We start from the raw sequence: 57,671 nt of genomic DNA on the forward strand, positions 1-57,671 counted from the left end.
GGGACTTCCGGGGCGGGTTCCAGTTTGAAGCTGGCCGGAACCAGAACGGTGTCGATGACATGGATGACGCCGTTGGTGGCAGCCACATCCGGGGTGACCACATTGGAAGTGTTGATCTTTACGCCATCGGTGAGGTCCACTTTAATGGTTTCGCCCTGGAGGGTAGCCGGGGTCATGCCGTTGGTCAGATCAGTGCTCATGACTTTTCCGGATACCACGTGATACAGGAGCACTTCTTTTAGCTGGGGATGATTAAGAAGTTCCTCGGCGGTGATGTCCAGCTGGGTGAGGAGCTTGGTGAAGGCTGCATCGGTGGGGGCAAAGACGGTGAAGGGACCTTCGCCTTGAAGGGCGCCCACCAGTTCCGCTTTTTGCAGCGCAGCCACGAGGGTGGTAAAGCTGCCGTTCTTGCTGGCCACATCGACGATGTCGCCGTCAGCGGCATAGACGAGGATTCCGGAGAAAAGGGTCAGGGATAGAAGAGCACTGGATATCAGTTTGAATAGTTTTTTCATTATGGGTTCCTCCTAGTTTTTTCATGGTCGAGACCAAAGGGTAACGGAAGTCGGGATCATGACTCTTTTGCAAAGGGGATTTCTCCTGGGGGAGAGGACAATTCCCATGGTTTCATTTCGTTTCGTGTTGTTTTTGTTTTCGTGACTTGATCATATGACATTTTGAAGTATTGAGCATCATTTTCAATTAGAATATTACAAAATGTGTTAAATCGATAATTTTCGTTTTCGCAACTCGAAACGTGATATATCCTTAAGACAGAAGAAAAGGACAGGACCCCTTGCGGTTCAAGAAAACCGAGAGTTCGGGCCTTGTCCTGAGGAACACTGATGAAGGAGTTGATCCCGTGAAGATCCCAAAATCCCTCCCCATGTGGGGGCTAAATATCCTCATGGCTCTGGGCGGACTGATCCTCCTGGCCACGGCGGCGGAAGCCTGGCAGCGGCAGCAGGCGGTGAAAGAGTATGAAGAACTGGCCAGGATCCGGCAGGAGGATTTGTGGTTTCTGCCGGAACCATCTCCTCCGGCAGAAACTCCGGAGGAGACGCCGGCTGGGGAAGCTGCTCCAGGTAAGGATGAGGAAGAGTTTTCCCTGCAGCCCAATCCCCAGGCCTCCTTCCTTGTGCGAAATCCGGATTTTGCCGGCTGGCTCACCGTCCCGGGAACCAACATCGACTATCCCTATGTGCGAAGCCGGGATAATGCGGAGTACCTGAACCTAAGCTTTGACCGGAAACCCTCTGCCCTGGGAACCATCTTCATGGATTACCGGAATCTGGGGGGCTTTACGGACCGCCATCTCATTCTCTATGGGCATAATTCGAAGAATGGCACCATGTTCCATGAACTGGTGAAGTTCCATGAGGAGGAGTTTCTGAAAGCCCACGGGGAGATCCAGATCTCGGATCTCTACACTCAGAAGACCTATCGCGTGATTTCCGTTTATGAGATCTCCGCCAATGACTATACCCTGCCCGTGGACTTTTCCGCTCCCCCGGTCTTTGCTGCATACCTGGCGGACCTCCTTCAGCGGTCCCTTCACCCGTTGGAGGGAAAGCTTCCGCCGGATGCGAAGCTTCTGACCCTGGTCACCTGCAGCTATGGGGTGAATAACGGCCGTACCATCGTCCATGCCGTGGAAGTGGGCTCCACCGTTACCCCCCATCCCCCCGGTCTTCCGGGGACAAAGGGGCAGGATCGTCCTTAACAGTTTATGAAGACAACAAAAAGCCGGACTTCAGGCTACGCCTAGAGTCCGGCTTTGACATGGGTTTATTTTACGTTTAGTACTTGTCCTTGGCATATTCCTGGGACTGCTCGATGAGGAGATTCTGCCGGGTATCCCAGAGTTTCTGGGACAGATCCACATAGAAATTGTGGGGATACTCCAGACGAAGAACTTCCGGCCAGAGCTGACTGATTTCCTTCTTGGCATAGTCTCGGATCTCCAGCACCGTGGGGCTGTTATACACGAGCTTTCCATTCTTGAAGATCTGCCTTTGGAGCTCCTTGACGTAGTACTCCGTGAAGGTTCTTCGCTTCCAGGTGTAGGTGGGATCAAAGATGGTCAGGGGCTGGGTGGTATCGAGAACCTCATCATGCTCGCAGATGAGGTCGGCCACGGCCAGATCGCTTTTTTTGGAGTAGATACGGTAGATTTTCTTGAAGTGGGGGGTGGTGATCTTCTCCTGATTTTCGGAGATCTTGATCTTGGGAATGACCACGCCTTCCTTTTCCACAGCCACCAGTTTGTAGACGCCGCCGAAGACGGGTTCGCTCTTGGCGGTGATGAGGCGTTCCCCCACACCGAAGATATCGATCTGAGCCCCCTGGGCCAGGACGTCCTTGATGATGTACTCATCCAGGGAGTTGGACACAATGATCTTCACATCCTCATATCCGGCTTCGTCCAGCATACGGCGGCTTTCCTTGGTCAAGTAGGCGATGTCGCCGGAATCGATGCGGATGGAGCGGGGACGGTGTCCATTGGGAACCACATATTCGTCAAAGACCCGGATGGCATTGGGAATTCCCGATTTCAGAACATTGAAGGTATCCACCAGGAGGGAGCAGTTGTCGGGATAGACTTCCGCCCATCGGCGAAATGCCTCATATTCCGAATCGAAGAGCTGCACCCAGCTGTGGGCCATGGTGCCCGTGGCGGGAACATTGAACATGATTTCCGCCAAGGTATTGGCAGAAGAGGTACAGCCGCCCACAATGGCAGCCCGGGAACCGTAGATGGCTCCATCATAGCCCTGAGCCCGGCGGGAACCGAATTCCAGCACGGCCCGGCCGTCAGCTGCCCGCACGATGCGGTTGGACTTCGTGGCGATGAGGGTCTGATGGTTCACGGTGAGCAGGATCATGGTCTCCACAAACTGGGCTTGGATGATGGGACCCCGGACCGTGACCAGAGGCTCATTGGGGAATACCGGGGTGCCTTCGGGCACCGCCCAGACGTCGCACTTGAACTCAAAATTCTCCAGGTAGTTCAGGAAGCCTTCGCTGAAGGTTTTCTTTCCCCGGAGGTAGGCAATATCCTCCTTGGTGAAGGTGAGGTTTTCCAGATACTCGATGAGCTGATCCACACCGGCCATGACGCAGAAGCCACCGCCGTCGGGAACCCGACGGAAGTACATGTCAAAGTAGGCGATGGTCTCCTCCACACCATTTTCCAGGTATCCGTTGCCCATGGTCAGCTCGTAGAAATCGGCCAGCATGGTGAGATTTCTTCCGTTGCGGACATCAATTACTCGTTCCATATAATCACCATTTCCTCTGTATTTTTCAAAAAGTTTCGGTTTAGTCCCATTATAGCAAAATTGAAAATGATTTTCAGGAAAATGTCAAAGGAATAGCTTCTTCCCCCGTGAGGAATAATGTAAATGGAGTTTTCTTTTCAATTGTCGCCCTTTGGGGTACAATAGACATTTACGGCCGGGGTTCCCGGAGACAGAAATGGAGGTCAGGGTTTTGGAATTGGATCAGTATCAGGAAAGCGCATATCGGACAACGGAGAAAAGGGTACTGGTGGTGGCGCCGCCAGGATCCGGAAAAACCACCGTCATGCTGAGGCGCCTTCGGCATCTTCTCGAGGGCGGCGTCAAGGCCGCGGAGATTCTCGTCCTCACCTTTTCCAAGGCTTCCGCCGTGGAGATGGAGGAGCGGTTCCGCGGGGAGCGGGGAGAAAAACCCTTCTTTGGCACCATCCACGGCCTCTGCTACAAGCTGCTCCGGGAAAAGCGGGGAAACCTCGCCATGATCTACGGCAAAGAAGAGTATCTGCTGAAAGGGAAGATCCAGAAGGAACTGAAACTGGATGTGGAGGATACGGAGTCCATTCTTCGGGACATTTCCCGGTTCAAAGTCTGGAGTCATCTGCAGGAAGGGGAGAATAACCCCACCTTCAAGGATGAGCTCTTCCGCCAGGCCTTTGCCCTCTACGAGAAGGAGCGAATGGCCAAGGGGCTTCTAGATTTTGACGATCTCCAGATCGAAGTGCTGAAGGCCCTGGAAAATCCCGGGGAACTTCAGCGCCTCCAGAAGCGCTACACCCATCTCCTCATCGATGAATTCCAGGATCTGGACCCCGTACAGCTGAAGATCATCCAGGTCCTCTCCCGGGGCCAGTCCCTCTTTGGGGTCGGGGATGAGGACCAGTGCATCTATGCTTTCCGGGGCTCGGACCCCCGGGGGATGATCGATTTTGAGGAGATGTTTTCCGGAAAAAAGCTCTACCTCAAGTACAACTACCGGAGCACGGAGAATATCGTGAACTATGCGGGCGAAGTCATCCGCTTCAATGCCCTGCGCAATGCCAAGGAGCTTCGGGCCAGCCGCAAAGGCACCCGAAAGATCACCAAGATTTTCCCGGAAACCCAGGAGCTCATGCTCATGGACATCGCCCAGGAAATCCGAAAGGGCCAGTTTGGCAGTTACGCCGTGGTCTACCGGACCAATCGGGAAGGTATGCGGATCAAGGAATATCTTCGCCGGGAAGGCATCCGTTTCTCCTCCCGGGACCGGTACAACTTCTTCTCCAGTTTCATGGCCCAGGATCTTCTGGACTATCTCCGGGCAGCCTATCAAAATGACCGGAATGCCTTTTTGCGCATCGCCAATAAGCCCTTCCGCTACATGACGAAGGAGGATATGCGCCGCATCCGCCAGGGGGAGGACCTGGCCCAGGTGCTCCTGGATCCGGAAAAGAACAGCTACAGCATTCTGAAAAACCGGGAGTTTCTAAAAGACCTGGCCGGGATCAAAGGGAAGCCCACGGCCAAAGTGGTGGACTATGTGGCCCGGGTCCTGGGGTATGAAGAATACCTGGAAGCCTACGCCAAACGGACCGGTCGGGATCAGGAGGATCTCCTGGAGGATCTGGAGGAGCTCAAGGAAGTGGCCGCCCTCTATGACAATCCCATGGATCTTTTGGCGGCCTCCAGCGAGACCACCTCGGAAACCTCGGAGAACGTGCTGCTTTCCACCGTCCATGGGGTGAAGGGACTGGAGTTTGACATGGTCTTTGTGGTCAATGCCGTGGAAGGCTACATGCCCCACAGCGCCTCCCTCTCCAATCTGGAGGAGGAGCGGCGGATTTTCTACGTGGCCATTACCCGGGCCAAGGAAGAGCTACATATCTATAGCCCCAGATTTATTCATGGAAAAGAGAGAAAAAGAAGCCGTTTCGTACTATAATATAGGATGACGTAAAATCGTCACAGGTTGAACTAATTTGAGTGAAATAGGAGTAAATATGAGAATAGAAATCGGATCCAATGAGGCAGGCCAGAGACTGGACAAGTTTCTGCGCAAATACCTGAAGGACGTACCCCTGTCCGCCATCTTCAAGACCCTCAGAAAGGGCGATGTCCGGGTCAACGGCGCCAAGGGAAAGGAAAAGCAGTTCCTGGAAGTGGGCGATGTCATCGAAATCAAGTACCTGACGTCCAATGCGCCCAAGGAGAAAAAGACCGTTCCCGAAGTGGAACCGGAGTTCAAGGTCACCTATGAGGATGACAATATCCTCATCGTGGAAAAATGGCCCGGCATCCTGGTCCATAAGGATATGGCCGGCACCGACGTGACCCTCACAGACCAGGTTCTATCGTATCTGGCCCAGAAAGGGGAGTATGTGCCCCGGGAAGAAAAGACCTTTTCCCCGTCGCCCGTAAACCGACTGGACCGGAACACCTCGGGCCTCGTCATGTACGGGAAAAACTTTGAAGCCCTGAAGGCCCTCAATGAGATGATCCGGGACGGACGCATCGTGAAAAACTACCTGGCCATCGTCCAGGGAAGAATCAAGGATGGAGAATACCGTGCCTACATTGAGAAGCGCGAAGATAACAACATCAGCAGCATTTCCCAGGAACCGGGACCCATGCGCAAAGAAATCGCCATGACGGTGAAGACCCTGGAGTCCTCCGGCCTCTTTTCCCTGGTGGAGCTGGATCTCCTCACGGGCAGAAGCCATCAGCTCCGGGCCCATCTAGCCTCTTTGGGCAATCCCATCATCGGGGACCGCAAATACGGAGACAAGAAGATCAACAGCTTCTTTGCCAACAAGTATGCGCTGAATTTCCAGTACCTCTATGCCTATAAGGTTACCTTCAAGAATCCCGACGGGAAGCTGGAGTATCTGGGCAACAAGGTCATGACGGAAAAACTCCCTCCCCTGTTCAAGAAAGTAAAAACGGATCTCTTCAAGTTCGATTTATAGCACGGAGGCACTTATGAAGCAGATGTCAACCGGAAGGGGCTTTGCATATCTTTCCATTGCGGAGCTTCTCGTCAAGATCATGTCCCTCATCTATGTCCCGGTCCTCGTGCGGATCCTGGGCGATGTGGGTCACGGCATATATGCGATTTCCTATGAGGCTTTTACCCTGATCTATGTCCTCACCAATGAGGGTATCCAGCGGGGAATCTCCAAACTGATTTCCGAACTCCATGCCCAGGGGAATCCCCGGGATGCCGTCCGGGCGTTTCGGCTTTCCCGCACCATGCTGATTTTTGCGGGACTTGTGGCCTCGCTCCTGCTCTACATCATGGCACCCTACATCGCCAATGCGTCGGACACAGCCCAGGCGACCCTGTCCATTCGTGTGCTGTCGCCCACGATTCTCATCACCTCGGTGCTGGCCGCCTACCGCGGATATTTCCTCGGCCGAAGCTTTGTCACCGCCAACGCCCTGTCGAAGATTGTGGAACAGCTGGTCAATGTGGCGGTATCGCTTCTGGCGGCATATCTTCTCATGCGCGTAAGCCTGGTGTACGGTGTGGCCGGCGGTGCCCTCGGCACCAGCATTGGCGCCCTGGCCGGAGTGGCCCTCCTCATCCGGGAGTACTACAAGGCCCGCCTTCACAAGGTGAAGCGTCAGGATCAGAATCCCGATGCCGTACATCACACGAATCAGGAGCTGGTGCGGCGGATCTTGTCCTATGCCATGCCCATCACCTTGACCGCAGGCATGATGCACATCGGCGGATTCATCGACATGTTCATCGTGAACAGCCGGCTTAGCGTAGCCGGGCTGTCCTTCAAGGCGGCCAAAACGGCCTACAGCCAGCTGGCCCGCTATAAAAATCTGCTCTATGCGCCAAACACCATTCTGGTGGCCTTGGCTGCCGTGCTTCTTCCGGGAATCTCCGCCGCCCGGGCAGTGAACAACCAGGAAGAAGTGGGCAAGAAGATCACCTATGCGGTGAAGATGGTGTTCCTGGTGACCATACCCTCCTTTGTGGGCATGGCTGTCCTGGCGGGACCCATCTATGACATTCTCTATCCGGGCCGAGGCGGTGTGGAGCTCCTCCAGATGGGCGCGGTCACCGTGGTCTTCCTGGGCTTCATCCAGGTGCAGAATGTCATCTTCCAGGGACTGGGCAAGTTCTACTGGGGATCCTTCACCATGCTGGCGGGCATTCTCACAAAGCTCGTCATGAACTATTTCCTGGTGGCCATCCCTTCGGTGAACATCCAGGGGGCGGTGATCTCCCATTTCATGAACTTCCTCATTCCCACCCTGGCAAACCACTACCTCATCACGAAGGTGTTGGGCTACAAGATCCGCCTGGGTCGAAGCGCCAAGGGCCCCATGATTTCCGCTGCAGCCATGGGCGTAGTCATCTACCTGCTTTCCCAGGTCTTTGCTTTCGTGAAGCTGGGGTATGCTGCCTCCAGTCTCCTGACCTTCATCAATATCATGGTGGGGGTGGGCGTCTATATGGTGTTCATGCTCCTCACCGGCGGCATCACCCGGCAGGATCTCACCGAAATGAGTCCCCGGCTTTTGCGCCTGATTCCCGCAAAACTGCGTGCAAGAATGAAGTAGCCTTTCTCCGGCTTTCGCCGGGGGGAGGCTTTCCTCGTTCTCAGGACTTGAATTCTTTTGTGTTTCTCCGATAATAGACTTATAATAAAAGAAACACCATTGAAAGTTATTCTCAATTGGAGATTCAAAAGATAAATCCCTCGACGAACCAAGAAAAGAGGAGTGGTTTCCCATGGAAGGAACACTGAACGAGAAAAAAAAGAACGTCATGGAGAACACCTACGGTAAGGTCCTCACGGGGATCATGCTGGCGGCAAATCCCTTTAAAAAGATGGCCTTTAAAACCCCTTGTATGGTCCACCGTTTCATCAATATCCAGGCGGTGGTGATCCTGGAGAACGAGGGGCACCACAAAGCAGCCCATTTCTACAAGGCCTTCATCAAGGCACTGAATGAGGGCGCCACTTGGGCGGACCAGGATTTCAAATCCATCAACCACTTCTATCACAATGAAAAGCAGAAGGGACTTTACGGCTTTTCCGATAGCCTGTCGGAGGCCCAAAAGTACATGGCTAAATCCCTCTATTTCCTGGAAAAGGGGAATCTGCAGCGCTCCGTGTTCTATCTGGGCGTTTTCTGTCACCTGTCCCAGGATATGACCGTGCCCCAGCATGTGAATAACCGGCTTCTCGACAGCCATAAATCCTATGAGACCTGGATCAAGAAGAAAATTTTCGCGGAGATTGATTATGCCGTGGACCATGGCATTCTCCGGTTTGAAACCTTTGATGACTACATCCGAGAAAATGCGGTGGTGGCCAACTATTACTATGAGCTCTACAAAGCCATCCCAGACAAGGATGAGATGTATGAGAAAATGTCCCGGAAGCTGGTCACCGTGGCCCAGAACACCACGGCAGGGCTGCTTCTGGATTACTATGAACAACATTATGAAAGTCATGAGGGAACCCGATGAAGATCTTGCTCACAGCGCTGAACTCCAAGTATATCCATACGAACATCGCTCTCCGGTATCTGGAGAACATGCCTCTCCCCGAAGGGATAGAGTGCCTGCGGGAAGAATTCACCGTCAATGAGGATCTGTCCTGGGTCCTGGAAAAAATCATAGAAAGGCGGCCGAAGGTGGTGGCCTTTTCTGTCTATATCTGGAACTTTTCCCGGGTGAAGACCCTCATTACGTTGCTGAAAGCCTTGGACGGGGAGATGAAAATTCTCCTGGGGGGGCCTGAGGCTACCTATGGGGGGGAGGATCTTCTGCTGGAACTCCAGGCGGATTATTTGATCCGGGGGGAAGGGGAGAAAACCTTCCAGGAATTTTGTCAGGCGATGCTGGGCTTGATCGACATGTCCAGTGTCCGGGGCCTGTCCTATCGGGAGGGGGATAAGGTTTACCACAATCCTTCCCGGGAGAAGATGGATCTTTTGGAGGTGCCTTATCCCTATGGGGTAGAGGAGAACCTGGTGGGAAAGATTGCCTATATGGAGGCCTCCCGGGGCTGTCCTTACCGCTGCAGCTACTGTCTGTCTTCGGCGGAGCGGGATCTGCGGTTCCTGCCGCTTCCCGAGATTCTTCAGCGGGTGGAGAAACTTCTCCGTACCGGAACCCGGGTGGTGAAGTTCATTGACCGGACCTTCAACATCCATCCCGAGGCCGTCGCCCTCTGGCGTCATCTCATTGCCCTGGACACGGAGGTGACCTTCCACTTTGAGCTATCCCCGACGCTCCTGACGGCAGAGCAGCTGGAGGTGCTGGCGATGGCACCGCCGGGCCGGATTCAGCTGGAGGTGGGGATTCAAAGCACCACCCCAAAGGTGCTGGAGAACATTCGGCGGCCCATGGCCTTTTCCCTGATTCGAGAGAGGCTCCAGAGTCTGAACCGCCTGAAGGCCATCCATACCCACATGGATCTCATTGCGGGACTTCCGGGGGACACCTTGGAAGACTTCCGCCAGAGCTTCAACGATGTGTATGCCTTAAAACCGGACATGCTGCAGCTGGGCTTTCTGAAAGTGATTCCGGGAACGCCCTTGGCGAAGGACGCCCAGCGCCTGGGGATCTTCCACAGTCCCGAACCCCCCTACGAGGTGCTGAAGACCCCTGGGATGAACTATGAGGATCTTCGGCTGCTCCATCATGGGGAGGCGGTGCTGGACAAATACAGCAACTCCGGCAATTTTGCCGCGGCCATGAGCTACATTCTCCAGGAGGACGAGGATCCCTTCGCCTTCTTCATGGCCCTGGGGCAAGCCTTCAAGGAGAACGGCCATCTGGACCGGGCACCCGGGACGCAGGAGTACTACCGGATTCTTCTTGAGTTTGCCCTGGACTATCGAGGGGGGAAGGGGCATCCCTTGGATCCCCTCGTGCTCCAGGAGTGTCTGAAGTATGACTGGCTGAAAACCAGCCGGAAGTCCTTTGTACCGGACTTTCTTCCCCGGCACCCGCTGCCCAAGGGTGGAGGGAAAAAAGGTGCGGTGGAGCGGTTTATCGTGGATGTACCGGTCTTTCTGGAAACGGGAAAAGTGCACTTCAGGGACACTTTTCTCATCTATGACCCGAACCTGGGGCAGTTCATCCCTGGACTCTTGTCAGGGACGCAGGGGTGAGCTACTATAACCTCAAGTGGTATTTATTATCACTTAAAGTCATAAGGAATACGCATTTTTTGAATAGCAGTTTTCCCCAGATCATGCTAGAATGATAAGGTATGGTAACGTTTTAGACAGTCAGAATGCGGTGAGGAATGGAGGTGAGCAATATGGCAAAGGATGCACTGGATGCGGTGAGGGAAGCGGAGGATGAAGCCCGGACTCTCATGGCGGAAGCCGCACAACACGCCAGAGAAGAGAAGCGGGAAGCGGAAACGCTTGCCGAGGCGAAAGCCAAGGAAATCATGAGCCAGGCCCAGAAGGAAGCGGATCTTCTCAAAGAGAAGGCCAAAACCCTGGGGGACGAACTGGCTAAGCCCATCCTGGAAAAGGGGGCAACCCAGGCTCAGAAGCTGGAAGCTTTGGGCCGGGAGGACCTGAAGGATGCGGTGAATATTATTGTAGAGAGGATTGTGAAGTCAAATGGCAATCGTTAAGATGAGCAGATTCAGTCTGTTCACTTTTGATGCGGATCGCGACAAGCTTCTCCATGAACTGCAGAAATTCGGCTATGTTCACTTTACCAACCTGAAAGCGGAAAGCGCTTATCAGGAGGAAGGACTGACGGGACTGGAAGTGCCGGAAGCCCTGGGTGAGGTGGACGAGGAAATTCAGGATGTTAAATTTGTCCTGGATCTGCTCAAGCGCCACGATGACCGGGAAACGGGCATCAAGGGGATGATCCGGGGAAAAAGCCAGTTCACCTTTGAGGAACTGGAAAAGAAGGTCAGCGCCTTCGATTATCCGGGGCTCATCGGGCAGTTCAAAAAGCTCACGGGAGAAATTGACAGTCTCAGCCAGGAAGAAATGAAGTGCAGTGCCCTGGTGGAGGAACTCCGCCCCTGGAAATCCCTGGACTTTGAGTTAAAGTCCCTGCGAAATCTCCAGTTCAGCGAGGTCTTCACCGGTACGGTGCCCAAGAAGCTTCTGGATAAGCTGAAGAGCGATCTGGGCAGTCTGACGGAAACCCATGTGGAATTCATCAGCGAAAGCAAGGATGAAGGCTATCTCTTGGCCATTACCACCAAAGGGGAGAAGGAAGCGCTCAGTGAAATTCTTCGGAACAGCAGCTACAGTCAGCTCCAAATTCCCACGGAGCTTTCCCCGGCAGCGGAAATCGCGCATCAGAAAGAAAAACTCCAACGCATTAAAGCGGAGAAAAAGGCCCTGGAAGGCCAGATCAAGGCCCAGGCCGGGGAACTTCCCCAGTTTGAGGAAACCTATGAGTATCTCCTGAACAAGAAGCTGCGCTTCGCCGCAGAAACCAACTTCATGAAGACGGACCACGTCAATGTGCTCTCGGGCTATGTGCCCACAGAGCATGTGGATACCTTCACCAAGGCGGTGGAAACCACCCAGGCCCAGGCCTATTACCTGGAAGTGAAGGAAGCGGAGTCCGATGATGATTCGGTGCCGATTCTCCTGAAAAACGGAAAATTTGTCGAGTCCTTCGAGTCCCTCACCACCATGTATGCCCTGCCCAAGTACAGCAGCGTGGATCCCACACCGCTCTTTGCCCCCTTCTATCTGGCCTTCTTTGGCATGATGGTGGGCGATCTGGGCTTTGGTCTGGTCATGCTTGTGGGGACGGTACTGGCCCTTCGCTTCTTCAATCTGGACAAGGGGACCAAGACCTTCGTCCGATTCTTCTTCTACCTGAGCTTTTCCACCATCGTCTGGGGACTGGTTTTCGGCTCCTTCTTTGGCGGGGTCATTCCCATGAAGGGTCTGATCAATCCGTCCACCCAGTATCAGGAGCTCCTCATCGTCTCCATTATCTTCGGTGGAATCCATCTCTTCTATGCCCTGGCCATCAAAGCCTATCTGGCCATCCGGGACGGAAAGCCCTGGAATGCGCTCTTCGATGTGGGCTTCTGGTATATGGCCCTCATGGGCGCCATCGTCTTCCTGTTGACCATGTTCCTTCCCCTGGCTCCGGTGGTGAAAACCATCGCCCTGGTGGTGATGGTCACCGGTATGGCGGGCATCGTCCTCACGGGCGGAAGAGACAATGAAAGCGTCGTAGGAAAGGCCGCCGGCGGACTCTACAGTCTCTACGGCATTTCCAGCTACATCGGCGACTTCGTCTCCTATTCAAGGCTTATGGCCCTGGGCCTTTCCGGTGGATTCATTTCCACCGCCATCAACATGATGGTGGGAATGCTCTTCGATATGGGCTTCCTGGGCTACATTCTGGGCGTCGTGGTGTTCCTCGGCGGCCAGGCCTTCAACCTGTTCCTGTCGGCTCTTTCCGCCTATGTGCATACGTCGAGACTCACCTATGTGGAGTTCTTCGGCAAGTTCTACGAGGGTGGGGGAAAAGGCTTCAAACTGTTTCGGAATAAGACAAAATACATTAATTTGGAATAATGTTTAGGAGGAAATATCAATGAATTTTGGAGAAATCATCACACAGAACGGTGGAATTGTATTTGCAGCACTGGGAATCGCCTTGGCGGTTATTCTATCCGGTATCGGCTCAGCCAGGGGCGTCGGCATGGTGGGTGAAGCCGCCACAGGTCTCATCATCGAGGAACCGGAAAAGTTCGGTAAATCCCTCGTTCTTCAGCTGCTTCCCGGTACCCAGGGTCTTTACGGCTTCGTTATCGGTCTGATGTCCCTGGGCTCCCTGAGCACCAGCATGAGCCTGATCAATGGCCTCTACATCTTCCTGGCTTGTCTTCCCATCGCCTTCGTTGGTTACTTCTCCGCCATCTACCAGGCAAAAACTGCTGCGGCAGGTCTGGCGATTCTGGCGAAGAATGAAGAACACTCCACCAAGGGTATCATCTACTCCGTCATGGTGGAAACCTATGCTCTGCTGTCCTTCGTTATGTCCCTGATTCTTCTGTCCTCCGGCGGATTCTAAACCCCATGTCCAGAAGAACGACGACAAAAAAAGGAAGTGAGTAAATGTCTAATCTGGAGAATCTCACCGGGAAAATTCTGGAAGAAGCCCGGGCCAAGGCCCAGGGGATTCTGAACGAAGCCCAGGCCTACAAGGCCGAAGTGGTGGGGAAAAAGGTTCAGGAAGCCGAGGAGCGCAAAGCGAAAATTCTGGAGAAGGCGGCCTTTGACGCCAACCTCATGAAGGAGCGAATTGTCTCCAATGCGGAAGTCGTAGCCCGAAATGCGGAGCTCAGCGGAAAGCAGAAGGTCATTGACCAGGTCTTTGCCGCAGCCAAGGAGCAGCTGGCGGATTTGCCCCAGGAGAAATACCTGGCATTTTTGCAGGAAACTTTGAATCAGCTCCCGCTAAAAGGGAGCGAAGTTCTGGTGGTTCCCGCGAGCCGACGAGCGGCAGTGGAAGCTTTAGGGCTAAAGCTTTCGGTCTCGGCGGAGGAAACGGTGGAATCCGGGTTCCTCATCAAGGACGACAAGGTGTCCCTCAACTACAATTTCAGTGATCTCGTGGATTTCCACCGGGATGAGCTGGTTAAAGACGTCGCAAGTTCGCTGTTTCAGAAGTAGGGAGGGATGACATGAACAGAATGGATTTTTCCCAAGCTGTCATCCGCGTGAAGGTGCTGGAAAAGCGCCTCCTTTCCAAGGCTCGTCTGGAACGCATGGTGGACGCCAAGGACATGGGCGAAGTGCTGAAGATCCTGGCAGAAACCGAATATCAGCCCCTTCTGGGCAGCCTGGAGCGGCCCGAGGACTATGAGCGGATTTTGTCCGGGGAAATGACCCGGGTCTATGCCCTCATGGCGGAGCTCACGCCGGAACACGTCATTGCCCAGCTTCTGGCGCTGAAGTACGACTACCATAACCTGAAGGTTCTCCTCAAGGAGAAGATTCTGGGCAAGAATCTGCAAAACCTCCTGGTGAGCTACGGCATGGTGGAGATTTCCAAGCTCCGCAGCGCCGTGACCCTGGGGGATGCCGAAGGGATCGCCCAGCCCATGGCGGAGGCCATTGCCCAGGTGGAAGCCCATTATGAGAAAAACGCGGATCCGCAGTTCATCGATATTCTGCTGGATCGGTACTACTACCTCCATCTCCAGGAACTGGCCCAAGGGACACAGATTCTGCTCTTCACGGATTATGTCCGAAATCTCATCGACTTCACCAATCTCAAAACCCTGATTCGGGTGAAGAAGATGGAAAAGGACATTAAGTTTTTGGAAGAGGTCCTCTTGGACGGGGGAAACATCGGGAAGGAGAAGATCCTCTATTCCCTCAATGATTCCCTGGATGTGATCCTCACCCGGTTCAAGAATGAAAAACTGGCGAAACCCCTGACGGAAGGCCTGGAGGCTTTCCGAAAGACGGGAAGACTCACGGATTTCGAGAAAATCATGGACAATGCTCTCATGGCTCTCCAAGAGCCATCCAAGAACATCATCTTCGGACCGGAGCCGCTCTTCTCCTATCTCTACGCCAAAGAGGCGGAGATCAAGGCGCTGAGAATCATCATGGTCTCGAAGATCAACAAGCTTTCTCCCTCCGTGATCCGGGAAAGGTTGCGTGATTTGTATGTATAGAATAGGTGTCATCGGAGACAAGGATTCCATCTTGCCCTTCAAGGCTTTGGGAATCGATGTTTTCCCCGTCGTGGGCCCCGAAGAGACCAGGAAAACCCTGGACACTTTGGCCCGGGACAAGTACGGGATTGTGTTCATCACGGAGCAGGCGGCGCAGCTCATTCCCGAATCCATCGACCGCTATGTCAAGGAACTGGTTCCTGCGGTGATTCTCATCCCCAGCAACCAGGGCAGCCTGAACATCGGCCTCAACAAAATCACCGAAAATGTGGAAAAGGCCGTCGGCTCAAATATTTTATAGAAGGAGCGCTCTAATGAAAGTCGGAAAGATCATCAAAGTATCCGGCCCCCTTGTTGTGGCAGAGGGCATGGATGAAGCCAACGTTTATGACGTGGTGAAAGTTTCAGATAGAAAGCTCATCGGTGAAATCATCGAAATGAGAGGAGACAGGGCCTCCATCCAGGTTTACGAGGAAACGACGGGCATTGGCCCCGGCGAGCCCGTATATACCACTGGAGAGCCTCTTTCCGTGGAACTGGGACCCGGACTCATCGAGTCCATGTTCGACGGAATCCAGCGTCCCCTCAATGCGATTATGGAACAGGTGGGAGATTTCCTGGTGAAGGGTGTGGAAGTTCCTGCCCTGAACCGGGAGAAAAAGTGGGCCTTTGTCCCCACCGTGGCGGTGGGGGATGAGGTTTCCGCTGGCGATGTCATCGGCACCGTCCAGGAAACCAGTATTGTTCTCCATAAAATCATGGTGCCCTTCGGTGTCCAGGGAAAGGTCAAGGCCATTACGGCTGGAGACTTCACCGTCATTGACACCGTCTGTGTTCTGGAGTCCGGCGAAGAGCTGAAGATGCTCCAGAAGTGGCCTGTACGTAGAGGAAGAACATACCTTAGCAAAATCAACCCCGATGAGCCCCTCATCACCGGTCAGCGCGTCATCGACACCTTCTTCCCCATCACCAAGGGCGGAACCGCAGCGGTTCCGGGACCCTTCGGCTCCGGGAAGACCGTGGTTCAGCATCAGCTGGCGAAGTGGGCGGATTCGGAAATCGTTGTTTACGTTGGCTGCGGTGAACGCGGCAACGAGATGACGGACGTGCTCATGGAGTTCCCGGAGATCATTGACCCTAAAACCGGCGAATCCCTCATGAAGCGAACCGTGCTCATCGCCAACACCTCCAACATGCCCGTGGCAGCCCGTGAGGCTTCCATTTACACCGGCATCACCATTGCCGAGTATTTCCGGGACATGGGCTACAGCGTAGCCATCATGGCTGACTCCACCTCCCGCTGGGCAGAAGCCCTTCGTGAGATGTCCGGCCGTCTCGAAGAAATGCCCGGTGACGAAGGTTACCCGGCCTACCTGGGCTCCCGTGCGGCAGAGTTCTATGAGCGAGCCGGCAAGGTCCAGTGTCTGGGCAATGACGGACGCATCGGCGCCCTGACCATCATCGGCGCTGTTTCACCTCCAGGCGGAGACATTTCGGAACCGGTTTCCCAGGCTACTTTGCGCATCGTTAAGGTCTTCTGGGGCCTGGATGCCTCCCTGGCTTACCGCAGACACTTCCCCGCCATCAACTGGATGAATTCCTACTCCCTCTACCAGTCCAAGGTGGACAAGTGGATGGACAAGAATGTGGATGAGGATTTTGCCCAAAACCGTGTCAAGGCCATGGCTCTTCTTCAGGAGGAATCCTCCCTGCAGGAAATCGTGCGCCTGGTGGGCCGCGACTCCCTGTCCGAAGGCGATCAGCTGAAGCTGGAAGCCGCCAAATCCATCCGTGAAGACTTCTTGCAGCAAAATGCCTTCCATGAGCAGGACACTTATGCTTCATTAGCCAAGCAGAACCTCATGCTGAAGATGGTGCTACACTTCTACGAGGAAGGAAAGCGTGCCCTGAAAAACGGCATTTACCTCAACGATCTGCTTAACCTGGAAGTCCGGGACCGTATCGCCCGTGCCAAGTACCTGGATGAAAAGGACATTGAAAAAATCAACAGCATCAACACCGAGATGACCCGCGTCATCGACGAGCTGATCCAGGAAGGAGGAATCCTCAATGCTTAAAGAATACCGAACCGTCCGGGAAGTCGTGGGTCCTCTCATGGTCGTGGACGGCGTCGAAGGGGTCAAATATGAGGAGCTGGTGGAGATCGAGCTTCAAACCGGACAGAAGCGCCGGGGAAGAGTGCTGGAAATCAACGGTGACAAAGCCATGGTGCAGCTCTTCGAAGGCTCCACAGGCATCAATCTGAAGGGAACGAAGGTCCGCTTCTTGGGCAAGCCCCTGGAACTGGGCGTTTCCGAAAGCATGATCGGCCGGATCTTCGACGGTCTGGGAAGACCCAAGGACGGCGGTCCGGAAATCATCCCGGAAAGCCGCATGGACATCAACGGCATTCCCATTAACCCCGTTTCCCGAGACTATCCGTCGGAGTTCATCCAGACGGGAATCTCCGCCATCGACGGGTTGAACACCCTGGTCCGCGGACAAAAGCTTCCCATCTTCTCCGGATCCGGACTTCCCCATGCGGAACTGGCGGCCCAGATTGCCCGTCAGGCCCGAGTCTTGGGCAAGGGCGACAAGTTCGCCGTGGTCTTCGGCGCCATCGGCATCACCTTTGAAGAGGCGCAGTTCTTCATCGATGACTTCAAGAAAACCGGAGCCATCGACCGGGCCGTGCTCTTCATGAACCTGGCCAACGATCCCGCCATCGAGCGTATCGCCACCCCGCGTATGGCCCTGACCTGCGCGGAGTATCTGGCCTTTGAAAAGGGCATGCAGGTTCTCGTCATCCTCACGGACCTGACGAACTATGCGGAAGCCCTTCGGGAAACCTCCGCCGCCCGTAAGGAAGTTCCGGGCCGACGAGGCTATCCGGGATATCTCTATACGGACCTTTCCACCATCTATGAGCGGGCAGGCCGAATCAAGGGAAGACCGGGTTCCATCACCCAGATCCCCATCCTCACCATGCCCGAGGATGACAAGACCCATCCCATTCCGGACCTTACCGGCTACATCACCGAAGGACAGATCATCCTGTCCCGTGACCTCTACAAGCGCGGCATCGAACCCCCCATCGACGTTCTGCCCTCCCTGTCCCGTCTGAAGGACAAGGGCATCGGCCGAGGCAAGACCCGGGAGGACCATGCCGATACCATGAACCAGCTGTTCGCCGCCTATGCCACGGGTAAGGAAGCCAAGGAGCTTTCCGTCATTCTGGGCGAATCCGCCCTGTCGGAATCGGACAAAGCCTTCGCCGACTTCGCCGACGCTTTTGAAAAGCGCTATGTGAGCCAGGGCTATGAGAACAACCGGGAAATCACCGATACCCTGGAGCTGGGCTGGGAACTGCTCACCATTCTTCCCCGCAATGAGCTCAAGCGTATTCGTGACGAATATCTGGAGAAGTACATGCCAAAGGACACCAAAGGAGTTGAGTAACCATGCCCACACTGAACGTTAATCCAACTCGTATGGAATTAACCAAGCTCAAGGCAAGACTGGTTACGGCCTCCCGCGGACATAAGCTCCTGAAGGACAAGCAGGACGAGCTCATGCGCCGGTTCATCGATATGATTAGGCGGAACAAGCTGCTCCGCGAACAGGTGGAAAAGGAGCTGACGGAAGTCTTTAAAGAGTTCCTCGTGTCTTCGGCCATCATGAGCCCGGAGTTTCTACAGGAAGCCGTGGCCTTCCCCAAGGAGGAAATCCAGGTGGACATTCGGAAAAAGAACGTCATGAGCGTCAATGTGCCCGTGATGAACTTTGTCCGGAAGCTGGCGGATGATCCCGGCAGCATCTACCCCTACGGCTATGCCCAGACCTCTTCGGAGCTGGACGATGCCATTTCCCGGCTCTACACCGTCATGCCCAAGCTTTTGGATCTGGCGGAAGTGGAGAAATCCTGCCAGCTCATGGCGGATGAGATCGAAAAGACCCGCAGACGGGTCAATGCCTTGGAATACCGCACCATTCCGGAGCTTCGGGAGACCATCAAGTTCATCCGCATGAAGCTGGATGAGAATGAGCGCGGCACCATCACGAGACTGATGAAAGTCAAGGATATTATCCAGAAGGCCTAAAGCCGTGCGGCTTTTGCCCAAGAAGACGAGCCCTGGGGACGGAAAATCCCCAGGGCTCGTTTTTCGATTTTTTCGGAGGGAGTTTGTCCGGTCCCCCGGCAAATAATCCTTGAATAACCGCGGGGTTCAATGCTATGATGAATGCAGACAGGAGTTGATCAAAGTGGAAGAACGCATGATTTTAAAGTTCAAGGATGAAGAAGGCCAAGTGGTGGAACTGGAAGCCGTGGCTGAGATTTATCTGGAAAAGCAGAAGTACCTGATTTTGGCCCCTCTGGATGAGGAGAGCACTGATGAGTATGTTTACCGCGTGGATGTGAACAAGGACGGCCAGGAAGAGCTCAATGTGGTGGACTCCGATGAAGAGTTCATGCAAGTGAAGAAAGAATACAAAAATCTGCTGTACCGCAGTGAAGGTGGAGAAGATGAATAAGGATAATATTTTACAGTATCTCGAGAACAACGGTCTCAGCGACATCGACATTCTGAAGGAAGAGGAAGGGCTCATTGTAGCCACCGCTTATTATGATTTTGATGGCGATGAGCTGGATGCCGCCAAGGCCTATGCCGACGATCAGGTGGAGGAAGATGACAGCGAAGAAGTCTACAACGAGTTCTTCAACAATTATCTGGTGGACCTGGCCGTGGATAACCTGGGCGAAGTCATGGAAGAGCTCATCGAGGAAGAGGGCATCGATGCCCAGTACCTCACCTACGAGCTGGATCCCGAAGAGGTGGAAAGCCTCCAGGTGGCCATGCTCTTCTCCTCAGGCGATACAGACAATGATCTGGAGGACATTCTGGACGAGCTGGAAATGTAACAAATGTGATCCAGTCGTTAACGGAATATTGGGACAATTCACAGGTGTCCATCTTGAAAAATCGAAGGTTTATGGTATAATAAGGTAAGTAGAATCCTGAAGTGTTCGCGTAGCCTATATATTCAACCTACATTATAGATCCGGGATCCTCCACAAAAGGAATGATATCAGACTTAAATGGTAGCTACCTTTTCCTAGGAACATAAGGAGATAGACAATTCCTTTGCGAGGAACCCACCTGCTGAGGGCAGGTATGGATTAATAGGTGGACGGCATGTCGGGAAACTAACATGAGTATGATTGCTCTGCTTACAGGCAGAGCAATTTTCATTATTTGGAGGAATTAAACATGGAACATATCCCCCACGACGATCTCGTGGCAAAAATCAATACATTCACGCAGCTGGCCCGGGAAAGGGACTTGACCCCCGAAGAAGCCTCGGAGCGGGAAGCCTGCCGTCAGGAATACCTGAGCCGGATTCGGCGCAGCATGCGAGGTCAGCTGGAAGGGCTGGAATATACCGGAGATAAATAGGAGGAAAGAAACATGTCTGTGAAAGTCAAAGACCTGATCAAGGATTTTGATTTGGAGGTTCTTCAGGAAGGGGCCATCAACAGCGAAATCAGCATCAATGATATCAACCGGCCAGGACTGCAGCTGGCAGGTTTCTACAACTATTTCTCCAAGGATCGGGTGCAGGTCATCGGCATGGGCGAATGGAGTTTTCTCGACGAGCTGATCCCCGCATTGCGGGAAAAACGCGTGGAGAAGTTCCTCAGCTATGACATTCCCTGCATCATCATCACCCGCAATCTGGAGCCCCATCAGGAGCTGCGGGATGCGGCCAAGCGCCATCGGAAGTGGGTGCTTCGAACGAAGCTTTCGTCCACCACCTTCATATCCCGCCTCACCATGCATCTGTCCAATGCCCTGGCTCCGGAAACCCGGCTCCATGGCACCTTGGTGGATATCTACGGCATGGGCGTCTTCATCACCGGCGACAGCGGCATCGGCAAGAGCGAAGCCACCCTGGAGCTTTTAAAGCGGGGACACCGGCTGGTGGCCGATGATGCCGTGGACATCCGGGCGGTGGACGGCATCCTGCGGGGACGCTGTCCGGAGATCACCTTTGGCATGATGGAAGTCCGGGGGCTGGGCATCATCGATGTTTCGGCGCTCTATGGCCTCTCCACCATGATTCCCACCAAGCGCATCGACTTCATCATTCACCTGGAGCACTGGCGTGACGACGGGGATTACGACCGTCTGGGCATGGACGAGTTTGCCGAGATTCTGGGGGTCAAGGTGAAAAAACTGGTGGTGCCTGTGCGCAGCGGACGAAATATTTCCATCATCATCGAAGCGGCGGCAGCCAACTACCGCTATTCCCGAATTTCCAAGGTCTCGCCGGCAGATGTCATCGACGAGCGGATGCGGGAAATCAGCCAACGGGAAACCGAATTTTAGGGTAAAATTCACCGCTGAAAATCGGTCTTGTATTTTACAGGATTATAAACTATAATTAGTATAAAATTTGAATGGTTATAATCGAGGTGAAAAAAGATGATGATCAACAATATCGACGTTTACCTCCGAGAAAAAGGGGTTAAGCCCTCCTATCAGCGGAAGCGGATTTTTGAGTACATGATGAACAATCATACCCATCCTTCCGTCAACGACATCTATGAGGCGCTCATTGGCGAGATTCCTACCCTGAGCAAGGCTACGGTTTACAATACGATGAATCTGTTCCTGGAACATCAGCTCATCGAAGTCCTCCCCATCGACACCAACGAGGTGAGGTTCGATATCTACAATCCCAAGGAGCATGGACACTTTAAGTGCGACGTCTGCGGCGAGATATTCGATGTGAACATCAAGATCAATGTGGAGGATTTATCCGATGATCTTCTGGGCTTCCAGGTGGATGCGGAGATCTACAATTTCCGGGGGACCTGCCGTCTGTGCCGGGAAAAGGCAAAAGAGGCAGAACTTCTTTCCACATCCAATGCCGTTTAAGGCGGAGGAAAGTATATTCCCCTCTACGGAGAAGTGAGACATCCAAAGAACAGAGCGCGCTCTGTTCTTTTATTGTGAAAATCTTTTTTGGGGAAAAGGTTTCCGCCAAAATAAATATGTTAAGATAGAATTCAGCATGAAACGAAAAGGATGGGACAGGGATTTGAACAAGGTAAAGGGAGAAATTGGGCTGCTGCTGGTGTCGGTAATCTGGGGATCCGGATTCATCGCCAGCGCCATAGGACTGGACTATCTGTCCGCCGAGGAGACGTTGGCCGGGCGTTTCTTTGTGGCGTCCGTCATCCTGGCTCTCCTCAATGGAAAACGGCTCCTGGCCATCCGGAAGGAAACCTGGAAGAAGGGGATCATTCTGGGGGGACTGCTCTATTTGTCCTTTATCCTCCAGACCATCGGCCTGGTGCATACCACCCCCTCCAAAAATGCCTTCCTCACGGCAGTGAACGTGGCGCTGGTTCCCTTTGTGGGCTTCCTCGTGGCCCGGCATGCCCTCAATAAGAAGGATATCCAGCGGGCCTTCCTGTCCATGGTGGGGGTGGCGGCCATCTCCCTGGAATGGAGCGGAGCGGTGAATGTGGGGGATCTCCTCAGTCTTCTGTGCGCTGTGACCTTTGCCTTCCATATCCACTACACCGGCCTTTTCTCCCAGGAGGAACACCCCTTGGAGATCACCTTCATCCAGATGTTCACCGCCTTTATCCTGGGGACTGTGGTCATGCTGGGAAAAGGCGACACCCTCCTCGGGCGGGATCCCCGGGGCTATATGGCTGTGGTTTACCTGGGGGTCTTTAGCACCACCATCGCCTTCCTGGTGCAGACGGCCAGCCAGCGTTTCACCAAGAGCTCCCGGGCTGCGGTGATCATGTCCACGGAGTCCCTCTTCGCCATGATCTTTTCCATTCTCTTTCTGAAAGAGTCCGTGACCCTGCGGATGGTCATCGGGGCCCTCATCATCTTCACCGCCATCATCCTTCCCCAGGAGAGCGAGGAGAAGATCCCGATTCCCGAAGCCTATCCGCTGGATTCGGCGGAAGAGGAAGCGGTCTAGGAAGATCCTTATTTGCATCATCAATTCCCGTTTGTCATGTCCTCCATGACAAACGGGAATTTTCTTTTAATTGTTTTGCGAATGAAAACGTAATACTATGGGAATATAGAGAAATCCACCGGGGATTTTCACCAAATCGTTACTGATGAGCATGCGGACAAAAACGCGCGGTCTTGGTCGTGTTACGGCATCAGTTGCTTCACTTCATCCACTTCGTTTGTTGAACTTATTTTTTTATTGGAGGTATGAAATGGAAAAGCAAAATTCTGGAGCAAAGTCAATGGTCCAAAAGTTCGGCGCATACCTGAGCGGAATGGTCATGCCCAACATGGGCGCGTTCATCGCCTGGGGTATCATTACAGCACTCTTCATTGAAACCGGATGGCGTCCCAATGAGAAACTGGCCACCATGGTTGGTCCCATGATCAACTACCTGCTGCCGCTTCTCATCGCGTACACCGGTGGTAAAATGGTCCACGGTCACCGCGGAGGCGTGGTGGGAGCCACTGCCACCATGGGTGTCATTGCCGGAACCAGCATTCCGATGTTCATGGGCGCCATGATCATGGGACCTCTGGGCGGTTTCCTCATCAAGAAGATTGATGGAGTCTTTGAAGGCAAAATTAAAGCCGGATTTGAAATGCTCATCAACAACTTCTCTGCAGGTATCCTCGCTGTGATTTTGGCCATCCTGGGCTATTACGGCATGGGACCGGTGGTTCAGCAGCTGAACGATTTCATGGCCGCTGGCGTTAACGCCATCGTCAACATGGGCGTGCTCCCGCTGGTGCACATTTTCGTGGAACCGGCCAAGGTGCTCTTTCTGAACAATGCCATCAACCACGGTATCTTAGGGCCCCTGGGCATTGAGCAGGTGGCACAGAATGGCAAGTCCATCCTCTTCATGCTGGAGTCCAATCCCGGACCTGGTCTGGGTATCCTCTTAGCCTACATGTTCTTCGGAAAGGGCATTTCCAAGGCTTCCGCATCCAGCGCAGCGGTGATCCACTTCCTGGGCGGAATCCATGAGATCTACTTCCCCTACATCCTGATGAAGCCGATCCTCATTCTGGCTGCCATGGCCGGTGGAGCTGCGGGTACCCTCGTCTTCACGATCTTCAAAGTAGGCCTCATCGCCACCCCATCCCCAGGATCCATCTTTGCCTACACCCTCATGACCCCCAAGGGCGATCATCTGGGCGTTTACCTGGGTATTCTGGTTGCTGCAGCCGTCTCCTTCGTCATCGCTTCCCTGCTCCTGAAGGGCTCCAAGGCCCAGGAGGAAGATCTGGAAGGCGCACTGGGCAAAATGGAAGCCATGAAGGGCAAAGAAAGTTCTGTCCGCAGCTCATTTGTTCCCCAGGGCGGAAAGAGCTATAATGAAGTGAAGAAGATCATGTTTGCCTGCGATGCCGGTATGGGATCCAGCGCCATGGGTGCCTCCATTCTGAAGAAGAAGATCAAGGAAGCCGGAATGGACATCGATGTGACCAATGTGGCCATCAACAACCTGCCCAAGGATGTGGACCTGGTGGTCACCCATAAGGACCTCACGGACCGCGCCGCACGTATGGTACCCGGAGCCATCCACGTTTCTGTGGAGAACTTCCTGGGATCACCCAAGTACGACGAAATCATCGAGAACCTGAAGAAATCCAAATAACCTGAAGCCATAAATTAATAGGAGGTGCCGTGATTGTATATAACAGCTCGAGAAAGGCTCATGTTGAGTATTCTCCTGGAGTCACGGCACCTCTTTGTATCCTTGGGGGACATGGCTCAGCGCCTGGAGGTATCCCTTCGGACGGTGCAGCGGGAAATCAAGTTTCTGGAAGAAACCCTGAAGGCCAGCGGACTCTATCTGGACAAGAAGCCCAATGAGGGCATCCGCATTGGCGGCCCCGAAGTGCAGGTGGATCTTCTCAAGGAAGCCCTGAAAAGCTACAATGATTTTGAACTGGAACGCAATGAACGGATGCTTCTTCTCTACACTGAACTTCTGAAGAATGATGAACCGGTGAAGTCCTCCACCCTGACGGCCCTCCTGGGGATTTCCGGGAAGACCCTGCAGCAGGACCTGGAGGTATTTTCCGAAGAGATCCGCTACTGTAACCTGACGCTGACCCGAAAACCCGGTTACGGGACCTTCCTTGTGGGCAGCGAGAAGGATAAGCGCATGGGGTTTGTGAATCTCGTCCTCCAGCGAATGGAACAGTTTCCGGTTTTCTCTTTGCAGGAAGGCCGGTTCCTTTCCTTTGACCAGGAGGACCGGATTTTTTCCCTTCTTGATCAGGGACGGCTCGAAGTCATCGAAAAAGCCCTCTTTGCCGAACTGGAACAGCTGGACTATCGGCTCACGGACCTGGCGCTGCTGGAACTTTTGCTTCATCTCAATCTGTCGGTGATCCGAACCCGCCAGGGCTTCCTGGTGGAGGATTCCCCCAAGACAGAGCTCAGCGAGGAAGACCGGGTGGCTGAAGCCGTGGGGGAAAGCCTTCAATCCCAATTGGAGATCACCCTGCCGACAGCGGAGATTCGTTTCATCGCGTCCATCCTCAGCAGCGCGAAGCGCACCCGAAGTCTGGAGATCGATGAGAACTACGGGCTGACAGCCTTGGCCACCTCCCTCATCGATGCCGTCACCGAGGCCACGGGGTACTACTTTGACCGGGACCGGCGCTTCATGGAAGCGCTCATGGCTCATCTGGAGCCCCTTCTCAACCGGATCCGCGATGGAATCACCGTGCTGAACCCCATCAAGAAGGAGATCCAGGAGGATTATGCGGTGCTCTTTGGCACCCTGGAGAAGATTCTCAAGGACAAGTTCCCCGGACAGGAGATCAGCGATGATGAGATCGGGTTTCTCACCCTCCATTTTGCCTCAGCGGTGAAGGAACTGAAGGAAGCTCCCAAGGTGTCCACCCTGGTGGTCTGCACCAGCGGCATTGCCACTTCCCGGATGCTGACGAAGAAACTCCTGGGCAAGTTTCCCCAGCTCACCATTATCGAACAGGGTTCCATCATCGATCTCAAGAAGATGGACACGACGGATTTTGATCTGATCATTTCCACGGTGGGGATCCGGGATGCCCAGTTCGAGTACATTCTGGTGAGTCCCATGCTGTCCGAGGAGGATGCCCGGAAACTGGAGCGGGTCATCAACGACAAACTGCTGACCTTTTCCCGAAGAAAGGCCAAGCCTTCCCGGGAGGAGCACAAAACCAGTGAGGGGTTTGATCCCGAGCCTGCCCTGGCAGCCACGGAAGCCGCCACGGGGATGATCCGGTCCCTCCTGGAGCATTTTGCCCTTCGGGAACTGCAGGCATCCAGCTTACCCGAAGCCCTGGACCAGATGTTTGCCGATCTTTCGCTACCCCATGGGGGGGAAGCGGCCAAGGCCATGCTGCTGCAGAAAGCCCGAACCACTGGGTCGGCCCTTCCCGGAACGAGGCTGGCCCTGATCCATGGCCGTCATGAAACCGTGGACCAGCCGCTGTTTCGGGTATACCGAAACCCCCAGCCCTTAGTGATGCTGGGGATGGATGGGAAAACTCAGGCTGTGCAGACGCTGCTGCTTCTGCTCACCCCGCAGCAGCTGGGGGAGGCGGAGCTGGAGCTGGTCAGCACCATCAGCATCGCTTTACTGGAACGGGCCAACACCCAAATTTATGAAACCGCAGGAGAAGGGCAAATCCGAACCCTGCTCCTGGACCATCTAAAGACAAAGTATCTCGAAATTATGATGAAGAAGTGGAGGTAACAAAGATGAGCGACATCTTGCGTTTGGAGAATATTCTCCTCAATCAGACCCTGAAGGATAAAACCCAGGCCATCACCATGGCTGGAGAACTGCTGGTGAAAGGCGGTTATGTGGACGAGCACTATATTGCGGAAATGCTGAAGCGGGAGGAACTGTCCACCACGTACATCGGCAATGACATTGCCATTCCCCATGGCACCAATGAAGCCAAGGAAGATGTGAAGGCGTCGGGAATTTCGGTGATTCAGGTGCCGGAGGGCGTGGATTTCAACGGGGAAAAGGCCCGCGTGATCTTCGGCATTGCCGGAAAGGACAACACGCACCTGGAGATTCTCTCCAACATCGCCATTCTGTGCTCCGACATGGAGAATGTGGAGAAGATCGTCCGTGCCTCCACCAAAGAAGAGATCATGGACCTCTTGGGAGGGCTGTAAGATGAAAGCAATCCATTTTGGTGCCGGGAATATCGGCCGGGGATTCATCGGCCTCATCCTGAAAGAAAACGGCTTTGACGTGACCTTTGCGGATGTCAGTGCCGTACTCATCGACGAGCTGAAGAAAAAAGGGGAGTATGATGTGATCCTGGCGGACCCCTCTGGAGAAAAGATCCATGTCTCCGGGGTTCATGCCCTGAACAGTCAGACTGAAGGGGACCTTTTGGCCGATGCCGTGGCAGAGGCGGATCTCATCACCACGGCGGTGGGTCCCAATATTGTTCCCCTCATCGCCAAGAACCTGGTTCCGGGAATTCGTCGACGAATGGAAAAAGGAGAGGAAACCCCATTTTCCGTCATCGCCTGCGAAAATGCCGTGGGTGCCTCGACGATTCTGAAAAAGGCTCTTTTTGAAAGCCTGACGCCTGATGAGCAGACCTGGGCGGAAGAACACATGGGCTTTCCCGATTCGGCCGTGGACCGCATCGTGCCGCTGCAAAACAATGCGAATCCCCTGGATGTGAAAGTGGAACCCTTCTTTGAATGGGTGGTGGAGTCCGGCAAGGTCAAGGGAAATTTCCCGCCGCTGAAGGGCGTCCACTATGTGGAGGAGCTGAAGCCCTACATCGAGCGAAAGCTGTTCACCGTGAACACCGGCCATGCCGCCACAGCTTATTTTGGCATGCTCCGGGGATACCAGACGGTCCTGGAAGCCATCTCCGATCCCGCCATCGAGGCCGAGGTTCGGGAAGTGCTGAAAGAAACGGCCTTCTACATCACCACAGCCTACGGGTTTGATCCGAAAGAGCATCAGACCTATGTGGATACGATTATCCGGCGATTCAAGAATCCGGAGATTTCCGATGACCTGAGCCGTGTGGGCCGATCCCCCTTGCGAAAAATCTCCCGCAGCGACCGATTTGTGACTCCGGCTTTGGGGGTACTGGAGCGGGGAAAAGATCCTGTAGCCCTGGCCAAGGCCATGGCCGCCGCCATGAAAACCCGCCATGGGGAGGATCCGGAGAGTGTCACCCTGACAGATTTCATTGCAGCAGAAGGGGTAGAAGCTGCCCTGGAAAAATTCTCCGGCTTGGAAAAAACTCATCCTTTAACGGCCCTGGTGGTGAAAGCATACGCCATACTCTAAAAACCTCGTCCCTCTCTTGTTAACATGTTGTCAGATTCGTGTTAGAATGGAGAGGAATACAGATGAAAAGAGGTAGAGTGATGAAATTCAAGATCTTTGAAACCTATGAGGAAGCCAGCGCATACAGTGCGGAACTTCTGGCGGAGGTCATCCGGACGAAGCGGGATGCCGTGCTTGGCTTAGCCACAGGCTCCAGTCCGGAAGGGATGTACAAGGAGATCATTCGTCGGTACGAAGCCGGGGAAATCGACTTTTCCCAGGTGAAAAGCATCAATCTCGATGAGTATGTGGGACTAACCGGAGACCATGATCAGAGTTACCGGTACTTTATGGACACCCATCTCTTCAACCACGTGAATATCAACAAGGCCAACACCCATGTGCCCCAAGGTGTGGGACAGGATCTCGCTGCTCTGGCAAAAGCCTACGATGAGCTCATCGAGAATCTCGGGGGGATTGATGTCCAGGTTCTGGGCATCGGCGCCAACGGCCATATCGGATTCAACGAGCCTGAGCATGAGCTTCACCTGAAGACCCATGTGGCGGAGCTGAAGCCGGAAACCATCGAAGCCAACGCCCGATTCTTTGAATCCCGGGATGATGTGCCCACCAAGGCCGTCACCATGGGCATCGGGGCAATTCTTTCCGCGAAAAAGATTATCCTCATTGCTTCCGGCGAGAGCAAAGCGGAAGCGGTGAAGGCCCTGGAAGATGATTTTATCTCCACCCATGTACCGGCTACGCTGCTGAAGCTTCATGCTGATGTCACCGTGGTGCTGGACAAAGAAGCGGCATCGCTTCTGACCAAGTAAGCTAAGCAAAAAATACACCTGACCAATTCCCTAGGGTTTTGATCAGGTGTATTTTCATGGGGTAAATCGCTGGAGGAAGGGCTGGAGGTCTTCCGGAGAAAAGGTCGTAGAGGCCAGCTCCCCGTGCTTAACATCCTGGGGAATGCCGTGATAGTCGGATCCGGCGGTGATGAGAAGATTTCGTTCCCGGGCCGCCTTCAGGGAGGTCAAGGTCATGGCCTCGTCATTTAACGGGTAATAACACTCCACCCCGTCAAAGGGATGGGTGAGGAGACTCTCCAGGGAGTTCTTCTTGTAGATCACCGGATGGGCCAGAATAGCCACAGCGCCGTACTGATGGAGAAGATCGAGACCTTCCTTCACCGAGAGGCGGACGTTGGGCACATAGGCCGGACTAGACTTGTCCAGATACTTCATAAACGCTTCATTGTAGGTCAGGTGGGGGACCTTTGCATGGACCGCCTGGGCCAGGTTCGCCCGGGTAAGGACCCCTGCGCTTTTTGCCCGGAGGGCCGCATAATCAATCTCCAGATCGAAATGCTCTTTGAGCAGATGGATCATCTTTTCCATGCGGGTGTTCCGGGACGTGAATAGATGCTCCAGGGTGGCCAGAAATTCCGGATCCTGGTAGCGGTCATCGGGAAAATAGCCGAGAATATGGATGCTCTCGCCGTTTTCTGCCGTGGTGAGCTCAATGCCGGGGATGAAGGTGATGCCGGAAGATTCCAGAAGGGGTTTCAGGGCTTCATGGCCCGCCACGGTATCATGGTCTGTCAGGGCCAGCAGAGATAATTTTTTCTTCACCGCCAGGGCATGGAGTGCCTCTGGAGTGAGCCGTCCGTCTGAATGGGTGGTATGGCAGTGCAGATCGAGGGTCATTTTATCACTTTCCTTGTAAATGTTTACATTTTGTGAACATGCTAGGTTCACTTTCTATTTTACCACAGATTTCAAAGACATTGAAATCCAATTGTTTTGGAAGAAAGAAGAGATATAAATATTAATATGTAAACGATAATCAGCCCCAATTGTTACGGAAACGTAAAACCTTGATGAAGTCGAAAACATGGCGGTTCAGTGAACTTTATTTCGGATATAATGAAGATAGCCATGAAAATTGGCGGAATATTTAATAATTCGGAGGTGTTGTTTTGAAGAACAGAAGTCGGCTAAAGCTGCTCTCCCTAATTCTTGCTTTGGCATTCTCCTTTTCGCTCCTGCCTGCCCAACTGGTCAAGGCTGCGGTTAACAACAAAAGCGCAACCATCGACTACTACGCCATCAATGACTTCCACGGTACCGTGGATCAGACCGCCAGTTCCAGCAATCCGGGCATCGCGCGGATTGAGACCTATCTGAAGGCGAGAATCGCCGAAAACCCCAACTCCTATTTCCTCTCCGTGGGTGACCAGTATCAGGGCTCCGCGGTGTCGAACCTCACCTACGGCGACGTGGTCAACGACATTCTGGAGCACATGAATCTCTTGACTTCCGCCATCGGTAATCATGAGTTCGACTGGGGTGCTGAACGGATTCCCCAATGGGCGAAAGAAGGCGGATTCGAGTTCATCGCCTCCAACATCGAGGTGGATCCCGCCTACAAGCCTGCCGAATGGGATACCTATGTGAAGCCCTACTACATCCATACGGTGACGGTGGATGGCGTAGACTACAAGATCGGCTTCATCGGCATTGCTACTCCCGAAACTGCCTACAAAACCGCAGCGGCTAATGTTGTGGGCTTCACCTTCACCGATCCTGTGGCAGCCACGCTGAAGTATACCGCAGAGCTCCGCGATGTGGAGAAGGTTGATGCCGTCATCGCTCTGACCCATCTGGGCGCATTCCAGGATGCCACCACAAAGGTCATCACCGGCGAAATCGTCAATTATGCCAATGGCGTGGATGTGGATGCCATTTTCTCCGGCCACACCCACCAGATCGTGGACGGTGTCGTCAATGGAATCCCTGTGGTCCAGGGCCAGTATAACGGCAGAAGCCTGTCCAAGATCCGTTTGAACTTCACCACCGTGGAAACGGACGGTGTTCCGGTGAAAACTCTGGCTTCGGTGGACGGCGAGTCCATCAATATCCGTAGCCTGATTCCTACACTGCCGGAAGATCCAGCCGTGAAGCAGATCATTGCCGACTACTACACGATTTTGCAGCCCATTCTGGAAAAGCAGCTGGGCGTGCTGAACAATGACCTCCCCCATGACACGGATACCATGCAGCTGACCCCCATGGGCCAGTTTGTGGCCAAGGTCATGGCAGAGATGGGCAAAACCCAGATCGGCATCATCAATGGCGGCGGAATCCGCGGCGGACTCACCGCCGGCAACGTCACCATGGGCCATATGTATACTCTGCTTCCCTTCGACAACACTCTGGTTACCTTGAAGCTCACCGGAGCAGAACTGAAGAAGATTGTGGAGCATGGAATTATGCCTGCCACCTTCCGTCCCGGACAGTTCTATGGGCTGGAAGTTTGGTACAATCCTGAAGCTGCGGCAGGAAGCCGCATCACGAAGATCACCCTGGCGGACGGAACCCCCATCAGCGACACAGAGGTTTACTCCGTGGCGACCCTGGACTTCCTCCTCACCGGCGGCGACAAGTATGACTACAGCAAGGCCACTGATGTGGTGGACACGGTGATCCCTGTCCGCGATATGATCGCCAGCTATATTGAATCCAAGGGTGTGCTGGATGTTCCCTATGAGGACGTAATGCACAAGGATTATGATGAAGTGGTGTCCGTGGTGGACTACTACTCCATCAACGACTTCCATGGCAACGTGGATAGCTCGGGCAGCAGCAAGAACCCCGGACTGGCGCGCATTCAGGCTTATCTGGAAGCTCAGCGTCTCTTGAATCCCAATACGTTCTTCCTGTCCTCCGGCGACCATTTCCAGGGTACCGCCATTTCCAACCTCACCTATGGTGAAGTGGTCAATGACATCCTGAAGGAAATGGGCATTCTGGCCTCCGCTCTGGGCAACCATGAGTTTGACTGGGGCAGCAAGCTGATCCCCCTGTGGGCATCAAACGGCGGATACAAGTATCTGGCCTCCAACATCGAAGTCAAGGCCGAGAACAAACCTGCCGGCTGGGATGAGAATGTCGTACCATACCTGATTCAGGACCTCGTGGTGGGCGGAAAGCCTGTGAAGGTCGGTTTCATCGGTATCGCTACCCCTGAAACAGCATACAAGGTTGCCGCACAGAACGTGGTGGGCTTCACCTTCACGGATCCTGTGGCTGCAGCTAACCATTGGGCAGAAGTTCTGCGCAAGGACATGGGCGTGGACGCTGTTGTCGCCCTGACCCATCTGGGTGCTTTCCAGAACACCACCACCAAGGAAGTCACCGGCGAAGCCGCTGATTTCGCCAAGAAGGTGACGGGCATTGATGCCATCTTCACCGGACATACCCATCAGACCGTGGATGGCGTGGTCAACGGTATTCCTGTGGTTCAGGGATCCTATAACGGCCGTGGCCTGTCCAAGATTTCTCTGGAGTTCACCATTGCCGGACCCGATGTGACCCTCACGGGCGTTTCCGGAGACTCCATCAACATGACCAGCCTCATTCCCACCCTTACCATGGATCCCGAAGTCAAGGCCATTGTGGACAGCTACTACAAGGAACTGGCTCCGATTCTGGAAGAAGTGCTGGGCGAACTGAAAACCGATCTTCCCCATGACACCGATACTCAGCAGCTGACCCCCATGGGCCAGTTTGTGGCCAAGGCCCTGGCCGAAATCGGCGGAACCCAGATCGCCATCATCAACGGCGGCGGAATCCGACGAGGCTTTGAAGCCGGCCCCATCACCATGGGACTCATGTATGAGCTGCTGCCCTTTGACAACACCCTGGTTACCCTGAAGGTCACCGGAGCCGAGCTCAAGAAGCTTCTGGAGCACGGCCTCATGCCGGAAAACTTCCGTCCCGGACAGTTCTACGGCATTGAAGTCTGGTATGACGACAAGGCACCTGCAGGCGAGCGCATCAGCACCATCCGTCTTCTGGATGGAACCCTGGTGAAGGACGATGGCATCTACACCGTCTCCACCCTGGACTTCCTCCTCACCGGCGGAGACAGCTATGACTTTACCAAGGCCACCAATGTGGTGGACACCTACATGCCGGTTCGCGATCTCATTGCAGAGTACATCGCCGAAGAAGGCACCATCGAGTTCACCTTCGCCGAGCATCTGCACATCGGCACCGCACCGGTTACCCCCACCCTGCCTTCCACCGGTTCTGCCGGCGACTTCTACTACATGGGTATGGGCCTGGCCACCATGGCAGGCGCTGTGCTTCTCCTGAAGAAGAAGAAGAAGAAGACCGCATAACCGAGATTTATCCCAAAACAAATCAGAGGCCAGGTTTCTCGTGCATGGAGAAACCTGGCCTTAATCTTTTTTAAGATGGAGCTTAGTCAGGGGAGGATAGCCATTGGAGAAGCGCTTCGGTCTCCTCCAATGGCTTCCGAAGTGCAGGGAGAGCGACTTTTTCCGGGCGGGTGAAGCCATCACGCCAGGTGCTTCTTGCCCCCATGAAGACCCGGCCGTTGTACCAGGTGGACAGGTGTTCCTGACCGGATAAAGCCTTCAGGATGGAGATGGCACCGGAGGAGAGGGCTGGGGCGATGTAGGGCTTGAAGCCCGTTTCCCGGACCCGGAAATTTTCCCGTTCCGTCCGGTGGGTAAGGAGGCTGGAGGTTTCCTCGTCATAGGCCGTCAGGGAGTTCACCACGATGAGCCCTTTCCCATGGGGGCCGTAGGTACGAAGATCCGCCTGGAAGAGGTTTAGCTCCTTGGCGATGAACCGGGCCCGGGCTTCCATGACCCCGAGGCCAAAGCCTCGGATACGGTGGGAAGGAATCCCGCCGTCCTTCATGAGGCTCATGCAGAGGAGATCCACGGGGTCCGACACGATGTAGTAGTGACCGGTGAATCCGGCTTCCTCCGCCATGCGGGCATAGGAGAGAAGAATTTCCCGGTTCTTCTCCAGCTGCACCAGGCGAACATCGGTGAGGGCGGTGTCCAGAGGCGGGATATAGGCCGATACGGTGAAGATGAGAACATCCGTGGAGAAAAGGCCGGAAAGATCGCTGTCTTCGATGGGGGGCAGCTCCGTGCCGTCGCTGATCTCGTTGATCTCCAGGTAGTAGCGCCGTCTTTTTTTCTCATCCAGATCAAAGATACGGATGGCCTTCACCGTGTCCCTGCCCAGGAGACGAAGTCCCTGGAGAAGGGTTCCTCCCACATCCCCCAGGCCCAGAAGCCCCAGGGTAAAGGGCGGGTTTACGGGAAAAGGAGCGGTTTCTCCCGGAGGGAGAAGCCCCACGGTGAAGCCCAAGGGGGCTGACTCGGTGAGGAGAAGATCCGGACCGGAAATCTCCAGAAGATCGCTTAATGTCGTCCCTTCCAGATAACCGGGGAAATCGGGATTTTGGAGAGGACAAAGAAGACGAGTTCCGGTTTGGAGGAGATGCTCCATTTCCGCCCAACGGGGGGTGGAATTTCGAAGATGATGGCGAACTTCCTCCGCCAGGGGCTGGGGAAGGGTGGGGAGAAAGTCCGGGAAATCCTGGCCTTCCTGTCGCCGTTTCTCAAGATAAGCCAGGATCTCGCTTTGGGTAAAGAGACTGTTCACTACGTCACGTCCTTTTTCAGATTAGTCGATGAGCTTTTCCATGCGCAAGAGTTCCACCAGATCCGATTCCAAGTAGGAGGACGGCGCCTTGAAGAGGTTGTAGCTCACATCCTGCCCTTTGTCCGGGATCCGGGGGACCGTGAAGACCTGCCCCAGGGAGAGGAGAGTGAGTTTCCGTTCATAGACCTTGTGGAATTCCTCTTCAATGACCTGGAAGATCCGGATGGCATTTTCGATGGATACCCGGGACAGGGTGAAGATTCGCTCATTGGTGGATTCATGGATGAAGGTGGGCATGGTGTAGGGCAAAATGAGGTTGATGGAGGAGATGAGGTTGCGCTTGGGATACTCGCCCCGCCAGAGGGCGTCCCCGCCCATGAAGGGGTAGAGATCCTTCTCGTTGAACCAGACCTTCAGCCGCGGGATGGAGTAGACGCTCTCCACGGCATAATCCTTGCCGGTCATGAGGTCTTTGCCCTTGGCGGAGACGATGCCACCGATGATTTTGCGTACTTCGATGCCGTGGGATTTAAACAGGGGGCTTAAGGCATTCATGCGGTAGCCCTTGTGGAGGATGGTATCCACGAGGATCACCGGACGGTTGAAGGAGGAGAGAGTTTTCACCTGATTCTCCAGGGACAGGTAGAAGGGAACCTCCCGAATGGAAAAGTCCGTCATGGAGGGTTCAAAATATTTTTCCGTATGGAGCACCTTCGTCACGGTGTTAGGCACGACAGATCGGTCCAAAACGTCGCCGTAGGGGACGCACATGTAGGGACCCAGCTGCCGGGGTTTCGTCTCGGTCATGGGAACGCCGTTCTCCGCGCAGATGAGGCTGATGAGCCCCTGTTGGAGCATGAGGGGTTCGAAGGGGAGAAGGAGCTTGCCGGGGTAGAGATTTCCTAAAGCGCCCATGAGCGTTTCCCGGGTTTCGGCGATGATGGCTTTTACCCGGGGATTGCTGCGGAAAGGATCCTTCAGGATATTTTCCATGTCGAGGTTCAGGGCCATGGGGGTGCTCATGTCCACATAGTGGAGGGCTTCCGGGTAATCCAGGGTTTTGAAGTTGTAACGGGATAGGAGCGGCAGGAACCGGTCATCCCGGATGACTTTATTCTTCGGCGCATAGAGGGCGCATTCGTAGTCCCGGGACACTCCGAAGGAGAGGGTCTCCGTGAGGAGAATCTCGTGGTAGTTTCGCAGCCGGTCCGGGGGCTGGACAAAGAGTCCGTCCAGGACCATGATGCGGCCCAGGTTCAGGGAGCGGATTTTATCCGCGAAGGCGGCGTTCTTGACCTCGGTCATGAGGTTTTCGCTGCGGGCCCAATGGAAGGTGCTCATGCCGATCCAGCGGCCGGTGTTGAGATCCCGGAGAGTCAGGACCCGTCCCGAGGGTTTCTGGAAAAGATCCCGCAGAGTCCGGGCTACTTGGGCTTTCTGGGTGGGGAAGAGTTCCTCCACCACCTGGTGGAGCTCCTCTTCCAGTTCCCGGTAAATCTTCTTTTCCAGGAAGGTGAGGCTCACGGGGGACTTCTCCACGGGGGCTTTCTGGTAAAAGCCATTGAGGTAAATATAGTTTTGGGCCATGGGATCAATGAGGGTGGAAATATCCCGGTTTTCATCGATGTTGGTCCGGATTTTCGTGGAGCTGACCTCCTTGAGGTTCTTGGGCAGATCCAGGAAGGTCACCTGGGGTAACTTTGCCGCGATTTCCTCCCGGGTTCCCTTTTTTCGGGTGCGGTCGATGATCAGGTGCTTCATGGTGTGGATGGAGTTCTTCGTGGCCTTGGCCTGGTAGCTGGAAGCATTCTGCACCACATCGCTGCCGCAGACCATATGGACGGCCCCTTCAAAAATCCGGCTGAGTTTGCGCAGATCTCCTTCGTGGGCGATGTTCACGGGCAGATCCTCGGGGAAGAGATAGAGGTCCAGTTCCCCAGAGGTGCTCATTTCCAGAATCCGCCTGCGGACGCTGTTGGGCAGGGTCTTCTTGGACCAGGAAAACTCGTCGATGGATAAGTATACCTCATAGCCCTCATCCCGAATGAGCTTGGCGATGGCCAGGTGGGAGAGGGTAAAGGGATCGAAGGTCCCGGGGAAAAAGGCGTACTGCCGATTCTCCGGATAGGGGAAGGGCCCTTCCTCATGGAGGTAGTCATTCATGAACCGGTAGATGTTGTTGAGTCCAACGCTCTGGCAGAGGAAGAGCAGGTTCTTCTGCTCATCGGTGAGGAGGGTGATCAGTTTTTTGCAGATCTTTGTGAAGACCCGATTTTTGCTTTCCAGGGAGAGGATCTCCGAGGCAAAGATCACCTTGCCGATGGTGGTGAAGGCGGCGCGCACCGTGAGGGATTCAAAGTCCGCCATGCCAAAGAGGAGCACGCTGATCATGCTCACCAGACGCTTTTCCTTTTCTTCCTCCGAAAGGGTGACGCTGCGCATACCGAACTGGATGAAGGACTCCAGAGTGGTTCCCAGGGTCTTGATGACCAGGGTTTTCACCGAAGGATTCGCGGTTTTCACCTTAATGAGGAGATCGTCGATGATTTCATCGAACTCCTTGAGATTCAGATAGAGCATGACTTTGCCCAAAGGCTTGGGAATATATTCCGTGAATCGGTGTCCCTCGATTTCCAGGGCGCGGAGAAGCTCCACGGCCACTTCATTGCGTTCATAAGCGGAGAGTTTTCGCATGAGGGTCAGGAGGGAGTTGCCGGCGGTGCGCCGGACGGACTCGATGGCGGATACCTTCAGGAGATTGCAAAGATGCAGGGCGGTGTTGATGGGGGAGACCTGGTGTCCTTCCAGGGTATAGTAGGCCAGGAGCCGGATGTTGTTGCGCTTCACAATCCAATGGGTGGCAGACTTGAGGTTATTGAGGAAGACCGCTTCCAGTTCGCTTTGTCGTCCTTCCAGATTCCTCTCCAGGCGTTTTCGCTCCTCCTCCAGCTCCAGCTGTCCGGAGAGTTTCATGAGGAGAAACACCTCCGTCAGGTCCGTGGGGGAGCCTGCTTTTTCGATGCGCCGGGTGAGTTCCTCGGCCATTTCTGCGCTGAGGGTAGTCTTGGGCATGCTCTGGGTGATCTGCTCCAGTGCGCTGAGCCGAAGGATCAGACCGCCGGTGAGGAGGGTACGAAAGAATGCCTCCTTGGTTTCCTGGGCTAAAGGGATGTATTTCACGGCTTCCATGAGGAAGACGCAGGTTTCCGTTTTTTTGAGGTTGACCTCCTCATAGTGGGGGAGAAGAATCTGGGCATAGGTGCTTTGCCTTCCCGGAGGAAGGGTCTGGAAGAGAGTGCGCATCATGGTGCCCAGGGCGTAGCCCAAAAGGAACCTATGGCTGTCGATGACCTTATGGCCGGGATAGAGCACATGGTGAAGAATCTCATCCAGCAGTTCCAGCCCGGACCGGTGAGACGAGGGGGCTGTTTCTTCCAAGGGCAGTTCCTTGCGGTAGTCTTCGTCGAAGGTTCCCAGGAGCCTTCCCAGGATCTCCGCGCTGTGATAGCGGATATCGTCCTCGGGATGGATGAGACATTCCTCCAGGAACCGGATCACTTGGAGCTTTTGCCCCTGGGTGAGGTAGGTGGAGTATTCCTCAAAGATCCGGATGTATTCCCGAAGATCCCGCCAGTCCCGGAGGGAGCGGGCTTCCTCCAGCAGGGTATCCATGGAGTATTCGTTGCGCAGAAGGTTCATTACCCGGATGTTGTGATCAATAGCATGGTATTTTAGCCGCGCCGTCACTTCCTCCCGGAAGCAGATGGCGGGCTTTTTCAGCGGTTTTCGGGTTTTTCTCGATTCCTGAACCTTGCGGTTCCACTCCTTGTTGCCCACCTGGATTTCCACCCCCAGGGTGACCAGGTAGTCTTCAAAATCCTTGAGCTTGGCATAAACCCGCTCATAGCGGCGGCGCTTCGCCTCGTCCACATTATCGAGCTTATCCAGGATCACCTGGAAGGAGTCTTCCAGGGGGTAGATGAACATGACGTCCTCCCCATCCTGGGACTTGCTTTTGACGCGAAAATCCGAGTAGATCAGGATCAGGGCTTCCAGGGAAAGATTTTCCAGTTCCAGATCCCAGGTGCTGTGGTTTACGGCGATGTTTCGGATATAGTCAATGCCATGCTTTTTGAACCAGATGTCGGAATAGTAGTAGTGGAGATAGGGCACCCGGCGCATCTCGTGGAGCTTTACCCCATATTTTCCGATGTCGTGGCCTGCCAGGGCGCCGGACACCCGGCCCAGATCCAAGGGAATGCCGAGACTCGCCAACTGTCGGGCGATGAACATGCCCACATGGTGGACGCCCGCCACATGATCCAGGGTGCTGTAGCCGAAGAGATCCCGAGACAGGCGCATGAGGGCGTAGATGTGGTCCTCTTTAAACGCTTTTTGGAAGCGGCGGTATTCGTCATCCTCCAGGGCTTCCATTTCTTTTTTCGTGAGGAACTGGAAGCTGTGGGTCACATGGAAGGCCGAGCTTGAGGACTGCTCCTCCTGGTGAAGGAGGGTCTCGTAGGCGGCCAGGAAAAGCTCGATGAAGATCCGCTCTCCTTCGGTGAAGCTTCGGTCTCGGGCATCCTCATCCACCTGGCACACCAGGAAGTCGTAAATGGCGGGAAGCTCCGTCACCGCGACGCCGGACAGCTCCAGAGAGGCTTCTTTAACCACGTTCCAAAGGCTTTGGGCGTGGTAGTTCCCCTCCACGGCGAGCTTCAGGAGGGCGGTCTGGAACTTTTTCTCCGTGGCCCAGGCGACCAGCTCCTTTTTGGGCAGGCCCACGCGTTTTAAAAAGGGGGAAAGGGTCACGGCTTTCCGAAGATTTGACAAGATGGTCTGTCCCGATGGCTGTGTCACAGGTATCGCTCCCTTCTATGCTCTATAGGTTTATTATAGAATGATTCCCCCAAATACTCTACAACGATTTCAGGGGGCGGAAACGCGGGTTTTCCTCGATATTCTCCGCATGGCGCATTTTGAATGCGGGAAGTGTTTATCTTAGAGCGCCATGGGGAGTTAGGGATCAGGCAGGAAATCGGGCGGGGAAAATCGTGAAGTTCTTTAATAAGGTTTTAATATAGCTCAGGTATTCTTAAGAAAACGGGAGGAGGGAGACCATGGGATACAATCAGCACAATCAGAACGGAAGTCCCCTGTCCAGAGTCATCCTGCTGGTGGTTCTCCTCATTTTCCTGGGACCTGCCGCCATCAGCATCATTGGAGCCGGACTGGGCATCCTGGTTTCGCTCACCCTGGTGCTCCTCGTCGTGGCGCTGGTGCTTCTGGCTTCACCCATCCTCATGCTCTATTTTCCCGCTTCGGCGGCTTTCCATGTGCCCCAGATGGCACTCTTCTTCTTTGGCATCGCCGTACTGGCCCTTTTCGTCCTGACCGTGGCGGTGGTGCTGAAGTTCATCAAATGGCTGTTCTTGACGATTATTCGGGGGATCCGGCGGATCCTGGGCTATTCATAACTCCCCTAGGGGGGAACGGAGGGTAATGTATCCATGAGCGGTTTTAAAAAAGTACTCATCACTACCCTGATCATTGCATCAGTTTCCATCGGCATCGGGGCTTACATTATTTATGATTCGGGGCTCTCCCCCTGGCAAGTGGGCGAGAATCTTCGCCGGTTCTTCGGGGACAGCGGCATTTCTGTGGACTTGGGGAAATCCGTCGAGGTGAAGGAAAATCAGTCCTTTACCCTGGGGGATAAGTCTAAGCTCAAGCTGAGCACCGTCCATGGCCGGATCCGGGTGGAGATGGTGGAGGGGACGGACATTCACCTGAGCATCACCGGAAAGATCCCGGAACGTTACAAAGACAGCTACCTGAAGATCCAGGAGTCTGCGGACGGCTTGGAAGTCTCGCTGTTTAAAGGGATTCAGAATATCAACATCGGCCTTGGTTCCGATTTTGACCTGGATATCCTGCTTCGGGTTCCGGCCAGCTACGCCGGCGATGTGGAGCTTTCCAACGTTTCCGATGAAATCAATGTCAACGGACTGAATGGAGGGAAGATCACCCTGGCCAATGTGTCCGGGGATATGATTCTTGAAGAAGGCACTTTTGAGCACATTGCCTTTAACTCCGTGTCGGGCACCGTCATCAGCTACAGCAGCGCCAAAAGTGTCACCGGGGAAACCGTGTCCGGAAATATCACGGCCACGAACATTGGAGAACACTTCAATGTGAAGAGCATCTCGGGCACCGTGAATCTCAAGAGCAGTGCGCTTCTCGAGAACTCCCAAGCCGACACCGTATCCGGGGATATGGAGGTTGTGGTGGAGAATCAGGGAAACCTGTCCTATGAACTGACCAGCGTCAGCGGAAAGCTGAAGGCTGAGCATGAGGGAAGCGTGATCCAGGGGGATAAATCCCTGTCGCAAAACAATACAGCCGGGGCTGTAAAGGTTAAACTGTCTAGTGTTTCGGGGAAAATCTCCCTGAAATATTAGTAATTTATCCAAATTGTTCACACTTTGTTCACAGAAAATAACGGGAGATTCACTATAATAGGATTATAAACAGAAAGGGGTGTTTTTATGAAGCCAGCAGTAGATCAGGATCTTTGCATTGGATGCGGAGTGTGCCCAAGCGTTGCTCCTTCCGTGTTCGACATGAACGATGACGGAAAGGCAGAGCCCATTGTGGACGCTGTACCCGCAGGGGATGAAGATGTTGCTCAGGAAGCTATGGATAGCTGTCCTGTAGGAGCCATCACACTGGAATAATCCGGGAAAACAAAGAGAGATCGCAAGATCTCTTTTTTTGTGCCCGAGATTAAGGTATCATAAGAGTATCGACAACAAAGGAGGAGAGTCCCATGGCCCGGAATCATGTCTATAAATTTATGCTACTGGCGATTTTTCTCTATCCGTTGGTCCCGGATGCCCTAACCCCCTATATCGGTCTTGCCATGGGCATGATCTTTCTTCTGTACCTGATTTTGGAGAAGGATGCCCTGTCCCGGATCCGCCGGGGAAGGCGGCAGATGCGTCAGGCTTTTTCTCTGCCCTTTTTCTTTCTGATTCTTCTTACGGGAATTTCCCTGTTTTATTCGAAGAATCGGGAGGTGGGGGTCCCCATGGTCTTTGAGATCCTTACAGCGGTGGTCATGTTCATGATCCTGAAATACGAACTGAACCGTCCGAATTATACAGTGCCCCTGACCCGGGCTTTCTTCATCTCGAATTTTCTCGTGGCCTTCTACCATGTGGGCCAGGTGCTCCAGGCGGAGGTGGTGAAGGGGGTTCCCTTTGATGCCCTGACGCGGTCCTCCACCTTATCCAGCAGTCCGCTACTCGCGTACTTTCTCCTCATTCCGCTCTTCCCGGCCCTGACCCTCTATATCTACAAGGACACCCTCCATGATGCCCGGTTTTATCTGGCCCTTATCACGGTGTGCCTCATTTCCATCTTCATGACGGGGAACCGCATCGCCATTGTGGGGGTCTTCATCGGACTGGCCCTCTTATCCCTGCTGTATTCGCTGAAGTTTGTCGTAGCTCTGATTCCGACAGGACTCTTTCTGCTCCTGATCCCCATTTTCTCCCAGCGGCACAGGCCTTTTCTCGAGCTGTATCCCCAGCTGGGAAGATGGAGATTCTGGGGAGAGATCCTCATCCAAAATAAGAATCGGCTAATCTTTGGCCAGGGGATAGGCACCACAGATTCCCTCGTGGCATCGGCCCTTCAGGGGAAAGCAACCCTTTCGAATCTAGAACTTATCCATAAACCCTATAACCTCCTCCTCCAGGCCATCCTGGAAGTGGGGGTGCCAGGCCTCATTCTTCTCCTCTTGGTCGGCGCCTTGGTCATCCGCTCCGTGGCGCGGTACACCCGATCCATCAAAGCCACGCCCTATATGCGGGTCATGGCGGTGGGCATCCTGGTGGCCCTGGTGGTTCTGGTGACCCTCAATGGGGTGGACAGCTATCTGCTTCACCCCAAGATTCTCTACTCCATCACGATTCTTATGGGAATTCTCCTGGGGGATGCCCGACAGAAAAGCATCCATGGTGTGTGATTTCTCGATTCAGCAATTCATAACCGGCTTCGGCCGGTTTATTTTTTTAAGGAGTATAATCGAATTGTATTAAATATGTTACAAAATAATTTCAATCCCACAATCCCTGTAAATTATTCGAGATAATTGTGAAAGTAATGGCAAAAATCTTCGGAAACGTTGATATAGCTAGATTAAAGATTATAATGAAATTGTAGAAATTTACTGTTTGTCAAAAATGGTGATGGCTGGATATTTGGGACATGTTTTGCTTATAGAGTAAATTTTAATTTAAATAGTATAACCGCTCAAAAAATGTTATGACTCCGGATCTCAAGCTTAGCGTCAATTTTCACAGCGCTGCTGCAACTTCTTGAGGTTACTCCCTGAAAGGGAATGCACCTTGTTTGCTTTGGCAAGAAAGGAAGTTGAGATCATCATGAGTACGATGAGACCGAAAAAACATCGTATGCTCAAACAAATATCCCTGATTCTGATGCTGATTTTCATGTCCTCCTTCGGTTTCGCCGCAAAGAATGTTCAGGCAGCTGTACTTGTAGGAACCAATAGCACATTGGAAGGCTACAATGTGGACACGAAGGACTGGGACGGTTCATATGTTACGGGTAACCTGGGAAAAAGCTATGGCGAAGGGGAATGGTTCCCCGGAAGAATTAGACTGACCGGTTTCCAGGGCGCTTATCCCAGTTTTGCAGGAATGCCGGACATTCAGATAAAGTATGATTCGGTGGGTTCTGTCTCCGGCGGGACAGCCATGTTTGTGGATCTGGTGAAAGGCATCCAGATCGGTACCCGTGTGCTCGCCGACACGGAAGCCTGGCCCATGGCCAATGGCTTGCCTTATCCCATGGGTTCGGCAAGCAATGTGGCTTTAGCCCAAAATCACTCTGGTGAGAATCAGTGGGCAGGCTACAAGCTTCTGAATCTGCCCGATGAACAGATGAATCGGGCACTGGACGGCACCGTCGGAACCATCTATGAGAACGAGCGTATGTTCATCATCAAGGCCACCGATATCATTGACGCATTGAATGCTTTAGGAGTGTCGCTGACCACCAATGACATATCCATCTATTTCGAGTTCCATCTGGCAAGAACGTCCATCTGGTCCCGCAACTTACAGGAGTATTATACGAATGAACCCGCTGCATCCTGGGGCGGTTATCTTTATGGTAAACTGGACTTTGACCCCATCAACTTCGGTTCCGGTCCCTTCCCGGGATCTTCCGGACACTTTGCTCTGGCCAATGGCGGAGCATCTGATGTGCCTCTTCCGGATACGCCCGAGGATTACCGAACGGTCACGGGTAAGAAGTTTGAAGACCTGAACAACAACCACCAGTGGGATGCCGGTGAGCCGGGCATTGCCAATTGGCCCATCCACCTCATTGGGTATATTGAAGATCTGCTTGTCCCCATTGATACGACTACCGATGGCAGCGGCATCTACTCCTTCGCAGGTCTCTCCATGGGCTCTATCCTGGAAGTCACCGAAGGAAATGTAGCCGGTTATGTGCAGACGTATCCCTATGAAGGAACTCAGCCTTTAGCCAACGGCGCAACGCCGGTGAGCATTTCCAAAGCCGGTCGCGGCCCCTGGGGATGGAAGATCCTCGGAAGCCTAACCACCTCCAGTGAGACAGTCTCTGGTGTAGACTTTGGTAACTTCATGCCGAAACCCGCTATGGAGGTCACCAAGACGGGTGATGCCAAGTCCAAGGCTGGCGACCCCGTGAACTACACCATTACGATCACCAACAAGGGCAACGTTCCCCTGTCTATCGACTCGGTATTTGATTCCCGAATTGGTGAGATCAAGGGAAGCTTCCTGGCCGTGATTCCTGTGGGTCAGTCTTCTTCTGCAACGATTCCGTACACCATTCCGAAGGAGAATACCGAAGATCCGTTCATCAACAAGGTGACGGTCAAAGCCCATTATCTGACCTATACGGTGGAAGGCAGCGCAAGTCACAGCATTGACACCTTCCAGCCCAAGATTGTCATTGAAAAGAGTGTCAACAAGAGCGAGGCCATCGTGGGCGAGAAGCTTACCTATACCATTACGGTGAAGAACCTGAGCTCCACCGACACACCGAAACTCACCATGACGCTTACTGATGCGCTTCTGGGCCTCAATGAAACCTTCACCATGATGCCGGGGGATCCCAATTATGTGAAGGTTGTTGACTACATTGTGAAGACCACCGACCCCGATCCGCTGAATAACACCGCCAAACTCCATGTCACCGTGGAAGGTTTCCCCAATGTCTATGACTTGGAAGCTTCCGCCCGCGTGGACATCATCCATCCGAAGCTCTCCATCGTGAAGAGCGGCGATGCTCTCTCGAAACTGGGCGACGACACCAAGTTCACCTTCCTCGTGAAGAATGAAGGCGATGTGCCCCTGACCATTGAGAGTGTTGTGGATGATCCCTTTGGCAACATCACCGCGAAGTTTACAAAACCGACCCTGCAGCCGGGGGATTCTGAGCTGCTCACCCTGTATTTCCCGATTCCCCTGGATGCCCCGGATCCCTTTGTGAACAAGGTTTCCGCCGTCTACAAGTATGGCGTTTATGTAGCTTCTGCTGAGTCTTCCCACAGCGTCAATCTCTTCCAGCCCGACTTCACCATCACCAAGGAAGTCAATAAAACGGAAGCTGTGGTAGGCGAGGAACTGACCTATACCATCACCATCGACAACCTCAGCTCCACCGATACCCCGAAGCTCACCTTCCATGTGACGGATCCCATGCTGGGTCTGGATGAGACGTTCACCATGATGCCGGCAGACGCCAACTATGTGAAGGTCCTGAAATATACGGTGAAAGAAGCAGATCCCAATCCGCTGAATAACACCGCCAAGGTCCATGTCACCGTGGATGGTTTCCCGAATTCTTACGACAAGGAAGCCAGCGCCAGCGTGAAGATCATTCATCCGCTGATCAAGATCACCAAGACCGGCGATGCCCTCTCCAAGATTGGCGACGAGACGAAGTTTGTCTTTGAAGTGAAGAACATCGGTGACGTCCCCCTGACTTTAGTCAGTGTCATCGATGATCCCTTCATGGACATCACCTCCAACTTCACCAAACCAATCCTGCAGCCTGGCGAGTCGGAAATGGTCACCCTGTACTTCAAGATTCCGGCTGATGCCTCGGATCCTTTCACCAACAAGGTCACTGCGACTTACAAATATGGCAGCTATACAGCAACCAGCAGTGCCTCCCATGACGTGAACCTCTTCCAGCCGTCCATCGAATTAACCAAGACGGTGGATAAGAAAGAGGCCATCATCGGGGAGAAGGTTACCTATACCATCACCATCAAGAACACCAGCTCTGCCGATACACCGAAGCTCACGCTCCATGTGACGGATCCTCTCCTGGGTCTGGATGAAATCTTCACCATGCTGCCGGGCGATCCGGACTATGTGAAGAAGATCGAGTATACCATTAAGGAGACCGATCCCGATCCGCTGGACAATACGGCGAAGGTCCATGTCACCATCGAGGGCTTCCCCAATGTCATTGACAAAGAGGCCAGCGCTCGTGTGGACATCATTCACCCGCATCTGACCATCGAGAAGAAAGGCGATGCCCTCTCCAAGAAGGGTGACGACACAAAGTTCACCTTCCTCGTGAAGAATGACGGCGATGTGCCGCTGACTATCGAGAGCGTTGTGGATGTACCCTTTGGCGACATTACCGCGAAGTTCACGAAACCGCTTCTGGCCGCTGGGGAGTCTGAGCTCGTTACCCTATACTTCCCGATTCCTATGGATGCTCCGGATCCCTTCGTGAACAAAGTTACGGCAACGTACAAGTATGGCAGCTATACTGCCACTGGTGATTCCTCCCACAGTGTGAACCTCTTCCAGCCAGACTTCTCCATCAAGAAGACGGTGAATAAGAATGAGGCCATCGTGGGCGAGGAGCTGACCTATACCATCACCATCGACAACTTAAGCTCTGCCGATACCCCGAAGCTCACCTTCCACGTCACGGATCCTCTGCTGGGCCTGGATGAGACGTTCACCATGCTGCCTGGAGATGCCGACTACGTGAAGGTATTGAAATACACGGTGAAGGAGACCGATCCGGATCCATTGGTGAATACCGCCAAGGTCCATGTCACCATCGAGGGCTTCCCCAATGTCATTGACAAGGAAGCCAGCGCTAAGGTCAACATTATTCACCCGCATCTGACCATCGTGAAGACCGGTGATCTCCTCTCGAAGATCGGCGACGAGACGAAGTTTGTGTTTAACGTCAAGAATGACGGCGACGTGCCGCTGACCCTCTTCAGCGTGGTGGATGTGCCCTTTGGTGACATCACCTCGAAGTTCACCAAGCCAATCCTGCTGCCGGGTGAGTCGGAAATGGTCACCCTGTACTTCAAGATTCCGGCCGATGCCAAGGATCCCTTTGAGAATAAGGTTACCGCCACCTACAAGTATGGCGATTATGCAGCCACCAGTGAGGATTCCCATGAAGTGAACCTCTTCCAGCCGGACTTCACTCTCACGAAGATCGTGGACAAGAGTGAAGCAGTGGTGGGCGAGGAGCTGACCTATACCATCACCATCGACAACCTAAGCTCTGCTGATACGCCGAAGCTCACCTTCCATGTGACGGATCCTCTGCTGGGTCTGGACGAAACCTTCACCATGCTGCCGGCAGACGCCGACTATGTCAAGGTGCTGAAATACACGGTGAAGGAGACAGATCCCAATCCGCTGAAGAACACCGCCAAGGTCCATGTCACGGTGGAGGGCTTCCCCAATACCTATGACAAGGAAGCCAGCGCCAGCGTGAAGATTATCCATCCGATGCTCACCATCGTGAAGAGTGGCGATGCCCTCTCCAAGCTGGGCGATGACACCAAGTTCACCTTCCTCGTGAAGAACGAAGGCGATGTGCCCCTGACCCTGGAGAGCGTTGTGGATGATCCCTTTGGAAATATCACCGCGAAGTTCACGAAACCGATTCTGCAGCCTGGGGACTCCGAGCTGGTCACCCTGTATTTCAAGATTCCTATGGATGCTCCGGATCCCTTTGTCAACAAGGTTTCGGCCACCTACAAGTACGGCACCTATGTGGCTTCTGCAAACTCCTCCTACAAGGTGAATCTCTTCCAGCCCGACTTTACCATCACCAAGGAAGTCAATAAGGGTGAGGCCGTCATCGGTGAGGAACTGACCTATACCATCACCATCGACAACCTAAGCTCCGCCGACACACCGAAACTTACCTTCCATGTGACGGATCCTCTGTTGGGTCTGGATGAAACCTTTACCATGCTTCCCGCCGACGCCAACTATGTGAAGGTGCTGAAATACACGGTGAAGGAGACGGATCCTAATCCGCTGAAGAACACCGCCAAGGTCCATGTCACGGTGGAGGGCTTCCCCAACACCTACGACAAGGAAGCCAGCGCCCAGGTGAAGATCGTGCATCCGGCCATCCTGATCACCAAGAACGGCGATGCCCTCTCGAAGATCGGGGATGACACCAAGTTCGTCTTCACCGTGAAAAATATCGGTGATGTGCCCCTGACCCTGGTGAGCGTTGTGGATGATCCCTTCATGGACATCACTTCGAAGTTCACGAAGCCGATTCTGCAACCGGGCGAAGAGGAAGTTGTCACCCTGTACTTCAAGATTCCGGCAGACGCTTCCGATCCGTTCACGAACAAAGTCACCGCTACATACACCTACAGCACCTATACGGCCAAGAGCAGCGCATCCCATGACGTGAATCTCTTCCAGCCGAAGATCAACCTGACCAAGAGTGTGGACAAGACCGTCTCCATGGTGGGTGACACCCTGACCTACACGTTGAAGGTGGAGAATCTGAGCTCCCCGGATACGCCGATCATGAACTTCACCCTCACCGACAGCGTCCTGGGCGCACTCCCGCCGTTCAGCCTGAAATCCGGCGAAGTCTTTGAAAAGAGCTATCCGTATCTGGTCACCGCTCTGGATCCGAACCCCATCATCAATGTGGCTGAAGTCAGTGCTTCCCCGGAGGGCTTCCCCAATGTCTATACGGACAAGGAAAGCACCACCGTGAAGCTTTTCACTCCGCTGATCAAGATTGAGAAGTTTGCTGATACCAAGATTTCCAAGGTGGGTGACACCATCAACTACACCATCCGCGTGACGAATATGACGGTGGAAGCCTATGCTCCGAATCTTGTGGGCAAGGTCACCGACCCGATGCTGGGACTCGACTCCGCCATCAATCTGGCATCCGGCCAGATGGTGGAATTCAAGATTCCGTACATCGTGAAGGCTACTGACGACCCGGGCGGATTCGGATGGGTGGATCTCAAGAACACCGCCACCGTCACCGTGAGCCCCCTGGGCTTTGAAGCCATTGCGAAGCTCACCGAGACGGCCAGCGCCACCGTTTCCCTGGTACACCCGGCCATCGACATCACCAAGGATGTGGACAAGGCCGAAGCCATGGTGGGCGAGACCGTTCGCTTCACCATCACCATCAAGAACACCGGCGATGTGAAGCTGGAGAACCTGAAGGTCACGGATACCCGCATGGGTGACATCTCCGCGAAATTCCCGTCCAGCCTCGAGGTAGGTCAGACAGCCACCTGGTTCTATGACTACATCCTGAAGCTCGCCGACATCAGCCCGGATCTCCTGCATCCCATGGTCAACTGGGCAGAAGTCCATGCCAACCCCATCACCCTGCCGAACGACATCTGGGACAAGGATGATGCTTCTGTTCTCGTGAAGCCCGCCTACTACGATGAGACCGCCTGGGCTTATGGCGGATCCTACGCTGTGCCCTTCACGGACAGCACGCTCTTTGACTCACAGTTTAGCAAGTGGGGCTGGACCAACGGGCCTCTCAATGAAGGGGACTACACGTTCATCCTCTATGCCGGCGCCGGACAAAACATCCTCAGCAAGGGCATTGCCGTAGGTACAGTTACCGTCAAGTATCACTTAGGTTCTGCAACGATCACCTACACCATGTATCCGGGTATGCTCATTGACGAGATCCATCTCTATGTGGGTAAACTGCCGCTGCCGAAAGTTAAAGGTTCCTACACCGCAGCTCCGGGTCAGTTCCCCATCAACCCCAAGGGGGTTTATGGCAAGACCACCTGGTCCATCACGGTTAAGAACCTCAGCGGTCCCATCTATGTGGCCGCCCATATGGTGGTTCGAATCCCGGGAGCTGTGATGCCACCGATTCTGACCCCCTACTATCGCCCCACCGTGTAACTCCTTAGCGGGGGAGGGTTTGCAAGGGCCCTCCTCCATGAAGATTGCCCCTTCCTAACCCAGCTTGGCGGTGCCGGTTCCCTTAATGGGGAATGGGCACCGCTTTTCTTTGGGGGAGAGAGCGGCATGGGGCAAAGAGGGGTGCTCGTATTTTAGGGCAAAAAAAGAGACCCCCATGAGTTTTGGGGATCCGCTGTTTTGGATCTTCTCTAGTCTTTCTTCACCAGACGCAGGGCCTGGTTCAGGATCTTCATGCCGTCCATGAGACCGTAGTCCTTGGCGGAAATGACCTCTAAGGGAATGTTGGCCAGCTTGCACTCCTCCTGGATATGGGGGAGGGCATACTTTACCTGGGGTCCGGCCAGAACCACATCGGCACCGACAATATAGTTGCCGATCTGCACTTCCGGATAGGACTTCACGGAGATCTCCAGCTGGAGCTCTGCGGCAGCCTGTTCCATTTTCTTGATGAGAAGCTTCGTGGACAAGCCTGTGGAGCAAAATAACACAATATTAATCAACAATAAGACCTCCTCATGGAATTCACCATTCTTCCTTTCCATTTTAACACATCGGTTTCAAAAATGCCTGGGGAAAGAAATTCTGCTTCGTGGGGATTCTTGCGGAGCGTGAGGGGAATTCTTCTCCGATGGAAGATGGAGGAGAAGGAAATTTAGAAAATGCTTCGGGTTTCCGCCAGAAGATCCACGGCAGTTCCTTGGGTTACGGCAAGGAGATCCCGGGGAGACAGCTCCAGCTGATGACCGCGCTTTCCTGCGGAGACGATGATCTGGGAAAGGGATAGACCCGTTTTCTCCAGAAAGGTGGGATAGAGCTTGCGCATCCCGATGGGGCTGGTGCCGCCCCGCTCGTAGCCCGCCACCTTGAGCAGGTCCTTCTGGTCAATGAGCTCAATATTCTTTTCTCCGGCGGCTTTGGCCGCTTTTTTCAGGTCCAGCTCCGCCAGGATGGGGAGACAAAAGACATAGTTTGCCTTACTGTGCCCCACGGTGACCAGGGTCTTGAAGATGAGTTCCAGGGGACGGCCGATTTGCGCGGCGATGTCTTCCGGAGAGGTCCCTTCCGGATTTACGGCAAAGGTGTGGTGGGTGTAGGGGATGCCTTCTTTTTCCAGAAGCCGCATGGCATTGGTTTTGACGATCTTCATGGAGATTCCTCTTTTCGACGTTTTCTTTCATGGTAGCAAAATCTTTGAGGCTCCGCAATGGAGCCAAAAATCATCGCCGCGTTTAGCATAAATAAACTTTTAGTATGAATTTTTCATGACCATGAAAATCGCTATACATTTTCATTTTCTGGAAACGGAAGAATTTCCGGCGAAAATGGCAATATTGGCGGATTTTTGAGGTTTTTTTTCGGATGAAAATCGGATAAATTTAGCATTGATTTCAAGGATTGGTTTCTATATAATTATCTGAGTGGTTTATTTACGCTAAACAAAAAGTTTATTAAATAAGAAATTCAGGAAAAGGAGGAGCCCCCATGAAAATCGGAGAAAAGATCAAAAATCTCCGGATCAAGAATTCCCTCACCCAGGAGGAGCTGGCTAACCGCTGCGAGCTGACCAAGGGATTCATTTCCCAGATCGAGCGGGATCTGACCTCGCCGTCCATCGCCACATTAGTGGATATCCTGGAGGGTCTGGGAACGGATCTCAAGGACTTCTTCAACGAGACCACCGAGGAGAAGATTGTGTTCTCCAAGGAGGACGCCTTCGAAAAGGTTCACGAGGAGCAGGGGAACACCATCAACTGGATCATTCCCAATGCCCAGAAAAATGCCATGGAGCCCATTCTGGTGGAGCTTCAGCCCGGCGGGCGCACCAAGGAAGTGGCACCCCATGAAGGGGAAGAGTTTGGCCATGTCCTGTCCGGGACGGTGCTGCTGCATATCGGACTCAATACCCACAAGGTGAGGAAAGGCGAAAGCTTCTACTATAAACCGGGTGTGGGACACTATCTGTCCAATCCGGGGAAAACCAGCGCCACGGTGATCTGGGTCAGCACCCCGCCCATATTCTAGCTTGAGGAGGAAAGACCATGACCAATGATATTATGATCGACTTGAAAAACATCACCAAGGCCTTCGGAAGCACGGAAGTGCTGAAGGACCTGAATCTCTATATCCGGGAAAATGAGTTCTTGACCCTCCTGGGGCCATCGGGCTGCGGAAAGACCACCACCCTTCGGATCATCGCGGGTTTTGAATCCCCCACGGAGGGGAAGGTCCTCTTCCAGGGGAAGGATGTGTCTCAGGTGCCGCCCTATCAGCGGCAGGTGAACACCGTCTTCCAGAAATATGCCCTTTTTCCCCATATGGATGTCTATGAGAACATTGCCTTCGGGCTGAAAATCAAGAAGCTTCCCAAGGAGGAGATCGCGAAGAAGGTGACGGAAGTCCTGAAGCTCGTGAATCTCAGCGGGTTTGAAAAGCGCAAGGTGGACTCCCTCTCGGGAGGTCAGCAGCAGAGAATCGCCATCGCCCGGGCCTTGGTCAATGAACCCAAAGTGCTCCTTCTGGATGAGCCCCTGGGGGCCCTGGATCTGAAGCTCCGCAAGGAGATGCAGATCGAACTGAAGAACATCCAGAAGCGGGTGGGCATCACCTTCATCTATGTGACCCACGATCAGGAGGAAGCCCTCACCATGAGCGACACCATCGTGGTCATGGACAAGGGGGTCATTCAGCAGATCGGCACCCCCGTGGATATCTACAATGAGCCCAAGAATGCCTTTGTGGCCCAGTTCATCGGGGAGAGCAACATTCTTCCCGGCATCATGCATGCTGATTTTTCCGTGGAATTTCAGAACACCCTCTTCCCCTGCGTGGACAAGGGCTTTAGCCCCATGGCCCCCGTGGAAGTGGTGGTGCGGCCGGAGGATATTCTCATGGTGAAGAAGGAAGAGGGCATGCTCACCGGCGTGGTAGAGGAAGTGACCTTCAAAGGCGTCCACTATGAGATGGTGGTGGCTTCCCAGGGCTTCCGCTGGCTGGTGCAGAGTACGGCCATGGCCCCTGTGGGGGAAACCATCGGCATGAATATTCTTCCGGACAGCATCCATATCATGAAGAAGGGGGCAGCATCATGAAAATGCGGAAAACCTCCTATCCCTATATGCTGTGGATGATCATCTTCATCCTGGTACCCCTGTTCCTGGTGCTTTATTTTGCCTTCACCACAGGCAACAGCATGGATGTGGAGACCTTTAGGCCCAGCTTGGCGAACTTCAAGCGCTTTTTGGACCCCATTTACCTCGGTGTCCTATGGCGGTCCCTCTCCCTGTCCCTCATTTCCACGGTGATCTGCTTTTTCCTGGGTTATCCCATGGCCTACATCATCGCCCGGACCCGGAAGGTGAAGACGCGGAACAACCTGATTTTTCTCTTTGTCATCCCCATGTGGATGAACTTTCTTCTGCGAACCTATGCCTGGCTGACGATTCTCGGAAAAAACGGCATCATCAACAGCCTTTTAAATCTTTTGGGGCTTCCCTCCCAGGAACTCCTCTATAACAGCGGGGCGGTGGTCCTGGGCATGGTTTACAACTTCCTGCCCTTCATGGTGCTCCCCATCTACTCCGTGCTGGTGAAGATGGACAAGAGTCTCATCGAGGCCGCGGAAGACCTGGGGGCCGACAAAAAGACGATTTTTTCCAAGGTGATCTTCCCCTTGAGCATGCCCGGCGTCATGACGGGCTTCACCATGGTCTTTACCCCGGCGGTGAGCACCTTCATCATTTCGAACCTTCTGGGCGGGAAAAAGACCACCCTCATCGGCAATGTCATTGAGAACCAGTTCATCTATGCCGGGGACTGGCACTTTGGCTCCTCCATGTCCATCATTCTCATGGCCATCATTCTGGTGGTCATGGCCCTGACGAACCGCGGTGGCGGGGATCTGGAAGGAAGGGGAGGAACGCTGTGGTAAAGAAGATTTTAAAGAACGGCTATGCCAGCCTTATTTTCCTCTTTCTCTATGCCCCCATTCTGGTGCTCATCATCTTTTCCTTCAATGAGTCCAAATCCCGGGGGACCTTCACCGGCTTCACCCTGAAGTGGTACCAGGATCTCTTCACCAATGAGGCCGTCATGGTGGCCCTTCGCAATACCCTTGTCATCGCTTTGGCCACCACAGTGGTGTCCACGGTACTGGGGACCTTAGCGGCCATCGGGATCCACTTCTCCCGGGGGATTTTCAAGAAGACGGCACTGAACCTTAACTATCTGCCGATTCTGAACCCCGATGTGGTCATCGCCGTGTCCCTCATGGCCCTCTACCGGTTCATGGGCCTGAACTTCGGACTCCTCACGGTGCTCCTCTCCCACATCACCTTCTGTACCCCCTACGTGGTGCTGGCGGTGCTGCCGAAGCTCAAACAGATGAATGTCCATCTGGCGGAGGCCGCCATGGATCTGGGGGCTACCCCCATGTATGCCCTCCGGAAGGTCATCCTGCCGGAAATCATGCCCGGCATCATCACCGGGGCCCTCATGGCCTTCACCCTCTCCGTGGATGACTTTGCCATCAGCTTCTTCACCACGGGCCACGGCGTGCAGAATCTCAGCATTCTCATCTTCTCCATGGCGAGAAGGGGAATCAATCCTGTGATCAATGCCCTATCCACCTTCATGCTCATCGGCTTCTTCCTGCTCCTCATCATCATGAACAAGGTGAGCCGGAAGGAAGAGCAGGACGTCGAATAAATAGAATTAAACAAACTACTCCGGGAAGGTTCCCGGAGATCCAAGGAGGATGCGATGAAAAGAATCCATAAGTTTATCAGTGCGGCCCTTCTGGCCGTGACGGGTCTGACCCTTTCCGCCTGCGGCGAAAAGCAGGAGACCATCAATGTCTACAACTTCGGCGACTACATCAACTTTGATGTGCTGGACCAGTTCGAGGAAGAGACGGGCATCAAGGTAAACTACGACACCTATGCCAACAACGAGGACATCTACATCAAGCTGAAGCAGGGCGGAAGCTCCTATGATGTGATCTTCATCTCTGACTACACCATTGAACGGGCCATCAAAGAGGAGCTCATCGTTCCCCTGAACTGGGACAATATTCCCAACAAGACGGAGATCGACCCCAAATTCCAGGATCTGGTTTTTGATCCCAAGAACGAGTACTCCGCCCCCTACATGTGGGGAACCTTCGGGATCCTCTACAACAAGACCGTGGTGAAGGAGCCTGTGACCAGCTGGGACATCCTCTGGGATGAGAAGTACAAGGATCAGATCCTCATGCTGGACAGCCAGCGAGACACCCTGGGCGTATCGCTTCTTCGTCTGGGCTACTCCATGAACACCCGCAATGTGGCGGAGCTGGAAGCTGCCCGGGACGAGCTCATCAAACAGAAGCCCCTGGTGTATGCTTACCTGGGCGATGACATCAAGGATGCTCTTATTGCCGGCGAAGGCGCTTTGGGCCTCGTCTGGAACGGCGATGCCATGTACATGATCGAGGAAAACCCCGATTTGGATTACGCCATCCCCGAGGAAGGCACCAATCTGTGGTTTGACTCCATGGTGATCCCCAAGAGCACAAAGAACAAGGAAGGTGCGGAGAAGTTCATCAACTTCATGCTGCGGCCCGACATCGCCGTGCAGAACGTGGACTACATCGGTTATTCCACCCCCATCACCAAGGCGGTGGAAATGCTGCCGGAGGAGATCCGCAATAATCCCATTGCCTACCCCTCCGATGAGGTTCTGGAAAAAACGGAGATCTTCCGCGATCCTTCCGATGTCCTCAGCCTCTACGACCGCATCTGGACGGAAGTTCTGTCCTCCAACTAAAAAAGTGAGCTGTCCCCCGGGGAAGATGTATCTTCTTCCCCGGGGGACAGCTCTTTTCATTCTTTGGAACGGTTAGTCCAGCTGCTTTCGCTTTTCCAGAAAACTATGGGCCAGGAGGAGGTGCACGGATGCCCACAGGGAAAGGAAGTAGTCCTGGCGCGTGAAGACGAGGCGGCGGTCCACCCGGACGTAGACCGAAATGGCCAGAAGAAGGGCAGTGATTCCAAAGAACAGGCCTGCGTAGAGGAGGGACTTTTTGGGAGAGTTTGTCACGTGGTTCATAACGAGAACGTGGAGGAAGTGGTCCGGCGAGGTCTCGGCGCATTTCATCGCCAGAAGGAGGACGAAGAGTCCCAGGAGGGTCAGAAGATGGCTGAGGCTTCCGGGATACTGATTTTCCCGAAAGAGGGAGAAGCCCAGAACCAGGAGGAAGAGGCCCAGGGTGAGTTCACCCCAGCGAAGGAGGAGGGGAGAGAATTTTTTCATATTCGGTCATCCTTTCTCAAATGCGTTTCCTGCCGTGGACACGGCAGGGGCCCCAGACCCTGGGTTTTTTCCGCAGGTCCTGGGGGATTATCGGTCAATGAATGCAGTATAGCGCATTTTTTCGAAGGCGAACCCCGAAGAAATTCGGGGTTTTGGAAGAAGAGTAAGCTTTTTTTGGAAGAAGTCTGCAGATGCCCCGAAAATCAAGGGGGGAGAAGGATTTTCCAAAAAAACCTTTACAAGAAATTTTTTTAATTCTATAATGAACGTAAGAATTAGTGCAAGCGGTTGCACAAAATGCACAGGAGGTTCCGATGAACACTTTTCGAATGACGAAACATGTGGTGGGATTTACCTTCGGGGAACCGGTGGAAACGGGGATCCTTATGGGGGCCAAGGAAAAAGTTTCCCTGAAGCTTCCTTTGGAAATCGCGCAAAAAGATGGACACAGCCGGTTTTCCTTCCCCCTCACTGAAAGGGACCGGGTCTACGGATTAGGGCCTAACTTGGGGGGCATCAACAAGCGGGGGAGAAAATACGAGTCCTACTGTACCGACGATCCGCTGCATCATGAGGACAAGACCACGCTCTACGGGGCCCACAACTTTTTCATCCTGGAGGATGATGATGTGGCCCGGGGTTATTTCATTGATTTTCCCTCCCGAATCCGCTACGATGTGGGCTTCACCAGCCAAAGCCAGTTCACCGTGGACATCTTCGGCGAAAACTTCACGCTCCTCGTCATCGACGGGGAGAACCTGAAGAGCATCGTCAAGAACTTCCATGAGGTCATCGGCAAACCCTATATGCCTCCCAAGTGGGGACTAGGCTATGCCCAGAGCCGATGGGGCTACAAGACGGCGGAGGATGTCCGACGGGTCCGCGAGGCCTTCGAGCGTCATGACCTTCCCTTGGACAGCATCTACCTGGATCTGGACTACATGGAGGATTTCAAGGATTTTTCCGTGTCGGAAGAGCGGTTCCCCAAGCTTCAGGAATTGAGCCAGGAGCTTCAGGAAACGGGTGTCCATCTGGTGCCCATCATCGATGCTGGAGTGAAGATCGAAGAGGGTTATGACATCTACGAAGAAGGCATTGCCGGTGATCACTTTGTGAAGAACGTGAAGGGGGAACCCTATGTGGCCGCAGTATGGCCGGGGAAAGTCCACTTCCCGGATTTTCTCCAGGAGAAAACCCAAACCTGGTTCGGGGAAAAGTACAAAGCCCTGACGGATCTGGGCATCGACGGCTTCTGGAATGACATGAATGAACCGGCCATCTTCTACGATGAAACCTCCCTCCAGGAA

Annotated in this window: 45 protein-coding genes, 1 other RNA gene and 1 pseudogene (1 of these 47 running past the window's edge); 39 read left to right on the forward strand and 8 right to left on the reverse strand. The window is 53.8% G+C overall.

All coding sequences use genetic code 11. From position 1 onward, the window contains the following. Positions 1-47: 47 nt before the first annotated feature. Positions 48-515, reverse strand: a pseudogene (locus tag KCG48_RS15075) (fasciclin domain-containing protein); the annotation flags it as partial. 347 nt (positions 516-862) lie between these two features. On the opposite strand from KCG48_RS15075, the gene srtB reads away from it, so the two are divergent. Continuing rightward, entirely contained in the window at positions 863-1,723 is an 861-nt protein-coding gene (gene srtB / locus KCG48_RS05615; RefSeq protein WP_211800452.1) for a class B sortase, read from the forward strand. A gap of 76 nt (positions 1,724-1,799) precedes the next feature. Here the strand turns inward: srtB and KCG48_RS05620 are convergent, their stop codons facing one another. After that, positions 1,800-3,281: a nicotinate phosphoribosyltransferase gene (locus KCG48_RS05620; protein ID WP_211800454.1), complete on the reverse strand. Its 1,482-nt coding sequence runs from the start codon at positions 3,279-3,281 to the stop codon at positions 1,800-1,802. Between the two features lie 211 nt (positions 3,282-3,492). Here KCG48_RS05620 and KCG48_RS05625 point away from each other — a divergent pair, with 211 nt between their 5' ends. The 26 genes from KCG48_RS05625 to nagB all read left to right on the forward strand — a co-directional run bounded on the left by KCG48_RS05625 (position 3,493) and on the right by nagB (position 29,107). Next, a complete protein-coding gene (locus KCG48_RS05625; RefSeq protein WP_211800455.1) occupies positions 3,493-5,217 on the forward strand; it encodes an ATP-dependent helicase in 1,725 nt (574 codons plus the stop codon). 58 nt (positions 5,218-5,275) lie between these two features. Beyond that, positions 5,276-6,241 (forward strand): RluA family pseudouridine synthase, encoded by a 966-nt coding sequence (locus KCG48_RS05630; RefSeq protein ID WP_211800456.1) that lies wholly within the window; start codon positions 5,276-5,278, stop codon positions 6,239-6,241. 13 nt (positions 6,242-6,254) lie between these two features. Beyond that, the gene (locus KCG48_RS05635; protein ID WP_211800457.1) at positions 6,255-7,853 is read left to right on the forward strand and encodes a putative polysaccharide biosynthesis protein; all 1,599 of its coding nucleotides are present in this window, start codon (positions 6,255-6,257) and stop codon (positions 7,851-7,853) included. A gap of 172 nt (positions 7,854-8,025) precedes the next feature. Beyond that, complete coding sequence (locus KCG48_RS05640) at positions 8,026-8,769, forward strand: zinc dependent phospholipase C family protein (protein ID WP_211800458.1); 744 nt, start codon at positions 8,026-8,028, stop codon at positions 8,767-8,769. Beyond that, positions 8,766-10,421: a B12-binding domain-containing radical SAM protein gene (locus KCG48_RS05645; RefSeq protein WP_211800459.1), complete on the forward strand. Its 1,656-nt coding sequence runs from the start codon at positions 8,766-8,768 to the stop codon at positions 10,419-10,421. Before KCG48_RS05640 ends, KCG48_RS05645 begins: the two co-directional genes overlap by 4 nt. 152 nt (positions 10,422-10,573) lie before the next feature. After that, positions 10,574-10,900 carry an ATPase gene (locus KCG48_RS05650; protein ID WP_211800461.1) on the forward strand — a complete coding sequence of 109 codons (327 nt, stop codon included), beginning with the start codon at positions 10,574-10,576 and terminating at the stop codon, positions 10,898-10,900. After that, positions 10,887-12,833: a V-type ATP synthase subunit I gene (locus tag KCG48_RS05655; RefSeq protein ID WP_211800462.1), complete on the forward strand. Its 1,947-nt coding sequence runs from the start codon at positions 10,887-10,889 to the stop codon at positions 12,831-12,833. The genes KCG48_RS05650 and KCG48_RS05655 overlap by 14 nt, the downstream gene beginning before the upstream one ends. Positions 12,834-12,852: 19 nt before the next feature. Continuing rightward, positions 12,853-13,332, forward strand: coding sequence for a V-type ATP synthase subunit K (locus tag KCG48_RS05660; protein WP_211800463.1), 480 nt, complete (start codon positions 12,853-12,855; stop codon positions 13,330-13,332). A gap of 44 nt (positions 13,333-13,376) precedes the next feature. Further along, a complete protein-coding gene (locus tag KCG48_RS05665; protein WP_211800465.1) occupies positions 13,377-13,934 on the forward strand; it encodes a V-type ATP synthase subunit E in 558 nt (185 codons plus the stop codon). An 11-nt stretch (positions 13,935-13,945) separates the two neighbouring features. Further along, positions 13,946-14,947, forward strand: coding sequence for a V-type ATP synthase subunit C (locus KCG48_RS05670; RefSeq protein WP_211800467.1), 1,002 nt, complete (start codon positions 13,946-13,948; stop codon positions 14,945-14,947). Further along, on the forward strand, positions 14,940-15,248 hold the full coding sequence (locus KCG48_RS05675) for a V-type ATP synthase subunit F (RefSeq protein ID WP_211800468.1): 309 nt from the start codon (positions 14,940-14,942) through the stop codon (positions 15,246-15,248). Before KCG48_RS05670 ends, KCG48_RS05675 begins: the two co-directional genes overlap by 8 nt. Before the next feature lie 13 nt (positions 15,249-15,261). Continuing rightward, positions 15,262-17,025, forward strand: a complete 1,764-nt coding sequence (locus KCG48_RS05680; protein ID WP_211800469.1) for a V-type ATP synthase subunit A — start codon at positions 15,262-15,264, stop codon at positions 17,023-17,025. Then, positions 17,018-18,406, forward strand: coding sequence for a V-type ATP synthase subunit B (locus KCG48_RS05685; protein WP_211800474.1), 1,389 nt, complete (start codon positions 17,018-17,020; stop codon positions 18,404-18,406). The genes KCG48_RS05680 and KCG48_RS05685 overlap by 8 nt, the downstream gene beginning before the upstream one ends. Before the next feature lie 2 nt (positions 18,407-18,408). After that, a complete protein-coding gene (locus KCG48_RS05690; protein WP_211800476.1) occupies positions 18,409-19,047 on the forward strand; it encodes a V-type ATP synthase subunit D in 639 nt (212 codons plus the stop codon). A gap of 163 nt (positions 19,048-19,210) precedes the next feature. Next, complete coding sequence (locus KCG48_RS05695; protein ID WP_211800478.1) at positions 19,211-19,480, forward strand: DUF1292 domain-containing protein; 270 nt, start codon at positions 19,211-19,213, stop codon at positions 19,478-19,480. Then, positions 19,473-19,868, forward strand: coding sequence for a hypothetical protein (locus KCG48_RS05700; protein ID WP_211800480.1), 396 nt, complete (start codon positions 19,473-19,475; stop codon positions 19,866-19,868). The genes KCG48_RS05695 and KCG48_RS05700 overlap by 8 nt, the downstream gene beginning before the upstream one ends. A 90-nt stretch (positions 19,869-19,958) precedes the next feature. Next, a non-coding RNA gene (gene ssrS, locus KCG48_RS15150) (6S RNA) lies at positions 19,959-20,156 on the forward strand. Between the two features lie 61 nt (positions 20,157-20,217). Beyond that, positions 20,218-20,403, forward strand: coding sequence for a DUF896 domain-containing protein (locus KCG48_RS05705; protein ID WP_211800482.1), 186 nt, complete (start codon positions 20,218-20,220; stop codon positions 20,401-20,403). 12 nt (positions 20,404-20,415) lie between these two features. Beyond that, positions 20,416-21,336, forward strand: a complete 921-nt coding sequence (gene hprK / locus KCG48_RS05710; RefSeq protein WP_211800484.1) for an HPr(Ser) kinase/phosphatase — start codon at positions 20,416-20,418, stop codon at positions 21,334-21,336. 96 nt (positions 21,337-21,432) lie between these two features. After that, positions 21,433-21,888 carry a Fur family transcriptional regulator gene (locus KCG48_RS05715; RefSeq protein ID WP_211800486.1) on the forward strand — a complete coding sequence of 152 codons (456 nt, stop codon included), beginning with the start codon at positions 21,433-21,435 and terminating at the stop codon, positions 21,886-21,888. A gap of 163 nt (positions 21,889-22,051) precedes the next feature. Continuing rightward, a complete protein-coding gene (locus KCG48_RS05720) occupies positions 22,052-22,954 on the forward strand; it encodes a DMT family transporter (protein ID WP_211800488.1) in 903 nt (300 codons plus the stop codon). 250 nt (positions 22,955-23,204) lie between these two features. Continuing rightward, on the forward strand, positions 23,205-24,617 hold the full coding sequence (locus tag KCG48_RS05725) for a PTS mannitol transporter subunit IICB (protein WP_211800490.1): 1,413 nt from the start codon (positions 23,205-23,207) through the stop codon (positions 24,615-24,617). Positions 24,618-24,650: 33 nt separating this feature from the next. Next, entirely contained in the window at positions 24,651-26,714 is a 2,064-nt protein-coding gene (locus KCG48_RS05730) for a BglG family transcription antiterminator (protein ID WP_211800492.1), read from the forward strand. 5 nt (positions 26,715-26,719) lie between these two features. Then, a complete protein-coding gene (locus tag KCG48_RS05735; RefSeq protein WP_211800493.1) occupies positions 26,720-27,148 on the forward strand; it encodes a PTS sugar transporter subunit IIA in 429 nt (142 codons plus the stop codon). 1 nt (position 27,149) lies between these two features. Continuing rightward, the gene (locus KCG48_RS05740) at positions 27,150-28,295 is read left to right on the forward strand and encodes a mannitol-1-phosphate 5-dehydrogenase (protein WP_211800495.1); all 1,146 of its coding nucleotides are present in this window, start codon (positions 27,150-27,152) and stop codon (positions 28,293-28,295) included. Between the two features lie 80 nt (positions 28,296-28,375). After that, positions 28,376-29,107 carry a glucosamine-6-phosphate deaminase gene (nagB, locus tag KCG48_RS05745; RefSeq protein ID WP_211800497.1) on the forward strand — a complete coding sequence of 244 codons (732 nt, stop codon included), beginning with the start codon at positions 28,376-28,378 and terminating at the stop codon, positions 29,105-29,107. Between the two features lie 54 nt (positions 29,108-29,161). Here nagB and KCG48_RS05750 read toward each other — a convergent pair whose 3' ends face one another. Continuing rightward, positions 29,162-29,986: a PHP domain-containing protein gene (locus KCG48_RS05750; protein WP_211800499.1), complete on the reverse strand. Its 825-nt coding sequence runs from the start codon at positions 29,984-29,986 to the stop codon at positions 29,162-29,164. 272 nt (positions 29,987-30,258) lie between these two features. Here KCG48_RS05750 and KCG48_RS05755 point away from each other — a divergent pair, with 272 nt between their 5' ends. Beyond that, positions 30,259-33,465, forward strand: a complete 3,207-nt coding sequence (locus KCG48_RS05755) for a 5'-nucleotidase C-terminal domain-containing protein (RefSeq protein ID WP_211800501.1) — start codon at positions 30,259-30,261, stop codon at positions 33,463-33,465. An 82-nt stretch (positions 33,466-33,547) separates the two neighbouring features. Here KCG48_RS05755 and KCG48_RS05760 read toward each other — a convergent pair whose 3' ends face one another. Both KCG48_RS05760 and KCG48_RS14990 read right to left on the reverse strand, forming a co-directional pair. Beyond that, the gene (locus KCG48_RS05760; RefSeq protein WP_211800503.1) at positions 33,548-34,771 is read right to left on the reverse strand and encodes a hypothetical protein; all 1,224 of its coding nucleotides are present in this window, start codon (positions 34,769-34,771) and stop codon (positions 33,548-33,550) included. A gap of 21 nt (positions 34,772-34,792) precedes the next feature. After that, the gene (locus KCG48_RS14990; protein ID WP_211800504.1) at positions 34,793-39,631 is read right to left on the reverse strand and encodes a nucleotidyl transferase family protein; all 4,839 of its coding nucleotides are present in this window, start codon (positions 39,629-39,631) and stop codon (positions 34,793-34,795) included. A gap of 260 nt (positions 39,632-39,891) precedes the next feature. Here KCG48_RS14990 and KCG48_RS05770 point away from each other — a divergent pair, with 260 nt between their 5' ends. The 5 genes from KCG48_RS05770 to KCG48_RS05790 all read left to right on the forward strand — a co-directional run bounded on the left by KCG48_RS05770 (position 39,892) and on the right by KCG48_RS05790 (position 50,055). Continuing rightward, positions 39,892-40,248 (forward strand): hypothetical protein, encoded by a 357-nt coding sequence (locus KCG48_RS05770; protein WP_211800505.1) that lies wholly within the window; start codon positions 39,892-39,894, stop codon positions 40,246-40,248. 33 nt (positions 40,249-40,281) lie between these two features. Next, positions 40,282-41,232 carry a DUF4097 family beta strand repeat-containing protein gene (locus tag KCG48_RS05775; protein WP_211800506.1) on the forward strand — a complete coding sequence of 317 codons (951 nt, stop codon included), beginning with the start codon at positions 40,282-40,284 and terminating at the stop codon, positions 41,230-41,232. 87 nt (positions 41,233-41,319) lie between these two features. After that, positions 41,320-41,508, forward strand: a complete 189-nt coding sequence (locus KCG48_RS05780; protein WP_211800507.1) for a ferredoxin — start codon at positions 41,320-41,322, stop codon at positions 41,506-41,508. 92 nt (positions 41,509-41,600) lie between these two features. Then, positions 41,601-42,803 (forward strand): hypothetical protein, encoded by a 1,203-nt coding sequence (locus KCG48_RS05785; protein ID WP_211800508.1) that lies wholly within the window; start codon positions 41,601-41,603, stop codon positions 42,801-42,803. 418 nt (positions 42,804-43,221) lie between these two features. Beyond that, positions 43,222-50,055, forward strand: a complete 6,834-nt coding sequence (locus KCG48_RS05790; RefSeq protein ID WP_211800509.1) for a DUF7507 domain-containing protein — start codon at positions 43,222-43,224, stop codon at positions 50,053-50,055. 209 nt (positions 50,056-50,264) lie between these two features. Here the strand turns inward: KCG48_RS05790 and KCG48_RS05795 are convergent, their stop codons facing one another. Both KCG48_RS05795 and ybaK read right to left on the reverse strand, forming a co-directional pair. Then, positions 50,265-50,576 carry a PTS sugar transporter subunit IIB gene (locus KCG48_RS05795; protein WP_211800510.1) on the reverse strand — a complete coding sequence of 104 codons (312 nt, stop codon included), beginning with the start codon at positions 50,574-50,576 and terminating at the stop codon, positions 50,265-50,267. Between the two features lie 152 nt (positions 50,577-50,728). Further along, entirely contained in the window at positions 50,729-51,223 is a 495-nt protein-coding gene (ybaK, locus tag KCG48_RS05800; RefSeq protein ID WP_211800511.1) for a Cys-tRNA(Pro) deacylase, read from the reverse strand. Positions 51,224-51,558: 335 nt separating this feature from the next. Here ybaK and KCG48_RS05805 point away from each other — a divergent pair, with 335 nt between their 5' ends. Genes KCG48_RS05805 through KCG48_RS05825 form a run of 5 tightly spaced genes read left to right on the forward strand, consistent with a single transcriptional unit; the run spans position 51,559 to position 55,878 of the window. Continuing rightward, on the forward strand, positions 51,559-52,098 hold the full coding sequence (locus KCG48_RS05805) for a helix-turn-helix domain-containing protein (protein ID WP_211800512.1): 540 nt from the start codon (positions 51,559-51,561) through the stop codon (positions 52,096-52,098). Positions 52,099-52,115: 17 nt separating this feature from the next. Then, positions 52,116-53,165, forward strand: coding sequence for a spermidine/putrescine ABC transporter ATP-binding protein (gene potA, locus KCG48_RS05810; protein WP_211800513.1), 1,050 nt, complete (start codon positions 52,116-52,118; stop codon positions 53,163-53,165). Then, the gene (locus KCG48_RS05815) at positions 53,162-54,004 is read left to right on the forward strand and encodes an ABC transporter permease (RefSeq protein ID WP_211800514.1); all 843 of its coding nucleotides are present in this window, start codon (positions 53,162-53,164) and stop codon (positions 54,002-54,004) included. Before potA ends, KCG48_RS05815 begins: the two co-directional genes overlap by 4 nt. Next, positions 53,998-54,780 carry an ABC transporter permease gene (locus KCG48_RS05820; RefSeq protein WP_211800515.1) on the forward strand — a complete coding sequence of 261 codons (783 nt, stop codon included), beginning with the start codon at positions 53,998-54,000 and terminating at the stop codon, positions 54,778-54,780. Before KCG48_RS05815 ends, KCG48_RS05820 begins: the two co-directional genes overlap by 7 nt. A 54-nt stretch (positions 54,781-54,834) precedes the next feature. Further along, positions 54,835-55,878 (forward strand): ABC transporter substrate-binding protein, encoded by a 1,044-nt coding sequence (locus tag KCG48_RS05825; RefSeq protein WP_211800516.1) that lies wholly within the window; start codon positions 54,835-54,837, stop codon positions 55,876-55,878. A gap of 72 nt (positions 55,879-55,950) precedes the next feature. Here KCG48_RS05825 and KCG48_RS05830 read toward each other — a convergent pair whose 3' ends face one another. Further along, a complete protein-coding gene (locus KCG48_RS05830) occupies positions 55,951-56,364 on the reverse strand; it encodes a hypothetical protein (protein WP_211800517.1) in 414 nt (137 codons plus the stop codon). Between the two features lie 314 nt (positions 56,365-56,678). Here KCG48_RS05830 and KCG48_RS05835 point away from each other — a divergent pair, with 314 nt between their 5' ends. Next, on the forward strand, positions 56,679-57,671 hold the 5' end (the start) of the coding sequence (locus KCG48_RS05835) for a TIM-barrel domain-containing protein (RefSeq protein WP_211800519.1). The gene runs 1,149 nt beyond the window's last position; only the first 993 of its 2,142 coding nucleotides appear in the window; its start codon is at positions 56,679-56,681; its stop codon lies off the right edge, out of view.

Source organism: Proteiniclasticum sediminis, assembly GCF_018128025.1.
Lineage (GTDB): Bacteria > Bacillota > Clostridia > Clostridiales > Clostridiaceae > Proteiniclasticum > Proteiniclasticum sediminis.

Bases quoted from the DNA above. Each gene is read 5' to 3' on its own strand.
- KCG48_RS05620 (WP_211800454.1), bottom strand. From the start codon at position 3,281: ATGGAACGAGTAATTGATGTCCGCAACGGAAGAAATCTCACCATGCTG.
- KCG48_RS05630 (WP_211800456.1), top strand. From the start codon at position 5,276: ATGAGAATAGAAATCGGATCCAATGAGGCAGGCCAGAGACTGGACAAG.
- KCG48_RS05635 (WP_211800457.1), top strand. From the start codon at position 6,255: ATGAAGCAGATGTCAACCGGAAGGGGCTTTGCATATCTTTCCATTGCG.
- KCG48_RS05640 (WP_211800458.1), top strand. From the start codon at position 8,026: ATGGAAGGAACACTGAACGAGAAAAAAAAGAACGTCATGGAGAACACC.
- KCG48_RS05645 (WP_211800459.1), top strand. From the start codon at position 8,766: ATGAAGATCTTGCTCACAGCGCTGAACTCCAAGTATATCCATACGAAC.
- KCG48_RS05650 (WP_211800461.1), top strand. From the start codon at position 10,574: ATGGCAAAGGATGCACTGGATGCGGTGAGGGAAGCGGAGGATGAAGCC.
- KCG48_RS05655 (WP_211800462.1), top strand. From the start codon at position 10,887: ATGGCAATCGTTAAGATGAGCAGATTCAGTCTGTTCACTTTTGATGCG.
- KCG48_RS05660 (WP_211800463.1), top strand. From the start codon at position 12,853: ATGAATTTTGGAGAAATCATCACACAGAACGGTGGAATTGTATTTGCA.
- KCG48_RS05665 (WP_211800465.1), top strand. From the start codon at position 13,377: ATGTCTAATCTGGAGAATCTCACCGGGAAAATTCTGGAAGAAGCCCGG.
- KCG48_RS05670 (WP_211800467.1), top strand. From the start codon at position 13,946: ATGAACAGAATGGATTTTTCCCAAGCTGTCATCCGCGTGAAGGTGCTG.
- KCG48_RS05675 (WP_211800468.1), top strand. From the start codon at position 14,940: ATGTATAGAATAGGTGTCATCGGAGACAAGGATTCCATCTTGCCCTTC.
- KCG48_RS05680 (WP_211800469.1), top strand. From the start codon at position 15,262: ATGAAAGTCGGAAAGATCATCAAAGTATCCGGCCCCCTTGTTGTGGCA.
- KCG48_RS05685 (WP_211800474.1), top strand. From the start codon at position 17,018: ATGCTTAAAGAATACCGAACCGTCCGGGAAGTCGTGGGTCCTCTCATG.
- KCG48_RS05690 (WP_211800476.1), top strand. From the start codon at position 18,409: ATGCCCACACTGAACGTTAATCCAACTCGTATGGAATTAACCAAGCTC.
- KCG48_RS05700 (WP_211800480.1), top strand. From the start codon at position 19,473: ATGAATAAGGATAATATTTTACAGTATCTCGAGAACAACGGTCTCAGC.
- KCG48_RS05705 (WP_211800482.1), top strand. From the start codon at position 20,218: ATGGAACATATCCCCCACGACGATCTCGTGGCAAAAATCAATACATTC.
- hprK (WP_211800484.1), top strand. From the start codon at position 20,416: ATGTCTGTGAAAGTCAAAGACCTGATCAAGGATTTTGATTTGGAGGTT.
- KCG48_RS05715 (WP_211800486.1), top strand. From the start codon at position 21,433: ATGATGATCAACAATATCGACGTTTACCTCCGAGAAAAAGGGGTTAAG.
- KCG48_RS05725 (WP_211800490.1), top strand. From the start codon at position 23,205: ATGGAAAAGCAAAATTCTGGAGCAAAGTCAATGGTCCAAAAGTTCGGC.
- KCG48_RS05735 (WP_211800493.1), top strand. From the start codon at position 26,720: ATGAGCGACATCTTGCGTTTGGAGAATATTCTCCTCAATCAGACCCTG.
- KCG48_RS05740 (WP_211800495.1), top strand. From the start codon at position 27,150: ATGAAAGCAATCCATTTTGGTGCCGGGAATATCGGCCGGGGATTCATC.
- nagB (WP_211800497.1), top strand. From the start codon at position 28,376: ATGAAATTCAAGATCTTTGAAACCTATGAGGAAGCCAGCGCATACAGT.
- KCG48_RS05750 (WP_211800499.1), bottom strand. From the start codon at position 29,986: ATGACCCTCGATCTGCACTGCCATACCACCCATTCAGACGGACGGCTC.
- KCG48_RS05770 (WP_211800505.1), top strand. From the start codon at position 39,892: ATGGGATACAATCAGCACAATCAGAACGGAAGTCCCCTGTCCAGAGTC.
- KCG48_RS05775 (WP_211800506.1), top strand. From the start codon at position 40,282: ATGAGCGGTTTTAAAAAAGTACTCATCACTACCCTGATCATTGCATCA.
- KCG48_RS05780 (WP_211800507.1), top strand. From the start codon at position 41,320: ATGAAGCCAGCAGTAGATCAGGATCTTTGCATTGGATGCGGAGTGTGC.
- KCG48_RS05785 (WP_211800508.1), top strand. From the start codon at position 41,601: ATGGCCCGGAATCATGTCTATAAATTTATGCTACTGGCGATTTTTCTC.
- KCG48_RS05790 (WP_211800509.1), top strand. From the start codon at position 43,222: ATGAGTACGATGAGACCGAAAAAACATCGTATGCTCAAACAAATATCC.
- ybaK (WP_211800511.1), bottom strand. From the start codon at position 51,223: ATGAAGATCGTCAAAACCAATGCCATGCGGCTTCTGGAAAAAGAAGGC.
- KCG48_RS05805 (WP_211800512.1), top strand. From the start codon at position 51,559: ATGAAAATCGGAGAAAAGATCAAAAATCTCCGGATCAAGAATTCCCTC.
- potA (WP_211800513.1), top strand. From the start codon at position 52,116: ATGACCAATGATATTATGATCGACTTGAAAAACATCACCAAGGCCTTC.
- KCG48_RS05815 (WP_211800514.1), top strand. From the start codon at position 53,162: ATGAAAATGCGGAAAACCTCCTATCCCTATATGCTGTGGATGATCATC.
- KCG48_RS05825 (WP_211800516.1), top strand. From the start codon at position 54,835: ATGAAAAGAATCCATAAGTTTATCAGTGCGGCCCTTCTGGCCGTGACG.
- KCG48_RS05830 (WP_211800517.1), bottom strand. From the start codon at position 56,364: ATGAAAAAATTCTCTCCCCTCCTCCTTCGCTGGGGTGAACTCACCCTG.